The sequence below is a fragment of the Okeania sp. SIO2B3 genome, assembly GCF_010672525.1.
Lineage (GTDB): Bacteria > Cyanobacteriota > Cyanobacteriia > Cyanobacteriales > Microcoleaceae > Okeania.
Window position 1 is genome coordinate 1 of sequence record NZ_JAAHGH010000058.1, and the last position, 44,766, is coordinate 44,766.

Consider the following 44,766-nt stretch of genomic DNA (forward strand, 5'->3'; position numbering starts at 1 on the left):
AAGAATTACGGGCAGCAGAAGACCCAGAGTTTGAAACATTTTATACCAAAAACATTTTGTTGAACGAGGGTATCCGAGCATGGATGGCACCTCAAGATCAACCACATCAAAACTTTATATTCCCTGAAGAAGTATTACCTCGTGGTAACGCTCTGTAATTTTATGAAGGTATAGAACTTTCAATTCTTGAATGGCTCCTACAAATTAACAATGTAGGAGCCATTATTTTTGGAAGATTAGGCACTTTTTTCAATTCAGCCTATATATAGCACTTTTTAAGTAAGGGATTAACAGTGGCAGAATAATAATATTCACTCATTGACATACTCCCGACGTTGCGCTAACGCGACAACGCGGGATTCTTCTGTCAGAAAAAAAAGCTGACTGCTGTTTATACAGAGGTGATGTCCTCCCCCTGTGTTTAGAACAATTAAAATCTATTTATTTGTAATTGTCAATAGCTATCAAGGCATATACTACAATATAATCTGTATGCGACAAAGTGAAAATCCCCTCAGAACAACACAGATAACGCCCGGCTTTCCCATACGGCGCTCCCCTCCGGGAGAGCGCGGGACTTCCCGCCGGGGGAGTTAAAATCATGGTTCGATAGTCTATACCTGATAAACCTGCAATGTATTATCTATTTTTGTTTTGAAAAAACTAGCATATTTGGTATTTAAAGAGAGATAATCTCTCAAGCTTTTTTTTGTTATTATCTGTATCTAATACCAAATTCAAGAAAGATTGTTACAGTAAAATATAAATGCTTAACGGAATTGAAAAATCTTCACTTTTTATTTATTATACCTAACACCTTGAATAGCCAATGTAGCAATATTTTTTGAAAATGGTATAAAACTTTTAATTAACTCTTAATTTTTGGTTATTAAGTTATTTAAGTCCTTAACTAATACAAAAAAAATTAACAAGATAATTGCATTCTCAAATTTTTGTGCTACTATACTAATAGTAAAGATTATTGAAAACCGCTTAGGGATATAAGGAGGTGATGCCCATGCAAGATAGTAGTAAACGCTTGGGTCACCAGATTGGAAAATACCAGCTGTGTGCTGGGGCTGGACTTTAGTAGCTAGCTTGTTTCCCCCTCTGGGGAAGTTAAAATTTATTTTAACTAAGCTGTTCTGGGGTTTCTCCCAGCAGTTAGGTTCCAATCAAGGTGACCCGCTAGACCGCTCTTATTGTAAAGTAGTACTGTAGCAAATGCTAAAATACTACATTATGATAAGAGCGGATAGTTTTTGGAGAATTTTATGACTGAATTACTTAGTGCAGAAGAAATTAGTCAACGTAGCAATCAATTATCAGACTGGAAGATAGAAGGAAATAAACTTCAGTGTGTAAAAATATTTAAGAATTTTGTCGAGGCAGTTAGTTTTGTCAATCAATTAGTAAATCCAGCTGAGGCATCACAGCATCATCCTGATATAGAGATATCTTATAATAAAGTAATCATTAATTTAACAACCCATGATGCTGGCGGTTTAACAGAAAAAGACTTTAGCATGGCTAAAGAAATATCTGCTTTAGAATAAGCTAGTTTTCATAGTTTAATATAAATTTAAGATAACCCCTTCATAATCAGGGGGTAAATTGGAAAATAATAAGCTTCAAATAATGTAAAATCCTTGATAAAATGTTAGTTCGCCCCCATTGATTGAGGGGATGCATTGAAGTTAGTCTAGTATGGATTAGCTAACTGAGTACTCATAATAAATTCTCTAATTAAAACTGCAGTTAAATAAACAAAACCTAGAATTTTGATGCCTTTAAATTCAAAATAATTTTCTTTGATTGTTTTACTACCCGAAAGTTAACTATATTAATTTAATTAGTAATTAAGTTTGTTCAGGATAAAGGCTAGTTAATAGCCCGAAATTATGTTCCAACTAAATATTCTCAAGTGGATGCAAGAATCCGCTACCGAGAGCACAGAATTATTGATAGAGCAGCTACTAGATATTGGTGCTGCCCTTTCAGATACTTACGATTTGGGCGATCTTTTACATTTAATTTTATCCAAAAGTCGGGAGATAACTTGTAGTGATGCAGGCAGCGTCTATCTAGTAGAAAAAAAAGGAAATCAACCATCTAGGTTATTGTTCAAGGTAGCGCAAAACGATTCTTTGCCAGACTTTTCTTTCCACGAGCTGGCGATCAATATGACACCGAAAAGCTTGGCCGGATATGTTGCTCTTACAGGTGAAAGTTTAAACTTATCAGATGCCTATAATTTACCTTTAAGTGTACCTTATAAATTTGACAAAAGCTTCGACAAAAATACTGGTTATCGCACCTGTTCTGTGTTAGTTTTACCTATGCAAAATAGGTCTCAAGAAATAATTGGAGTCCTCCAATTAATTAATCGCAAGATTAACTCAAATGCAGTATTAACAGCAAATAATTTTCAAGAATTAATTCAGCCATACTCACAATGGGAAGAACGAATAGTAAGTTCCCTTGCCTCCCAAGCAGCTATATCAATAGAAAGAAATCATTTACAAGAAAATATTGAAAATCTATTTGAGGGTTTTGTCAAAGCATCAGTACAAGCAATAGAAGCTAGAGATCAATGTACTTCAGGTCATTCAGAGCGAGTAGCAAAATTAACAGTAAGCTTGTGTCAAGAAGTTAATACTATTACTAGCGGGCCTTTATGGGGCGTGTCCTTTAACGAGCAGCAAATTAAAGAAGTTCGGTATGCTGCTTTGCTGCATGATTTCGGTAAAATTGGAGTTCCAGAAGCAATATTAACAAAACGTAAAAAACTTTATGAAGAACAATTAGAGCTGATTGAGCAAAGGTTTTCTGTTGCTCGACGTACCTTGGAGATGGAGTATGCTCAAACCAAGTACAAACAGTTACTCGGACATTTATCTGACATATCTCAACAACATACTCAAGAAAATTGTCCTCTATGCCAAAAAATTGAAAATTTGGATTTAGAACTAGAAACAGCGATCGCCAAACTTCATAACTATTGGCAAATAGTATTAACCGCTAACGAGCCAACTATCACAACAGAAGAACCACTGAAACAACTGAAGCAAGTATTGCTTTACACTTACAAAGACATAGATGGTCAAATTAAGTCACTAATTACACCAGAGGAAATGGCTCAACTGGCAGTCCCTCGAGGTAACTTGACTTTTGAAGAAAGAAAAGCTATAGAATCTCATGTAACTCATTCTTACGAATTTCTGAAGAGAATTCCCTGGACAAATAACTTACAGCAAATTCCAGAAATTGCCTATGGACACCATGAAAAATTGGACGGTAGTGGTTATCCCAGGGGACTAAAGCAAAAAGATATTCCTATTCAAGCCCAGATTATGGTTATTGCAGATATATATGATGCTTTAACAGCAGGCGATCGCCCCTACAAAAAAGGTTTGCCTGTAGAAGCGGCTCTGAGAATTATGCGTCGTGAAGCAGACCAGAATAAAATTAATAGCAACTTCTTGGAACTATTTGAACAACGAGAAGTCTTCTCCATACTAGGGCACAGCCTTGATTATTAACGGCAGACCAGCCAAATCAATTAATCAATTTCTTAAATAAGAAAAAGGGTAAACTACAGTCAGAATTAAAGGAGACTAAAAGTAGTAATCGAATCAAAAGATTATCGACAAAAAGAAATTTAAAGATGGATGATTATCTGCAGGCATACTAGCAGGTATATTATTAATCATCTGATAGGGTGGGAGATAGGAATTTTAGCAATAGGAAATAATCCTAACTGGAAACAAGGCATAAATCTTGGCCAAAAAAACAATCAAAATTTTGTTCAAATTCCTTTTTTTAAGTTAATTTAAAAACTTTAATACAAAGCCAAATTAGTAGGAATCAAAGTAATAATTAATGAAGAGAGTTATACTTCAATTGCTAGTTTTTTAGACTGGGACGACTTACCAGTTGATCAAAAAGGTGTCAAACATAGATAAGCGTGGTAAACGAGTGAAAAGAGGACTTGATCAAGCTTCAAATGGTGTCAAATACAATGAAACGTGTCAATGGAAGTTTAAACACCGATACGAAAAGCAGTCCCAAACGCTTTTAGCAATGGGATAGAGGAGCCAGTGCGCCCTTGCGGGTCTCCCGACTTGAAGCAACTGGCGTGGTGTTGTAGTGCCTCCTCCGGAGGAGCTGCGCTAACACCCCGTTAAGGTAACACTTAATTAAAACACTTGTCTAGGAATATTTTTCTATAGATTTAGTAACTATTTAACGAAGTCAGAAGTCAGAAGTCAGAAGTTATAGTCATTCTGGTTTAGATTGAGACGAGTTGTTCTTGCTGTGAAAGGGTTTTATCTGAAAAAGTGCCCCATTCTTATTCAGAAGAACTATATTTTTGTAACAGGGATTTGAGCAAGGCTCCAAAAATATTTGGCCTTAAAAGCCGGAGTTTTAGACCCAATTATTTTGATAAAGTACACTCGAAAAAGCAAAAATTTATACTAGAGACGCAAATATCAAAAATTATTTAGGCCATGATTAACAGATTGACATCCTCCCGACGTTGCGCATGGCGCGACAACGCGGGATTCCTAAACCTCGCGACTCAGGACTTTCTGCTTCCTTTTGACAGAGGAGCTGCGCTAACGTAGCACCTGCCTCCGAGGCCAAACCTCTTTCTGGTCTAAAGGCGCGTTCCACAGACTGACATTGCTAGCCCAGCAGCAAAATTTTAATACTAACACACTATTGGCATGCGCCGCAAAATTGATTGGTTTTCCCATCCCTCCGCTCCCCTAATAGCTGTCGCACTTGCTCCGCCTTTCATGTCGGCGACAGCCGAAACGGGAGAGCGCGGGTCTTTAAGCAACGTTGAGATAAAAAAATTCTGTATAGAGGTTGTTGATAAAAAAAAATTGTGATAACCTTTCTCTCAACTACCTAATATATTTGTGTAGGTAAGCTGGTGGTTTGATAATCCTCAGCTTAAGTTATGTGTAAAAATCTTAGAGTTAAATTAAATTTTTAGTAAGAGTTCAAAGAAAGCTCTGTTTGTGCTATGAGTGAAGTCTAACAGACTTCAAAATTTGTTCATAAGGTTGGGAGTATTGATAAGATTGCCGATCTATCTAATTTTGTTAAGAGCTACCTAGACTCGAATCAAAAATTAGAAATAGGGCGGTAGGGCATTCCGTCCTTAAAGCACGCGCTTGTCCGACGGGGTACCGGGACTGCGAAACGAGAAGCCCACACTATACCGCAAGGTTAGTGTGGGAGTATGTCACACCAGATACAATGCAACTCCTTTTCAGTAATCAAGAAGTTGCAAAGTTCCAACTTTGATGTCGGCAAGGGGTCTCCCGTTAACTTATGTATAACGGGAGGGTAATTGCCGACCAACAAATAAACCGCGTAGCGTCCACTTAGTTTCTTGCATTGTGTGCTTTTTTGTGTTACTGGTGACTATACTCAGGAGTAGCGGTAATACGCACCTGATAACAGCACCCTCGAAAACGACATAGAGTATGGGGTTCAATTGGCGAAGTTAAGCGTCAACCCGTGAAAAGGTAAAACTCTTGAGGGAACTTTCTGCAGTAAAGAATTGTTTAGTACAAAAAGGCGGTGGGTCTCATCGTCTCTGTCTGTGGAGGGTTAAGTGGTTGCACTCCCTTTGAAACAGAAAGCCCGCGTCCGTGAGGTGGGGAAGCCTACATCATAATCGCGAGATTTGATGTAGGAGAACGTCACGGCAAAAGCTATGCTCGCCAATCAAACCTAACTAATAAATATAGTCAAACAGTCTTTCTTGAATCGGTGTGAGGATGAGAGGGAAAATGTCAAAAAAATTCTGGAATTGTTTACTATTTAGTCCAGCAGTCTTAGGAGCAACCCTTGTTGCATCCTCAGCCGCTGTAGCTACTGAAGGTCAATCAGCTAATCTGGTTGCTCAATCTCAAGATACAAGCATAGAAATACAGGGAACTGAACTATTAGCTCAAGTCCCTGGAACAAATTCAGCTAATTCTGTTGCTAATGCACCAGCAACGACTATACGACAAATAAACCGCTACGGAAGAGAAGGACGTAATCTTCGTCAACCAAGTCTTCGTAATCTTAATAGAGGAAGAAGAAAAACAAAGGGTCAAGTTACTTCTGTATCCCAACTTTCTGATGTTCAACCTACAGATTGGGCATTTCAAGCACTACAATCCTTAGTTGAGCGTTATGGATGTATAGTTGGATATCCGGATGGTACTTATAGGGGCAACCGTGCTTTGACCCGTTTTGAATTTGCGGCTGGTGTTAATGCTTGCTTAGATAGAATTACAGAACTATTACAAGCTGCTATAGCAGATACAGTAAGTAGAGAAGACCTGGCAATTTTACAAAGATTACAAGAGGAATTTTCTGCTGAATTAGCTATTTTGCGGGGTCGTGTTGATGCTCTAGAAGCTCGTGCTGCGGAATTAGAGGCCAATCAATTTTCGACAACTACCAAACTTAGAGGTGAGGTAATTTTTGCCTTTGTTGATAACTTTGAAGACCAAGGGCGATACGGAACCTTCAACGATAATACACAAGACGAAGACCAAACAGTATTTCAATACAGGGTACGTTTGGATTTCAACACTAGCTTTTCTGGTGAGGACTTATTATTTACAAGGTTACAAGCAGGTAATGCTCAAGCATTTAACCAGAAGATAGCTGAGGCTGAGGGACAGCAAACTTTTAATGTTCTTAACCTTACAGATGATACGGTTGAGCTAGATAAACTTTTCTATAAATTCCCTGTCAGGGATAACATTAGAGTAACAATAGCTGCTAATAAAGTAAGTTGGTACGATTTTGTTCCTACTCTCAACCCTTACATGGAAGATTATGATGGAGGAAGTGGTTCTTTAAGTGCTTTTGGTCAAAGGAGTCCGATCTATCGTTTAGGGGGAGGTAAAGGACTTGGCGTTGAGTATGATTTTGGTTGCAAAGACCAATATGCTTGTGTTTATAGTCCATTTTCTGTATCTTTTGGTTACTTAGCAGCGGAAGGTGAAGACCCTCGCGAAGGAAGAGGTCTGTTTAATGGAGATTATGCTGCACTGGCACAACTAACCTTTACTCCGATCAAAAATTTCCAAATTGGACTTACTTATAACAAAGGCTATTTTGGACCAGGAAATTTTGGATATGATGATGGTGCAGCTACAGGTCTAGGGGATAATGGCAGTTTAAACAGTGGTTTTGTAGGAACTGGTGTTGCTAATACTATCTTTGGTTTAAATGCTGAACTTAATGACCGCCGACCTGGTTCAGTTAATATTGCCCAGCCAGTTTCGACTAATGCTTATGGTGTACAAATGTCCTGGCGAGCAGCTGATTGGGTAACTATTAATGGCTTTGGTATGTATCTTGATGGGAAGCTGATTGGTTTAGGTGATTTTGAACAATGGAGTTATGGAGCAAATTTAGCTTTCCCCGATCTGTTTAAGGAAGGTAGTTTAGGTGGTATTGTTGTAGGCCGAGAACCTTATATGAATGAACTACAAGTTCCTGGCGGGTTGGCATCGGGATTACGACAAGATATGTCATGGCACATAGAAGCATTCTACAAATATCAAGTTACAGATAATATCTCGATTACTCCTGGTGTGACTGTAATTACAAATGCTAACCAAGATGATGATAATGATGAATTAATTATCGGTACTATCAGAACTACATTCCAGTTCTAGTGATTAGTTGAAGTTATTAGGGTGGGTATTCCACCCTACATATCTTAAAAATTTATTTATTGCAATTTATCTAGGATGATTGACTTCTCTCTCGGTTAAAACACGAGAGATTCTAAGCGGATGTTCCCAATCGGGTTAAAACCACTATTCGGAACCTTTAACGCTTAACTGTCACCGATAACTAGTCGGTGGTGGCAGTCAAAAACCACCTAGACGCTCTAACATACTGACAATTAATGCCATATGCTTTGCGCTTACTTTTCATTATTAACCCTTTCAGAGTGGTTTTACTCAAGTTTGAGCGATAAATCCCTATCTTTGCTGCCTGCTTGTCTGTTGCCTTGGTCTTGGTAGCTACATCGCGTCCTACTAGTTTCCTTCTGACAGGAATTTCACCCCTACTAGCAAAGGTTCATTGGGACAAACCTTGTTCTTACTCCCATGAATATATTATATCATATTTTTGGGATACAGGAGATTAAAATCTCCAGTTTGTTTTCATCCATCGGCTGAAGCCTGATGGCTTTCAACTGCCAAATTGAAGGTAAAGCTAGATAATAATTCTGAGAGTTAAAAATTCTATACTTGAATTATAAAATTATCCTGATAGATATAGCAGAAGAAAGAAGGAAGGATTGAAGTTCTAAGAAGGAAGAAGTTAGTTATATAACAGAGAAGGTGTTTAGTTATCTACAGAAAAAGGAAAAATCTAGCGTTATCTGAGTTTTAAGCTTTTGATATTTCCACACCCTTTGCTTGGACTGCTATAATAATTAATTACTTATTTGAGAACAGATTCCTCTACATTTCTGCTTTCTGTTTATTTTTTTGATAATTATTGCTCTGCTGATGAAATTTAAAAGCATTGACAGATAAAGGTTTTAGAATTTTTTTGTCTAAAAAAGTGCCAGCTTTTCAGCGGAAAGAGCTACATAAAGCTAGTATTTTGGGACGATTATGGCAGAACAATCTTGGGACAATTCTTACTCCTACCTCCTCGCTCTCGACCCTTTTCTCCTGTCTTCCCCTCCTGGGAGGGGCTAGGGGTGGGTTGTCTCCTGTCTCCTATCTCAGACCCCTACTAAAAGACTTTTGAGCGCAAACCCTAATTAACATCAGTGAACTAGATTTATTTTTCACTATTTTTATTGACAGATATTAAATTAGATTTGATGTTGGTTTGAATTCAAAATTTATAAATCTAAAGATTAGCACTACATACTATCCTCTTAAGCACTACTCAAAGAGGCTGTAGAATTACAACTTTTGTCTTGAAAAGCTAGCAAATTATTCAACTAAGTACATGTAATACCAATTTGAAAAAAAAATGTTACGAATAGTAAGAGGAATAAAAAGACAAATGCAGGATATGCTCTTTGACAAAAAGGATGATTTCCGACCTAAAAATGGTTTAAATACCATTCATTCTGACTCCTGACTCCTGACTCCTGACTCCTAAGAAACATCCTAGCTATTTGTAGCAAACATTTATAAATTTGGTATAAATGCTTTGCCAGAAACAGATTTTGCGATTAGTAGTAAGTATACAAATTTATAAATTATTTTAAGTTTTTTTAAGATAGAAGATTGACTCAATAATTAATAAAATAAACAATATACTCAGAAGAACATAAAGAAAAAGAAAAAATATATAAATCTGTAAGATTCAGTACATAAGATATGTAGAAACTCAAGCAATCATAGCTATTGTTGGGTATACTTATCAAAAAAATATAGAAAGTAAGTTAATATAGATTCGTTTTAGACTTTTGGTAATAATGTGAATTCCCGAAAAAGTAGAAAGTATTTTTACAAAAATCAACAATAATTTACTTTAGCTAAAAATAACTTTAAAGTCTAGCAGAAAAAAAATATTTTCTATCAAGTTATAAGTAGCCCCCAGCATACCATTTAAAGGATAAATATATCATGCATATTGCTCATAATATTACTGAATTAGTAGGTCGCACACCTCTAGTACAATTGAATCGTATTCCTCAAGCAGAAGGTTGTGTAGCCAGAATATTAGTAAAGCTAGAAGGAATGAACCCTGCCGCCTCTGTTAAAGACCGCATCGGTGTTAATATGGTTAATTCAGCAGAGCGTGAGGGATTAATTACACCGGGTCAAACAGTATTAGTTGAACCAACATCTGGAAATACAGGCATTGCTTTGGCAATGGTAGCTGCAGCTAGAGGTTACAAGTTAATTTTAACAATGCCAGAAACGATGAGTTTAGAGCGTCGCTCTATGTTACGGGCCTACGGAGCAGAACTGGTTTTGACCCCAGGTAGTGAAGGTATGAAGGGTTGTATTACAAAAGCCCAGGAGATAGTTGAGTCAACGCCTAACGCATATATGTTACAACAGTTCCAGAACCCAGCTAATCCACAAATTCATCGTCAGACTACAGCATTGGAAATATGGGAAGATACAGATGGCCAAGTAGATATTTTAGTGGCAGGTATTGGTACTGGTGGAACCATTACAGGTATTGCAGAGACTATTAAGCAACGAAAGTCTGATTTTCAAGCGATCGCTGTGGAGCCTTCAAATAGTCCAGTCTTATCTGGTGGACAACCTGGACCTCACAAAATTCAGGGAATAGGAGCAGGTTTTGTCCCATCTGTACTGAATCTCAATATCATAGATGAAGTTGTTCAGGTTCCTGATAGTGAAGCAATTACTTATGGTCGTCGTATAGCTAAAGAGGAAGGTATTTTGTCTGGTATTTCTACAGGAGCAGCTCTTTGTGCAGCAATAAAAGTAGGTCAGCGACCAGAAAATCAAGGTAAATTAATAGTAATGATTCAGCCTAGTTTTGGGGAACGTTATTTAAGTACGCCACTGTTTCAAGAGCCAGAACAAACTCTAGCTACAGCAGTTAGCTAGATATATTTAGTTAGCTAAATCTAAGAACCCATTCTTGTCCCCATTGTGGCATTGTAATAAATCGTGACTTCAATGCCGCAATAAATATAAAAAATAGGGCGGTGGGGTATCCCGTCCTTAAAGCTCGTGGAGTCCGACGCAATAGCGGGATCGTGAAACGAGAACCCCGCACTATACCGAATGGTTAGTGTGGGAGTATGTCACTGTGGGACTTACACATTCACGCAATACTAGATTTTTGGCAAATTTAAGTCATCAGGAAAAAGTAACAGGAATACTGAGTTTCTGAATATTAGTTGATTTGATTTTCAGTTTGACAAAATGCCTCAATATACGCGCTCAAAACTATAGTGCTATATATTTGTGTAGTAGTGTTTGATGAGAATAAATGTGTAAGTACCTGACTAATTTGAGATTATTTAAAGGTTTGCAAAGACTAAGTATTTTGATGAGAAAATATAATTAGTCTCCACCTTACGGAAAGTCAAATTTAATCCCAGTTCAAAATTTAGCAAAATTCATATTTATGGGAAGTTAAAGTAGCTGATATAATTTTCTACTCACTATTGCTATCTAGAATCTAAAATATTTATTCTACAATTATAAATTTACAAGGTTTGCTTATTTCATTGGCAAATTATTGGTAACAATGAATAGAATAAGTAATGGAAATGTCAAAATTTGGATTCCATTGTAAATATTGAGTAGAAATAGTTTTATGGTAACTGGTGACTATTACAAAACTTTGAATGTTAATCCTACAGCAACTCAGGGACAAATTAAACAAGCTTATCGTCGTTTAGTTAAGTTATTTCATCCAGATGCTAATACAGAAACAGGAGACCATGAACGTATTATTAGCATTAATCAAGCTTATGAAGTATTAGGCGATCCCCAACTTAGAAAATCTTACGATCAACAATTTAATCAACACGATTGGAAATATACGAATACTCAGCAAAATTACCAGAAGAAAAATCAAAGAGGTAATGATGCAGACGAACATCTACAAAAATGGTTAAATCAGGTTTACAAACCAGTTAACAAAATTCTGATTCAAATATTAAAACCTCTAAAAAAGGAAATTGATTATTTAGCAGCAGATCCATTTGACGACCAACTAATGGAATCTTTTCAAGATTATTTAGAGACTTGTCGGCGTTTGCTTAAAAAGGCTCATAATTTATTTATTTCTCAGCCAAATCCATCTAATTTTGCAGGAGTAGCAGCTCATTTATATTATTGTTTAAATCAAGTTAGTGATGGAATAGAAGATTTAGAATTATTTACTCTAAATTATGATGATTCTTATTTACATACAGGCCAGGAACTATTTAGAATTGCTTCTAGATTACGCCAGGAAGCACAAGCAGGAATAGATGGTATTTTATAACTTTATTTATTTTTGAGGATAGAGTGGAAAATTCATATCAATTTGATCAATATTGACTATACATAATAAAATATTGATTATAATTACTTTATCTTGATAGAAACTGCTATAAATCCTAGATTTCAATATTACTTTTCTTTAGTTAAACGTTCTCTAATTATTGCTCTGCTGATTAAATATAAAAGTCTTGACTGATATTGGTTTTAGGCTTTTTAGGTAGTGCTGAAATACCATATTTTCGCCTAAGAATGCTAAAAAATTGAGTATTTGGGTAAGAATTGGGTAGAGTTGGGCAAGGGATAATTTTTCCTTTGTATGTCTTCTAAAACTCCTGATTCCTCTTGACTCTTAACTACTCCCTACTCCCTACTCTCTACTCCCTGTCAAGCGCAAAAAGACTTTCCATAAGCAAACCCTAATTATCAGATATTTTTGACACAACTAAAGTTAATCATTAGATATTATAGTAAAGCATTACGAAAATTTATCTCTAATTTTAGCCATTTTATAGACTAAAAGTTAGTTTATGGAAATGTCTACTTTTTCCATTTAATATGAAATTCGGTTATACAGTTGTCGCATTCTGTAGTTCCATTCAATGTAGACATAAAATGCTGAAATTGCCCTAGATAATTCTCACTCTTATCCTTCCTTTTTCTTTTCTCCTTTCTCCTGACTACTAACTACTAACTACTGAATTATACCAATTTGAAAAAAGAATGTTACGAATAATAAGGGCAATTAAAATCCTTTACAGGAAATGTCTCTTGGACTAAAAAGATAAATTCCTAAGTTTTTGCCATTGATAGACTAAAAGTTAGTTCTTGGATATGTCTATTCTTTTCATATTTCAAGCCTCTGACTTAAGGTGTTGATAACTGATAACTGATAACTGATAACTGAAATGACTCCTCTTTATTTAAATCCCAAAAAGAGTTTGAATCTGATTTCTAATCCTGGTAAAGGGAGTATTTTCTGAAGAAATATGATCCAGTAATCCTAATTCTTGTAATGCCTGTTGGCGTTCAGAAAGCTTTCGAGAAATATCAGTAGCTAAACTAGGAGATTCTTCTAATAATCTTTGCAAATCATGTTGTTCTATTACAAATAAAATTGAATCTTCAAGAGTTTTTACTGTAGCTGTACGAGGAGAACCCAATAACAAAGACATTTCACCAAAAAATTCTCCTTCGTGAAGAGTCGCAATATATTTACCAGTTTTTTCAGAAATTACCTCAATAGCACCAGAAAGAATAATGTAAAAAGAATCTCCAACATCATTTTCTCTAAATATAATTTGCCCTTGAGGAAATAACTGTCTATAACCATATTCTATTAATTTTCTGAGTTTTAAATCAGTAAGACTTTCAAAATAAGTGACTCTTCTCAGGAGGTCTCGCAAAGTCCAATTATTTGGTGATTTTAATGCTGATTTTTTAGTTTTAGGTTGAATACTACTCTGTTTTTGCTCAGAAGAAACACCATTTTGGGAAAAAACTTTACTTTCGCTAGTATTTGTAACAATACTACTGTTAAATAAGGTACTTAAATCTTGTGGATTTTTTAACCATAAATCTCTCTGAGGAAAGGGAATAACTATATCCTGCTGAGTCAATTCATGCTCAATTAAAAAATTCAAAGAACTTTGAATTATATCGCTATCTTGAGGATGGTCAATCCAAACTAATAACTCAAAATCTAAAGAACTATCACCAAAACCTTTAAACCATACTTTAGGAGAAGGACGGTTTAATACACTTGTTTCTGCCCGAGCAGCAGCTAATAATGCTTCCGTTACTAACAGTGGATCACTACCATAAGCAACTCCAACTGGCATATGAAGACGACTTTTAGGATCTTTATAACTCCAGTTAATAATATTATTTTCTACAAATTTTATATTAGGTACAATTACAAATATTCCGTCAAGAGTACGTACAATTGTAGATCTAATAGAAATATTTTCTACTGTTCCTAATAAATTGTCTACTTCTATAAAATCTCCTACCTTAATAGGTTGTTCAAATAAAAGTGTTAAACCACTAATAAAGTTACTAGCAAGATTTTGTAATCCAAAGCCAATTCCAATACCTAAAACTCCTGCTAAAACTGTAATAGTTCTCAGATCTATACCAGCTCTTTGTAAAACAATTAAAATCCCTAAAGTGGCGAGTATATAGATAATAACTGAGGCGATCGCTTCTCGATTACCTCGGTCTAAACCCATACGAGTTAGTAGTAATCTCTTGATTCCTTCTCCAATAGTACGAGCAATAATTAAGACTGCTACAGCTAATAGAATTAGTCTGACAATAGCGCTTATAGAAAGATGATTATCTCCAATATAAAAAAGTGGAGTTGTTAATGCTCTAGATAAGTTTTGAAACCATTGTTTCCCTTGTAAAAAAAACCAATTCATACTTGTTGTAAAACGATTTTTACTTTTAGATTAAAATTTTATAGCAGTTGGCTGATTTATATAAGTATATATATCTCGGGTTTTGGAGAACGGGGACTAGAGTGGTTTTTAGTATTTCATCTATATAAATCAATTCTAGAAAATTAAGTGAATCAAAATTTTTAATTATTATTCCAATCAAACCATTGGAATTTAGTAAATAATAGTTATATAGGAGTTATATAGGAGTTATATAGGAGTAAATACAAGAATAGAGTATAGTATTTTTAGTTTGGATAAAGTAGAAAATTTGAGGTTGTATTGAACAGGAAATTTGGAAAAGTTGAATCCACTTCACACTTCTTGGAAAATCTTGTAGATTTTTTTTCTGTATGTATATTTTATACTATGAAAAATTCTCTATCAAATAAATTTGAAAATGCCAATCAACTACCTTATATTCGTGATATATACCAAGTAGTAATAATATGGTTTTAATGATGTTCTATCAATTAAGTTCATATTTCACTTATCTACCCTAGTTAAGTAAGCATTTCCTGCGGAATGCTGCACAAACAGTTATTAGCTATCAGCTCTCAGCAAAAGGAGAGGGTTCAAATAAATATAGACTTGAAAGCCAGTTTTTGTATAAGCGTTTCCTGCGGAATGCTGCGCAAACAGCTATTAGCTGTCAGCTAGCCTCCTGCGGAGGAACTGCGGACTTCAGCAACAAGACTCTCTCCTTGAGGAGAGTGTTTAAATTAATTAGGACTTACGCAGAGACTCTACTTATGGCGAGGGCGCAATTCGGAGCTTGGCGTTAGCCAATGCCATTCGCCCCCTACAGATGGTGGTTTAAAGGTCAATTTACGTAAGTCCTGTTAATATAGACTTTAAGGGTAAGGGAGCCAACTGTTGTAGTAAAACAATTAATAAAGTTTTTATCGTAATACCATTTCTCTGTAAAGATGCGCTTAATAATTATTGCTCAGACCTTATTAAACTGACTATTCTCATCTTGATATTAAGTGCAAATTCATGGAAAAATGGTATAAACTAAAAGCAATAGCTGATGGCTGATAGCTGACGGCTGTTTGCGCAGCATGACAAACGGAAATGCTTACGTTTTTGTAGTAAGATTTAATTCTGACTAAATCAGTAAAGCTTTTATCTAAAACTAAAATCAATAGCTGATGGCTGACGGCTGTTTGCGCAGCATGACAAACGGAAATACTTACCTCGTTAAGGTAGAGCTTCTATAATATAAAGGAAGAAAAAACAAAAACATTTTTTTTAATTCCCCACTTATATTAAACCATTGAAATAGCATCAATAAGTTATTAAACATTTAAGGCTTTTAAACTGAGCTTAAAATAGGAACGAGAGTTTTAAATATTGATTAATTTTTTCCTTTTTCCATCCAGATTTTTCTTTGTCTTTAGTTCTTTGACAATATATTATAGCAAATCCTGTTTTTAAAACCCTTTTTTAAATATTGACTAAATCTATATTATATCAAAGTTATATCAAGGAGTTAGGCTATAAAAATAAAAGACCTATGATAACCGGATTCGATATTATAGCAAAAAGTTTGCTACAAATTTCTAGGATAGCCATCGGATTGATGACATACATAAATAGGAATTTGGAATGTATGGCTTAACTATATTTTTTTTAATAGACCTCTGTGGAAAAGAGGGAGTAGGGAGTCGGGAGTAGGGGAAAAGAATTGATGATTTTTACGCGATAATTTATTTGATTTTTGATGATCGCCAGATGTCTAATATTTATTATCTGTTTTTTTCTATACCGTAGCTCTTTTAATTTCTTAGTAATAATAGGGAGGGTTGATTTTTAGTCTCATAAACATCTTTGAAAAGTACTTTGAGCGCTTCAGAGTATTTGTGGCATTATTTAAATTGATCTTAAGCTCTAGTTACCGAATAATTAATAATTAATAATTAATAATTAAATAATTCTGGTTTAAAGCCTCCTCTTTTAAAGGGAAAAAAGCGGTCGTTTGCTTTTGCTTCGCAAAACTGGCGTAACGCAACGCTGACGCGAAACGCGACAGCGGAACGGAGTTCTATCTTCGCAGCTTCCCGTAGGGTGGGATGGCTCCGAAACCTGCGCCATATCCATGAGACCAAGAGAAGAAATAATATTTTCTTATCTTCAATTCCGTAACGGTTTTAACCAGAGGTAATTATCAATTATCAATTATCCATTATCCATTATCCATTAATGAACTGTTCCCTCACAGGAGTGCTCTCCCAGATGCGTCTGTCGCCCCCCTTGGGGTCCCATCGGTCCCTGTTCCCTTACAACCCAAATTTACTGTCAAATACTAAAAGACCTGCTGCTATAGATAAAATTTAAGTATTAGCCAGGAAAAAATTACCTGGCTAAACTAATAAAAAAGTATCCTTTAATTTAAATTACTTTAAAATTGTTTTAGAAACAATTCTAGTTTTTTTCCTATCTGCTTCAGAAAGTTCTTCTCCATCTTGTAAACGAGTAGCACTGGTTTGTAAAACAGTTGCTGCCCCTGTATCTCCCATTTGTAATGCTGTTTTAGCAGCCGTTTGTAACATCGTAGCAGCACCCGAACGATCGCCTTGCTGCAATTTTGTTTCAGCTATTTGAGTTTGCCTATATTTTGCTAAAGCTAAAATATGATTTTGTACTTCAGAATTAATTTGAGGCTGATATTTTTGCATAACATTAGCTTCAACTAATATCGGTTCAGAAAGTAAATCTTCCTTACTTTGAGCAGGGTCATCATAACGAATTTGTAATTGAGCGATCGCTTGTTTTCCTTCAGGTAATTGCCCAATATAAAGATTAACTAGAACTACTCTTTCTACATCTTTCATTAAATCTCCCAGTCTGACCATAAAGCGGTCGTTCTCTTTTTGTACAGGCAATTCAATAGTATCTGGTGCTACTTGTGCAATAGGTTTAAGTTCTGCTAATCTAACTCTAGGCATCAAAGATAATCGCAAATAAGAATTAGTAAGTCCCACAGATTGAATTCGATTAAATAGTCTACCAAATTCCTCTATTGCCTGTTCTGGACGTTGAATATAAGCAAGAGTCCCCCCACCCGCATCAGCTATTTTTTCCAGAACATCTTGATTCCAATCATCACCAAACCCCAGGGAATTTAGAGTCATACTATAATCAGTAGCCAACTTTGCTAATTTGAGACAACGGTCATTATCCCCATGTTCATTTTCCCCATCAGTTAATATAAAAGCCTGGGAAATAGAATCTTTTTGGCCTTTATCTAACTCTTCTATTCCTAACTTCAAACCCTCATCAATAGCTGTACCACCAGAGGATCTTAATTTGTTAATCTCACGCTTAATATTAGCAGGGTCATTAATAATTTGATTAGAAACAATCACTTTAGCTCTATGGTCAAAAGCCACAACTGAAAGGCGATCGCCCTCCTTCAATTTATCTACAAGTTGTCCTGCTGCTTGTTTGACAGTTTCCAGCGGTCTTCCTTCCATAGAACCACTATGGTCTAAAATCAAACATAGGTTTAGTGGTACAGTTCTTTCTAGCTCATCAGCTAGAGCCGAAATAGATATGGCCAGTTGACGTTGAGATGAAGATTGAGTGGCATCAATATTGGTATCGTTAAGAACCGAATGTAGATTAACTTTCATAAATATACTAGAAATTTTACTACTACTTATTTAAGAGTATCTCCACAAATATAGGGAAAAATTTCGATATGAATACATAAAAATTAGGTTTCTTAATAAAGTTAATGATGAGGGAATTTATATCTAGACAAAAACCCCAATTTCTGCTAACTATATTACTAAACTAATATAATTAATGGTAAATACGCCATTTTTGCCAAATAATTATAGTAAGATCCACACCTAGACAAAAAAACTTATTTTTGGTACTAATATTTCAGAATATTATAACTGAATTATAAGACCATGACTAATATCAATTATACCCGCTACAATAACTCTACAACACGCTAACATAATTTAAAGATAGTACAATCATTGTTAGGAATTATCTAATGAACTCACAAATAAAAGCAGTTCAAGCAGGGAGTTACTACGGAGACACCTCTTTTCGGACACCACCCCCTGATTTAGAATCTTTAATGTTAAAAGAACGAATCGTTTATTTAGGGTTACCACTATTTTCATCAGATGAAGTAAAAAGAAATGTAGGTATTGATGTTACCCAGTTAATTATTGCTCAACTACTTTATCTACAATTTGATAATCCAGAAAAACCAATTTATTTTTATATCAATTCTACTGGTACTTCTTGGTATACAGGAGACGCAATTGGTTTTGAAACAGAAGCATTTGCTATTTGTGACACCATGAGTTACGTTAAACCACCAATTCATACAATATGTATTGGTCAAGCTATGGGTACAGCAGCAATGATTTTGTCGGCAGGAACAAAAGGATATAGGGCAAGTTTACCTCATGCTACCATAGTTCTTAATCAAGCTAAAACAGGAGCTAGAGGTCAAGCAACAGATATTTCAATTAGAGCAAAAGAAGTTTTAGCTAATAAGACAACTTTTTTAAATATTCTTTCTAAAAATACGGGTCAATCAATAGAAAAGATTGCTAAAGATACAGATAGAATGCTCTATATGACACCCGAAATAGCTAAAGAATATGGTCTAATAGACCAAGTTTTAGCAAGTAGAAAAGAACTACCAAAACCACTACCTGCTGCTGTTTAAATTCTCAATAAAATCAAAAAATCAAAGGTCAAAATATTATGCCTATAGGTGTTCCTAGTGTTCCTTATCGTCTTCCTGGCAGTCAGTATGAGAGATGGATAGATATCTACACCCGTCTCGGTCAGGAAAGAATTATTTTTCTCGGTCAAGAAGTTACAGATGGGCTAGCTAATAGAATTGTAGCCTATATGTTGTATCTAGATTCTGATGACCCAAATAAGCCCATTTATCTTTATATCAACTCTCCTGGTGGTTCTGTAACTGCAGGTTTGGCCATATACGATACAATGAAGTACATCAAATCAGATGTAATTACTATCTGCTTAGGTTTAGCTGCTTCTATGGGTTCTTTTCTATTAGCTGCTGGTACGAAAGGTAAAAGATTAGCTTTGCCTAATTCTAGAATTATGATTCACCAACCAATGGGCGGTACTCGTGGCCAAGCAACAGATATTGAAATAGAAGCTAAGGAAATTTTGCGTGTTAGATCGCAGTTAAATAATATGCTCGTAGAATGCACGGGTCAATCTTTAGAAAAGATAGAAAAAGATACCGATAGAGACTATTTTATGTCTGCTGAAGAAGCAAAAGAATATGGTCTAATTGACCAAGTAATTGATGAACGTCAAAACTAAAAACTATAGCTAAAAGTTAGTAGTTAGTAGTGGCGTGACATACCTAAAATGTTGGAATAGTAGGGGCGAGTTCCACGTTAAATTAATGAACCTTAACAAATAAGATTAACCCGCCCCCACCACAATAATCTAAAGCACAAAATTAGGTATGTCATTCCAGTAGGGTGAATTAAGTAGGTAGGCAAAATAAATTGAACAAAGATTTGTCTAAATTCTTGAGAATTCCCAAAATTAATGTGTAATTGATTTGACGCAACTACTTAATATTCACCCTACTTTAATTATCTGTAAATAAAGATATGGATATAGCAGATTATTATCGACAATTAGAGTTAAATATAGGAGCTAGTTTAGGAGAAGTTAAGGCCTCTTATCGACGACTAGCACGGCTATATCATCCAGATGTTAACCCCGACCGCCAGGCTAAAGATAAATTTATTGCAGTTACAGAAGCTTACAAAATTTTGCTGAAAATTGCTCCTTCTCAAACAGAATTACCATACAATTCTACTGTCAAACCAACAAAAAATAATTCAAAACCAGAAACTAAATCTCCACAAACTTCACCCTCAAAGTCAACAAAAGTTAAAGTAACTCGTAAACAGAATCAATATAAAAGTCAATCCCACTTATCAGAAGCAGAAAAACAACTTAAGCAAAATTATTATTTACATTTACAGCAATTATTAAAATATAAAAGATATCCTCGAGCGATCGCTCTAGTAGAAGGTTTGGCTCAAAGAATGCCTCAAGATTGGGAAGTACGACAATGGCAAGCGATCGCCTATCAACGTTGGGCACGTCACCTCATTGGAGAAGGACAACTGGATAAAGCTAGAAACTATTTAAAGAAAGCACTCAAAACAGATCCCCACAACCGTGCCCTCTGGTCTGAGGTAGAACGTGATTTTCGTCAATTAGAAAAAATTTATTAATTATTTGTATATTCGACCAATCGTTGTATAATATACCAAGTTTTTGGGCTAGAAATATAAGCACACATTACAGTAATGTTAAAGAATTACCATATAATGGAATTTTAGTCAAAAACATTTGAAAAATATATTCAAAAGTTTATATAGCAAAAGTTTAAGGTCTAATTAGCTTATTTCTTGATATATCTAGGTTTTACTGAGTCATGTTACGCCAAGATACATTTTTAGCCTTTTGATGTATTTCTCTTGCCCTGTCTGGTTTTCAGTAATTTTCGCCCTCAAAAATATCAAAGTCCCGATTAAGAATACTCATCGTATTTATAATGCTGATAATCCAACTGAACATAGCTTTAGAGGTAAAAGAATCAAACATGGTTTGTACAAAATTAAGCCAGATAAATTGATTAATGCTGACTGCAATGTGCAGCAAATATTGGATTAAAAAGTAAGCTGAATGAGTTGACTCTTGACAAAGGCTTAGGCATCTTTGGCTCTGCTATTAATGGTTAAATTTGATGTGGGTTTTCCTGACAAATTTATCTAATGTTGGCATTTATACCCGCGCTCTCCTGCAAGGGAGCGTCGTATGGGAATGCCAACCCATGCTATAATAAAACTACTAAAGTGTTAGTAATAGATAGAAAACATTGAAATCTAGATACAAATATCGCATCTATCCTAATCATATTCAAATAACCAAATTAAATCAACTTTTTGGTTGTTGTCGATATGTTTGGAATCAAAGTTTAGTATATTGTAATCAACTATATGCTGGTGGTCAAAAGAAACCTAGCTATGTAGATTTAACTAAACAATTCATAACTCAAGCCAAGAAAGAATTGCTGTGGCTGAAAGAAGTAGCTTCTACGCCACTACAACAATCTTTGAAAGACTTAGACCAGGCATATAAAAACTTTTTTGATAGTTGTACTGAAAAACGTAAAGGAATTCAAGTCAAACCTCCTCAATTTAAGTCAAGAAAGTCTAGACAAGCTGCTAGATTTGTAGGAGTTAATTACAAGATTGGTCAAGACAAAATCTATCTGCCAAAAGTAGGTAAGATTAAAATATTTTGGTCAAGAAAACTACCATCACAGCCTAGTTCTGTAACCATAATTAAAGATTCATCTAATCGTTATTTTGCTAGTTTTGTTGTAGAAACTGGTGCAGAAAATTTGCCAAAGTCTGGTCATTCTATTGGGATTGATTTGGGTATTAGCACATTTGCCACATTGAGTAATAGCGAGAAGTTTAAGCTATCATTACCACTCAAGAAAAATCTTAAAAAACTAGCAAAATTCCAACGGAAATTAGCCAAAAAAACTCCTGGTACAAACCGCCGTGAAAAGGCACGGCTTAGAGTAGCCAAACTCCACAGAAAAATTCAAGATATTAGAACAGATTTCCTACACAAATTATCAACTGATTTAGTCCGTAAATACGATGTAATTGTACTAGAAGATTTGAATGTTTCTGGCATGGTTTCCTACGGAATGCTGCGCAAACGTAACCGCAAATTAGCTAAAGCAATTAGTGACTTAGGATGGAGACAATTTAGAACTTTAACTGAGGCTAAATGTGAAAAATATGGTTGTAAATTTAGAGTCATTGATAGATGGGAACCTACTTCTCAAAAATGTTCTCATTGTGGTTTTAAAGGTGGCAAGAAAGAACTAAATGTTAGGGAATGGACTTGTTTAAATTGTGGGACTTTCCATGATAGAGATATAAATGCTGCAGTCAATATTCTTAATACTCAATCTGTTTTAGAAACAGTTAATCAACCGATAACCAAGGTTGAAACAGTTAAAGAAACAGTAGCAAAAAATCCGATTCAACTATCACTTTTTGAAGAAGTCGCCGAGGGTCAACGGTCGATTATTTATCGGACACGGAGGAAACGTCAGACCGGCTTGCCAGCAGATTCCAATGATGTGTCAACCCGCCCTGAGTCATTCGTTCAGCTTAGTCTGTTTGATTGATGGATGGGAATCCCGCGTTGTCTCGTAGAGCAACGTCGGGAGGATGTCAAATATTAAGTTATAAATTATTATAAAAACTAACAATGACAGACATAAATCAAGATTTCCAAAAAGCTATAAATCTGCAAAAAGAAGGAAAGTTAAAAGAAGCAGAGTCAATATATATTGACATACTCAAGTCTGATAGTAATCATGTACCCACCCTAATCAACTTAGGTTTAATAGAGCAAAACCAGGGCAAACTAGATGAGGCAAGTCAATTTTATAAATATGCATTTTCCATAGATCCAAACAATATATCTCTACTTTATCTCTTAGCAAAAATTACACAAGAATTAAACCAATTAGATGAAGCTATTATATACTGGCAAAAATTAGCAGAAATCAAACCAAATTCTGCCCTAGAATGTTATGGAAATATTGGTAATAGTCTAGTTCAACAAGGCAAATTTGATGAAGCACGAAATTACTTTCATCGTGCCTTAGAAATATCACCCAAAAGTTTTCAAGCTCATCAAGCGATCGGTAATTTACTAATTAGACAAGATAAACTTTTGGAAGCTAAATCAGAATTCAGCCAAGCATTAGAAATTAATCCTAATTATCAAGTAGCTAAAGTTTGGTTGACTTTAGTTGATAAGTTACTCAAAGGAGACAATCTAGTTTCATTCAATTATCAAAACACCCCCATAAAATTTGAAATAACAGGAAAAAATCTAGCCGTAGAAATTGCTAATATAGGTGGAAGTTTTTATGAATTAGCCGAGCTAGAATTTATTAGACAAAACCTCAAATCATCAAATCCAGTTATAGTTGATATTGGAGCAAATACAGGGAATCATTTAGTCTACTTTGCCAAATTTATCCAGGCAGCAAAAGTTATTCCCATAGAGTTTCATCCAGAAATTATTGCAGCTTTAAAAAGACATATTTCAATTAATCAAGTCAGCAATATTGACTTGTCTAAATTAGGCTATGCTCTTGGTAAAAATAGTGGTAAATCTTTCATAAAAGAACATCCAGCTAAAGATTTATGTTTGACAGAAATTGACGATAACATTATCAATGGTCAAGAATTAGTAGTTGTTCCTTTAGATGAAATAATTACTGAAAAAGTAGACTTCATTAAAATGGATGTACAGGGGAAAGAAATAGATGTCTTGGAAGGAGCAAAAAATTTGATATCTAGCTATCGACCTGATATGTTAGTTGAAATTGCCAAAAATCATATCAAGGATTTTAGGAAATTTTTAGCAGCGGTCAACTATCAAACTGTTAAAGCCTTCGACCATGGAAGATATGTCAACTTCTATATTAAATATATATAAGCATTTCCTGCGGAATGCTTCCCTACGGGATGCTACGCAAACGCAAACAGCTATTAGCGGTCAGCTATTCCTACGGAATGCTACGCAAACAGCTTTTTAATGAATAAAATAAAAATTAGTTTAACTTGTACTACCTTTTTACCTATAAATTTAAGCACAAGAAAGACTTGTTTTGAATTTTTAACTCATACAATTCAAGGGAATGAAACTGATAGCTAAATGCTTACGGAAGTGTTTAAATGAATATAGACTTTAAGGTCAAAGTAACCTGCTTTTGTAAGATTTAATTATGACTGGATTCTGGTTTAATAATATCCCTTAATATAGGGTTTAAATCAAGCTCAAAAACAATAGCTGAATGCTGAATGCTGAATGCTGAATGCTGTTTGCGCAGCATTCCGTAGGAAATGCTTACAAATATACTCACTAAAACTTCAATTTGGATTAGCGACAAATATATATAAATGGAAAGAATAAACTAATGCAAGACTTAATTTTCTGGAGCGTAATATTTATAGTCAGCTTATTCACTCTAATTAAAGCTTCTGACTTCTTTACAGATGCAGCAGAAAAAATAGGTATATCTTTAGGAATTTCTCCTTTTTTAGTTGGGGTAACTATAGTATCAGTAGGAACTTCTCTGCCAGAGTTAGTATCATCTATTATCGCTGTATACCAAAACTCCTCTGAAATTGTTTTTGGTAATGTAGTTGGTTCCAATATTGCTAATATTTTCTTGATTATTGGTACTGCATCATTGATCAGCAGTCCTTTAAGGATACAATATGAGCTAATTAATGTAGATTTACCACTATTTGTTGGTTCAGCTTTTTTATTAAGTTTAACAGTTTTAGATAATAATTTTTCTACAAATGAAGCTATTATTTGTATTTTGGGATATGTTATCTATGTTTTGTACACTATTAGTAGTGGTAAGGAAGAACAAGGTTCAGAAAGAAATGGAGATAGAAACTCAAAGAAAACTTTACCTCTCAAACAAATAGTCATTGTGATTGCTAGTTCATTATTTGTCTTTTTGGGGGCAACCTATACAATTGAATCAGTTACTAAAATTTCTGAGATACTCAATATTGCTAAAGAATTAATTGCTTTAAGTGCAGTTGCCCTTGGTACCTCATTGCCAGAGTTAATAGTTACCATTTCTGCTGCTAAAAAAGGTAACCCAGAAATTGCCGTAGGAAATGTCTTAGGTTCTAATATTTTTAACTCATTAGTAGTAATGGGAATACCAAGATTAACAGGCAATTTAGTAATTCCTGAAGATGTTATTGGTGGCGGGTTATTGGTTTTATTAGCAGGAACAATTATGTTCTTTTTTGTCACTCAAGATAAACAGGTTACTCGTTGGGAAGGATTAATATTTTTCCTATTCTATGGATGGTTTATTGGCGATATATTTGGGTTAGTTTGAAAAAATTAGTCCTATTTTAAGTTGTGAATTTTTGGTGTGTCGGTATTGATGTTATACAATTTTGAAAAAAGAATGTTACGAATAATAAGCATGAAAAAAATATTTTACAGGAGGTCTCCCTTTGACAAAAAATAGAATTTATTAGCTCAAAACTGGTATTGAAGCTATTTCCATACGACTCCTGACTCCTGAGGACTGACTCCTAAGAAATAGCCTAACTATTTGTAGCAAACATTCATAAAATTCGTATTAGATGGCAGATATAATCCACAAATAAATACACTCAAATTTTTCACAACTGCTGCATTGGGAGGTCTGTAAACAAAGCTATAGTTCAATAATGAATAATGAATAATGAATAATGAATAATGAATAATTACCTCTCCTTGAAAAGAAGAGGATTGACTCAAAAGAAAATTTTTATTTATTATCCCCTTAAAAGGGGAGGCTTTAAACCACAATTTTTCGGTAAAGTAGTTTTAGCTAGATTATACCAAGCCAGAAAAAAGAATGTTACAAATAATAATAGTTATTGAAAAACTTTACCCATCACATCTCTTTGACTAAAAATTAAGCCTTGCCTGAAGAAAAAGTTAGATACTATTACTCCTGACTTGTAACTCCTAGTTATTCGTAGCAAATATTTATAACGCCTAGTATTACATATGGCTTGCTGATTAGATCTAAAAGTATTTGCAGATAAAGGTAAGTGCCTGGTTTTGAGCATCAATACGCTCAAAAAGTTAATATTTTAGGCGCATAGTTGGGCAGAAAAATCATTCTTACAATTGTTCTCCTACCTCCTCGCTAAGTACCCATTTCTCCTGTCTCCTGTCTCCTACCCTCACCCATAAGACTAGTGAAGCGCAAACCCTACATAGTAATTGGGGAATCTACATAAATATTTGGTTCTTGTAGATAAAATTCAATGCCAAACTTTTTTAGTTCCTTAGAAATAGTTTGATTAGCAACTTCCAAAAGTCGCTTTCTTAATTGGATAGAATTTTCACTAGAACCGAGAATAAAAAAAGTTATTCTAGCCCGACATTTATCTGTATGTTCATGGTCAAATACTGCTATTTTTGTACTTCCTGGGTCAATGCCAAATACTGAATCTGTACTATTTTTAACTACTTGCTGAACTAGAGCTTTTTCTCGTTCTATCAGTTTTTTAGTAAAGTCTAAATAAGATCACTTTTTTACCACGGGTAATATTCTCAATTCCTGCATTGGCTAATTGGTTATTAGGAACAATATATAGTGTACCCGTGGCGGCTTTCCTGATTTTTGTAGAGCGCAAACCAATAGATTCTACTCTGCCATACATCTCACCTTCTCCTAATGAGCAACGAATATAATCTCCAGGAATAAAAGGACGGTCTAAATACAATACAATAGTACCAAATAATTGCTCCAAAGTTTTGGAAGCAGCAAAACTAATAGCAACACCACCAATAGATACTCCAGCTAACAAACCTGTCAATGGAAATTTTTGACTTTGAGCATAACCTATTGCAGCAATAAATCCGATTGCTACATTTACTATTGTCTCAAATACTAACAACAATTCATCAGCTTCTAAGCCAGATTTACGAATAATTTTAATGCCATATATCCTGAGTAACTGCTGAAATAAACGGGAAGCTAACCAAGCAATGCCAATAACTACAGCAAGAACGATTAAAGGATTAAAGAAACTGTATAATGTTTGATACTCTTTCAACCAAACTGAGGATAGAGAAATTAATATAAATGTTCCTGCAACTTGGAAAGGTTTTGTAAGTGGAGTAATAGAGTTATTAGTAATTTATTTGCCTAAATTCGGCATAAATCAATTAATCGTTAGTTGTACTATCCCTGGGGTATATTTTCCTATCAATAACCCTCCCAAGGCAAATATAAAAAAAATTAGATAGTGAGGAATGTTAGAACCTTCCAAAAAAATATATAGCTGATTTACCTTGTCAATTATATTTGAGAAAAACATAGAAAATTAAACTGTAATTGGTGAATCAACATAGATACTGGGTTGCTCAATAGCAAGAACTATTAAAGGATTAAAGAAATTGTATAATGTTTGATACTCTTTCAACCAAACCACCGAGTAATTGACTTAAAGTATTTTGGGCAGCAAAAGCAACTGCTATACCCCCTACTCCAAGACTTGCAATAATACCAAATACATTAACTTGATGAGTTTGAGCAAAAATGATAATCGCTAATACAATAATTATAAAATTAGTAATAAATTTACCTACTATAAATAAGTCGCTATTAGCTTTCTGAGCAGTTCTAAATGCTGCTTCTATTAGATAAACATCAAAAAATTGTTTAGCAAATTGAAAACCTAACCAAGTAGTAGTAATAGTTAAGATTAAACTGAGAGTAATTTCTATAATAGATATCTGGGAATATGGTGTAACAACCAGAAGAGTTATCTCAGATATGGCTATGGCAATTACTACTCCAATGAGTGACTTATTTGGAGATATGATAATTTTATATGCTTCCGAAATTTCTGTAGATATAATCCTCTCCATTAATTCAGGCAGTTTGCGAATTCCTATAATTGTTACTATTCCTATGACTACGATGGCAAGTATTTGCAGGATTGTACTAATATCTATTACTATTTGTTCAGGAATTTGAATAGTTTCGATCATAAACAATCTTTCTTTAAAAATTATTTTCTGAATTTGATTGAATTTTTATCTCTTAGTTAGATTTTCATTATATTCTAAAAATTTAAAAATGTTGATTGATACTAAATTCCTTGATTATAAGCTACTTGTATAAATAATCACTAAATCCTCTTTAATCCTAAGCATTTCCTACGGAATGCTGCGCAAATAGCTATTAGCTTTCAGCTAGCCTCCTAGGTCGGAACTGCGGACTTCAGCAACAAGACTCTATCTTTAAGGACAGTGTTTAAATTAACAACTTATTTTAAGAGTAAGAGAGGCAATTTTTGCAGTAAGACAGTTAAATATTGCTTTGACCCTAAACTAAAAGCAATAGCTGTTAACGTAGTTCCTCCGGAGGAGGCTAGCTGATGGCTGACGGCTGTTAGCTCCGCATTCCACAGGAAATGCTTACCTTTAATCAAAGAATTGAATTTCTTTAAATATGATATTAGTAAACTCGAATGTATCACCCATATTACTTGAATATCTACATCCCTTGTCTGTTTAAAATTAAGTTTGATCGATGTTAAAAAAATGTATCATTCACTGATTTTAACTCTTTTATAACTTGTTCATATCTAGCTTGAAAAAACTTGATTCAAGTGATTTACCAAGAAATAAGATTTAGTCTGAAAAGATGTAATCATTCCGCAGGAAATGCTTACGAAAAGATAGCGATCGCCTAAATTATATTATTGATTAATTAAATTAATTAAAAAGTTAGCGATAGTGCCGGAAGTGCTGAACACTAACGCTTTTAATTTCATATTATTTTTACTCAGGAAACTCAGGAATTACCCATTTAGGAGGAGCCATTCTTTTCTTCATCACTGCTTCTTCAGCTATTTCCAACATTTTATCTAAGGGAGTATCATCAATAAACTTTGATGTTTCTTTGACATATTCCTTATTCGGGCATTTATCACCCAAAACACATCCATTAACACAATCTTCTGCACAATTTACAGTATTTTCCATCCTAATTTTCCTCTGGTAGTCTAGTAATTTTATAGCAGATAACTTTTTCTAGTTAGCCACTTCAGCAGTCATCATTTGAATTTCAATATTATCATAAGCTCTGGGTGCATCTCAATGCGTGAATGAAACCAAAAAATTATTGCTTTTAGGCAACAGCTCATCTGGCAACGGGCAACAGGGAATATATAGGAAGAAAGTATTTTCGCAAATATGAGATACACCCTAAGCTCTATTCTATTTCAATAGCTTTTTGCAGTCTGCTCTGATAGTTTAATTCATATTAACAAAAACTACTTTTTTGCATCTCCCTTCCAACCCTTCAACTCCCACTACCTTATCGAAAAATCATGGTCTAAAGCCTCTGCTTTTAGTTGATGATAAAAGCTTTATTAATTCTCTGACTAAAAAAGTTGGCTCCCTTGTCTTTAAAGACTATATTAATTTAAACACTTTCCTTCAGAAGAGAGTCTTGTTGCTGACAGCTGACAGCTAACAGCTAATAGCTGAATGCTTACGATACGGTTGACACCACGCTCCGCGAATGCCGGATGTAGTGTTAAATTGAGCGACGATTATTTCTATCAATTAAAAAATATGTATTCATCCTTCCTTTACCCTTAATCATAATAGTACCCCTAGGATTTAATATATATTTTTCTTTTAAATAATTAGAAGTTTTTTCTGTTACTTGAATAGCATTAGGTACACCATGAGATTCCATTCGACTTGCAGTATTAACAGCATCACCCCAAAGGTCATAAATAAATTTTTTTCTACCAATAACACCTGCAACAACAGGACCAGTATTAATGCCAATTCTAATACTAAGCTGCATATTATTTTTTTGATTAAAATCAGCAATTGCCTGTTGCATATCCAGAGCCATTTCAGCAATTGCCTCAGCATGATCTTGTCTTGGATTTGGTAAACCTCCAACTACCATATAAGCATCACCAATAGTTTTAATTTTTTCCAAACAATATCGATCGGTTAACTCATCAAAACAAGAAAATATTTCATTAAGTAAATTAACTAACTGTGTAGGAGGAATATTTTCTGATAACTGAGTAAAACCTACTAAATCAGCAAACAAAATAGTTACTTCTGCAAAACTTTCAGCAATATTTTCCTGTTCTTCCTTTAATTTTTCTGCAATAGGTTTAGGCAAAATATTTAACAACAATCGTTCCGATTTTTTTTGTTCAGCAGACAATACTTTTTCTGTTTGCTTACGTTTCTCAATTTCTCTAGAAACTCGATTAAACATTTCATTAAAAGCCACCATTACCTCTCCTAATTCATCTTGTCGTTGAACAGAAAGAGAATAAAATTTAACCCCATTACCATTTTTACTCAAAGCTTCTCCAGCAGCAATTAAATCATCTCTTAATCTCAAAACTGGAGAAATTAAACACACTCCTAAAACTAGCATAGTCACCAAAGTAACGAAAAGAGATATGACAATTACAAGCACAGCAATTCTACCAATAAAAGCATATAACTTTGGCTGAATATTAGAAGTATCATGGCGGGCAATTAATGTATAATTGATTCCTAAATAATCTGCTGACAATGCCACATCATATCGTTTACCATCTCGACTTCTAACACGTAAAATATCTTTGTTTTTGAGGTCATCAAAGTCTATCTCGGGAGCTTCACCAATGGTTTCTATTAACTTTCCCTGATAATCATAAATTGTGACTCCCAAAACCACAGAGTCTTGCGTTTGCGTTAATGTTTTTACTTTTTCCTGAAACATACCATCAGACTTCATAGTCGTTTGAGTCAAGCGCACAATAGAATTAAAAATCGCTCCAGAAACATCTTCTAGTTGGTGAAGAAGTTCATCTTCCCGACGCTTATAAGATGGAATTAAAATTACAGCCTCAATTACTAAAATACTGGCAAATATCCACAATACTATTTTTCTAGATAAACGCGCTCTATAAAAACAAAATAGTCCGGAAATTTTAATAAACATATACAATTTATTTTTTGAGAAATTTACTAATAGCTTGTACGACTAACCCTCAAATGAAAAATTAAAATATAATCCATATATCTGTTATAGCACTACAGAAAAAATTCCGAATATTGTAGAAATTACCTTTTTCATTAACTATAGCAATCCCAAATAATTTGTAAAAAATCTAAGGATGTATAAAAACTCTGAAACTTTTACCTCTATTCCATGTTAAGATCTCCCTGTTTCCTAAATTCAAAGATATTTTTAGCCGCAACTGAAATAGGATTGCTATATAGAATTTCAAGCACTTTTTAAGGTGATTAAGTACAGCTTAATCTTATAGGAATTTTAATTTAGGTAGAGTATACAAACTCTAATACTATTTCTCCATTAAGCTGCCCTGAATAAAAGATGATAATTATCAGGGTAATAATAAGTACCTGTGCAAAATTAATTTGACATTTGTAAGTAGGGAATAGAGATTAAATTAGGTAACAATTAACAGTTAGCCTCCTGGGTCGTAACTGCGTTAAGTAGAACATGGTAAATTTTGGGCACTATGTATCAAATTGTAAATTAACTCAAAAGTTTATATTCATTGCCTTTAGGGTTTTTTTTGATTAAAAATGCAGCGTCTTTTTTTTTACTTGCTCTACTTAGCAGCTATATGATGGGAGATAATGAAGGGAAGTAGCTACGCGTTCTACAGACCTGCCAAAAAGGTATAAAATTAAAAAGATTAACTTTTAACTGATTACTGATACAAAATCTATTTGTGTTCTGGGGTAGTGGTTTAAAAAATTATTTTTCCTGTCTATTTAACTCGGTAATCAAATATATAATTAATTTTTTTTGAAGTAGGTGAGTATCAATAAACATTAAAATTAATGAGCTTAAAATGAATTCAGAAGGCAGTTTTTAACCTGATTTTCAACCTTTTGAATTCCCATCACTGTTTTACGGATAATTAAACCCACCTACTTATATCATGTCCGGTTAAATATTTATAAATAAATGAGTAGGAAGTGTGGAGCAGGGAGGGGGGAGAATAGGGAAATTTGCTCTGTGTAAAAGGATAGGTTTTTTGATCACTAATTAACTGGATTTGATATTACTATTTAGGGTTTGCTGAAAAAGTCTTTTAGTAGGAGACAACCCACCCCTCGCCCCTCCCCCTCCCAGGAGGGGAACAGGAGACAGTAGAAATGGGAATTAGCGAGGAGGTAGGAGTAAGAATTGTCCCAAGATTGTTCTGCCTAACTATGCACCTAAAATACTAACTTTTTGAGCCTTTTAGACTGAAACAGGCGCACTTTTTTTGACCCAAAAAAGGCTAAAATCTTTATATGTCAACGCTTTTATATTTAATCAGCAAGCCCTATTTAATCTGAGGCAAAATTATTAACCGCATTGTTGAATTAGAAATATTATCAATGAAAAGTAAACTATACTTAAGTTTTCTACTCTATACCAAGTTAAAAAACATGATAATATCTGTTCCTTTCCTTATTCCTTAAAACCCAATCATTTTGTACTTTATCTACTTTGAAAATGTTGTAAATTTAGGGGTTTTGTCATACTAAATCTGCCTTGTATAGATTATTGTTATTGATGAAGTTAAGAAATAGAGAACAGAGAAAAATTATAACTCTACTTTGAGAAGCTGGGCTTAATATAATTAGGTTTTTAATATAAAATCAAACTCGTTCAAACCGTCAGAAATAAAACTAATACTCAGAATAATGGAATTAATAATCGTGGTATGGGAATTCAAACTCTGTCTAATTAATGCACCACAGGTAACGCCTATATCTGAAACTAATGGTAGAGAAGGTAGACATAATTAGTAGTTACCTACTCCCTACTTCTCTACAACCAAAAGTGGATAATTTACTAGATATCAATTTTAAATAAATCTCAAATTACCCACAAATATTGATAATTTAACTAATGCCTAACTTACTATTGCTTTGCTCAGTAACTCATAAAGAAAAGAGTTAATAAAGGTTAGTCCTAAAGAACCAATTAATGCACTCCAAAATCCCCAACGTAGTCGAAATCCACTTACTAACCAAGCTGCTAAACCAAAGATAATCAGATTAACAATTAGGGTAACTAAACCAGGAAGAAGTATATTAACTGGCAAAGCTAAAGTTGCTAATACAGGACGTACAAATACATTCAAAAGCCCAAATATTGCTGAAGAAATTAACGCAATATTAAAATCATCAATTTCTACTCCAGTAGGCAGCTTAGAAATAATAAACAAACTAACAGCAGTAACAAACCAAAGAACTAAAAGTTGCAAAATACTCATTTTTTTCTCCTTAATTAACAAAAATCTAAACATTAAATCGGAATAGCAAAACATCTCCTTCCTTCACCACATAATCTTTACCTTCACTCCTCATCAGACCCTTTTCTTTCGCAGCAGTCATTGAACCAGTAGCTACTAAATCATTATAGGCAATTGTTTCTGCTCGAATAAAACCTCTTTCAAAATCAGTATGAATTACACCAGCAGCTTGAGGAGCTAACATTCCAGCCTTAATCGTCCAAGCCTTAGTTTCTTTCTCTCCAGTAGTAAAATAAGTACGCAATCCCAATAATTCATAAGTTGCCTTAATTAGAGATTTCAACCCACCTTCTTCTACTCCTAAAGATTCCAAATAATCAGCTCTTTCTTCCTCTGGTAACTCAATTAATTCTGATTCTACCTGAGCTGAAATTATCACAACTTGAGCATTTTCCACAGCAGCAATATTGCGGACTTTTTCAACCCAATCATTTCCACTAGCTAAATCATCCTCATACACATTAGCGGCATAAATTATGGGCTTAGAAGTTAACAGATTTAAAGGTTTAATCAACAGAAATTCTTCTTCATTTAAGTCAGCCATTCTCACCGATTTACCTTCATTTAAAATCCCCTCTAATTTTGTCAAAACTTCCAACTCTGCCTGAGCATCTTTACTGGTACGAGCTTGTTTTTTAGTCCGTTCAATTCGGCGTTCAACTTGAGCTAAATCGGACAAAGCCAACTCTAAATTAATTACCTCAATATCTCGCACTGGATCGACAGAACCAGAAACATGAATAATATCCTCACTATCAAAACAACGGACTACCTGAACAATGGCATCAACCTCTCGAATGTTAGACAAAAATTGATTCCCTAATCCCTCTCCTTTACTAGCACCTTTAACCAAACCAGCAATATCAACAAACTCTATTCTAGTAGGAACAGTTTGAGCAGAATTAGAAATTTTAGTCAGCACATTTAACCGCTCATCTGGCACCGACACCACTCCAACGTTGGGTTCAATTGTGCAAAATGGAAAGTTAGCAGCTTCCGCTTTAGCATTAGCAACTAAAGCATTAAATAAAGTAGATTTTCCGACGTTGGGTAGTCCGACAATTCCAGCTCTGAGCATAAATTTAAGTCAAAAGTAAAAAATCAAAAGTAAAAAGTTCAAGAAATTACAGTTTGTATTTAGATCCGAATTACCATACAACTGCCTTATCTAGTTAGGATAGCAGAACGAAAGAAGAATCTTGATTTCTTAGCTAAGTCCTAATCAAAATCAAAAATCAAAAAATAGACTTTCCTTTTCAGGTAATTCCACAAATAACTAGGGTCTGCTGAAAAAGTCTTTTTTCTAAAGGAGGAGTCAGAATCCAGAATTCAGGAGTTAGGGGAATTATAGAGGAGATAGTCGGAAAAATTGTCAGAGTAACTTTTCTACCATAATCGTCTGAAAATACTAGCTTTATGCAGCTCTTGCCACCAAAAAGCTGATACTTTTTGAGACCAAAAAATGCTACAACCAATATCAATCAATGCGCGCGATATTTAATCAGCAAGCCCTAACTATAGTGCTAGACAAGAAAATCAATACATTTTGCTTGTTTTTGAAAAAATTGGCTCAAAACTTTATTTGAAGAAATGTGAAGAATAGTTCATAAGAGTCTTTGAATATGATTTAGTTCTAGAACTATATAAATCAAAATTTTATTGCTCTACTGGCCTAATGTTTATTTAGCTGATATTTTATTGCTAAGTACTGCTTAAAATATTGATAATTAAAATTCATCACCTTATTAGATAAAAACTATTGTGCAATGGTTAAAGAAAAAATTATTGGAACTAGAGAAGCAGCATATTTACTAGGTATTTCCTGTCAGCGTTTGCGGATATTATTGGCTCAAGGTAGGGTGAAAGGTGCTTATAAAGAAAAAGGCTTCTGGAAAATTCCCATTTCTGGGCCAGAAGATCATGAAATGCCAGTAATTGTTCCTGGTACCAGAGGACCGAAAGGTGTTTGGTGTAAGCGGAGGCGTACTAAACCGACTATGATTCATGTTAATCAGCACATAATTCAGCGCAATGCAAATAACCCACTAAAAGATATAAAGCCAGTAGTTTCTGTGAAGCAGACTAATCACAATAACTATGGTTATCAACTAGAAATCAAAGGTCCTTGTCGAATTGTTTATCGACCTCACAACCCGGCTGGATGTGGCGCTCATTTGTGGATAGATACTTATAGTAGAGTGCAATTTGTAGATACGAATTTTAATCCGGTTACTGCTAATCGAGCATATAAATATATATAGATGTAAGTAAGTAGATACAATTTAGATTTTTTACCATATTGGTCGTGATAAGCTGATAGTTACAGTCAAAAAAATTAACGACAGATTGATAGTGCTGTGAAAAATCAAGCTCTTGTAGATGCTTTGGCAAAAAATCTGCCCGAGGATGCATCTGAAGCTCAAGTTAATCAGATTTTTGCTTCTGAATTATTCAAGTTTTTAGGTTTTGAACTAAATGAGCAGGTACCTTCTTTTCCGACAGGAAGTGGTACTGATGCTGTTGATTATGCTATCCGTCATAGTACGGAAAATAATATATTTTCCCAAACAAAGACTAATCCAGATATTCTCGTAGAATTGAAAGCTAGGAATGTTAATTTAGCTCCAGATTCGACACAATATAAAAAGACAGTTGTACAAATTAAGCGGTATTTATTAGCAGAAAAATGTAAAACGGTGAAGTGGGGAATAATTACCAATGCTAATCACATCCAATTATTTAGAAAGCATGGAAAAGTTATTCATCCGGCGACAGTTTGTCTGGAAATTAATCCAGAAAATATAATAAAAATCGCTAAATCAATTAAAGAAAAAATTGATAAACCACAAAAAGCTTTAACCGTAGCTGTTTATAACATGAAAGGTGGCGTAGGTAAAACAACAACCACAGTCAATACCGCAGCAACTCTATCTCTGCTGAATAAAAAAGTTTTGATTGTAGATTTTGACCCTGACCAACGAGACCTAACAAATTCTCTAGCAATTAAACCTAGTCAACCTTCTTTTAATCAGTGCTTAGTAAATGAAAGTATTAATGTTAGAGATGTAATTTATCCTTACAAAATCAAGTCTAAGGGTCTGCGAAAAGAATTTGGCTTTGATGTGATTCCTATTGCTTTGAATGAACCTTTGGAGTTTTGGGTTGAACATAAATTACGTCAAGAAATAGATGTTACGAAATTAAGTGAAATATTAGAGCCGTTAAAAAATAACTACGATTATATCTTGATTGATTCTTCTCCCAACTGGCGAATTTTTAGTCAGAGTGCAATTTATGCTGCGGATGTAGTTTTAATGCCCGCAAAACATAACAATTTATTTTCTCTAGAAAATGCAGCCGTAGCTATCAAAAAATATATACCTGAAGTTCAAAGAGAAAGAGAAGATAGGGGACCTTTGATTTTACCTATTTTTTTCAATGGAGAGAAAGCGACTGAAGCTCAAATGAAAGTTGCTAAATCTTATATCAATCAACTAATAAAAGAAGCAAAAAAAGATCCAAATAATAAATTTGACCTGCTACCCTATTTTTATCCCCGCTATACAGCAGCAAATAAAAATATAAAAATATTTGAATTACCTTATTATGCTGCCATTGCCAATTCTGCTTTTTCTAACATACCTGCTGTTTATAAAGATAAGATAGTTCGTGAATATTATAAGAATTTGGTGAAGGAGTATTTTTTATTATGAGTAGCTTGAGTAATATTGGCAATTTAATGCACCTATATATGTACAAAATTGAACCAGGAAATGGCACAGATGCTCCAGAATTTATCATTTCAGCAACAGCAAAAGCTCTCAATGAAAGTGGTGGCAGAAACTGGGTACCTGTAATTGTCAAAGAATTGGAACAGAATAAATATAAAGTAATTGGTAACTCTTTTATTTTTGCCGTAGCTGAAGCTGCTGGTTTAGAAAAAGTTTGGTGTGTTATTGCTGATGAAAGTGAAGAAACTGAAAAAATTAGCAAAATTTTGTCTGGGGAAAAAATACCACAAATAAATCTTTCAACCGCCACGAGAGACGAAATTAAAATAGCACTTCAATACTTAATTGAAAAACCAGACAGTCAACTTAAAGGAGTCAAACTAGCAGTAGCCACAAATCGTATTGATGAAGCACCACGTCAATATTGGAAAGATTTTAAACCCATCACAAAATTAGGATGTGGAATTACAACAGCTAAAGTTAATGCTTTAAAAGAAGTATTTTATCTGACTCCCCAACCAATACCCGAACCTGAAAAAGTAAATCTTTCCACTGCTACAAAAGACGAAATTCAAGCAGCACTTCAATATTTAATCGAAAAGCCAAATAGTCAACTTAAACAAGTTGAATTAGTAAAAGCGACAGAACGTATTGCTGAAGCTCCACGTCAGAATTGGAAAAGTTTAGAACCAATTACAAAATTGAAGTGTGGAATTGGGAAAGCTAAGATTAATGTTTTAAAAGAAATATTTTATCTATAGGATAATGATGAAGCGAATCAGGGGAAATGTTTTTCCCACTGCTCCCTATTCCCTGATATAGAATTTGAGTAATTAATTATCGTATGATTTGAGAAGTTAGGAATCATCATAAATTAGCTAAATATCATTTATCTGCATTTTTATAAAACCTTGTCCTTAAGGATAGGGTTTAAGCAAATATACATCTGAACTAAAATTATTTAATTTCCCTGATTATTCATAACATTATTTTTTTATCCTTGGTACTAGAGGTCATTTCAGTTATCAGTTATCAGTACCTCTGCAATAAGGAGGCTTGACATAAGGAATATTCTATTTTTTTTATCCCTTTAAAAGGGGAGACTTTAGACCATAATTTTTCGGTAAAAATGTCAAGACTAGAACTACTGAAAAATTAATTCATAAGAGGGGAAATTGACTTAAGACAATTTGATGAAAGTAGGTTTTATTTCCCAGCAAATATTTTATACAGATAGTAGGAATAATCAGAAAGAATAGGTGCATATAAATTTTGAATAAAGCAAAAAAATATCGCTTTTAGGCAACAGGCAACAGGGAATAAAGAATAGGGAATATATAGTAAAAAAGTATTTTTTCAAATATGAGATTCACCCGAAAGAATAACCATAAAAAGTTACTACAGCAAGAATTAAAGCCTTCAGAATGATGAATTTTAAAACTTAATTAGAGGATTGGATATATACAGGATTAATTGATAGTAAAATTTTTATTCAGTTATTAGATAAATTCAATCTAGATTTATCTATATCTACGGTAATGATTATAGATATATTTCCAATTAATCTCGCCGATCAAATGAATGAAAAATGGTAGTGGTGCGTTAGTCTTGCATAGTAATGGTAGATGGGAATGAACAACGGCACTTCATGGGAGCAAGATACTAACAAGGGAGCAAGATGTTCCCACTGTTTTTGTACTTGACCAAAATAATTACAATAAACCACCATTGAAAATGCACCACCACCACATTTTCTACCTAATCAATATCAACTAGAAATTTGCTATAAATGCTCGACCAAAACAAAGCACCAATAATTCAAACTCTCAAAAATCTTACCCAAAAATTTCATGCTCCTTTCTACGCACCAGGACATAAACAAGGAAAAGGCATTCCACAAGCACTTAATGACTTATTAGGTAAAAAAGTATTTCTAGCAGACTTACCAGAATTACCAGAATTGGATAACTTGTTTGCCCCAGAAGGTGTAATTCAAGAAGCTCAAGAATTAGCAGCAGAAACTTTTGGAGCATTACAAACCAAATTTCTAGTCAACGGTTCAACTACAGGAATTATCGCTGGAATACTAGCTACTTGTGGTAATGGAGACAAAATTATTTTGCCTCGGAATATTCATCAGTCAGTAATTTCTGGGCTAATTATATCCGGAGCAATTCCGATTTTTATCCATCCTGAATATGACTCAGATTGGGATATTGCTCTGAGTTTCACCCCTGAATCTATTGCCCAAACCTTAGCAAAACATCCAGATGCCAAAGCAGTGATGGTAATTTATCCTACCTATCATGGTGTCTGTGGAGATATTGCAGCGATCGCCCAAGAAGTCCACAAATATAATATTCCCTTATTAGTAGATGAAGCTCACGGTCCACATTTTGCTTTTCATCCAGAATTACCAACTCCAGCATTAGTTGGTGGAGCAGATTTAACAGTACAATCTATTCATAAAGTATTGGGGGCAATGACTCAAGCCTCTATGTTGCACCTTGGCAGTCAGCGCATAGACTCCTACCGACTCAGCCAAGCCCTACAAATGCTACAGTCTAGTAGTCCAAATTATTTACTTTTGGCATCTCTAGATGCTGCCCGCCAACAAATGGCTTTGTTTGGTCAAGAACTAATGAGTCAGACTTTAGAATTAGCTAGGGATGCTAGAAATAGAATTAGTCAACTGCCAAATTTTTCAGTATTTGACAAAGAAAGAAGAAGCTTGACTAGCTCACCAGGAAATTCAGACTTATCAACTAGTGAGGGGAAAAGATTACCTTTCTTGATAAAAGGCAGAAAAGTTGATGAAAGTTATATCAATTCTGGGTTTTTTGCTCTTGACCAAACCAGATTAACAATAAAAGTCTCTGATATTGGTTTGAGCGGGTATGAAACTGATGAAATTTTACATCAGAAATTAGGTGTTACCTGTGAGTTACCAAGTTTCAAAAGTCTGACATTCATTATTTCTCTGGGAAATACAAAAGCAGATATCGACCAGTTAATAGATGCTCTAGTAAATTTAGCAGAGCAAAATTGTAGAAATAAATTTAACCAGCTCACTGACTTTAAGACAGAAATTGACGATTATCTAATTAATTCCTCAATTCCTTTATCTCCCAGAGATGCCTTCTTTGCCCAGAAAGATTATTTGCCCATAGAAAAATCTTTAGGTTGTATCAGTGCTGAACTTATTTGTCCCTATCCACCAGGTATTCCAGTGTTAATGCCTGGTGAAATTATTGCGCAACAGCATTTGAAAATACTTGAACAAGTCCGAGCATTGGGTGGGATAATAACTGGATTTAGTGACCCAACTTTCAAAACTATTAAAGTGTGTAGATATTAGGAGAATTGTCAAAATGACTAATTACCGTCGCATCGTGGTTTGGGTAATGTCAGTGCTAGTAGCATTGACCTGCTTGAACATAAGTCCATCAAAGGCGATCGCCGCCGAGACCAACTTAGTAGTTAATGGCAGCTTTGAAGAACCAGTTGTCGAATATGTATCCTTTGAAAACCCAATTCCAGGTTGGGATATATCCGAAAGTGTCGCAGTTGAAATGCGTCGTCCATTTACCGAAAAATTGGGTTTAAAGCCTCGCCCTTGTAGGGCGACTTTTTATTTTTATGTTAAGTCAATTGAATATATGCTATAGTGTTATTAGTTGCCGGGGGGCACGCCTCCTCCGGAGGAGCTACGAATTGCGGAAACTCGTGCGCGGACGTGGAGGGAAGCGTTAGGCTACCGCCAAGGAAGCAGCACCCTGTGTTAGCGACAGCTATGCGAAGCAAAACGTCAACCCGCCGAGGAGCTACGGCTTAGTAGGAATCCCCGCGCCTTTAGGCCGGGGAGGATGTCAAAGCAGATGCCTATGATGGGGAACAATTTATAGAACTTGATGGCACAACATTTTTTTTGAATGGACTAACTAGAATTTCTCAGGATATTCCTACTCAAGAAGGTCAGACCTATAAACTCAGTTTTGCATTCTCCCCCGTCCCTGGTGTTTTAGATAACAAACTAAATGTGTATTGGCAAAATGAATTGGTCGTTGCTCTAGATGAAAGTGGTGAAGGTCTATCTAAGAATGACTGGCAGGTTCATGACTATTGCCTTGAAGCCAATAGCACTAATACTATCCTGAGCTTTGATAATCTCAATGAAACACCTGACGATCAGGGTAGTTACCTTGATGCAGTTAGTGTAGTGGCAAATTCCCCTGAATGTTCCCCCGAGAAAGGAAATATTATAGTTTCTGGCGATTCAAACGTCATTAATTATGCTTTAGGGACTTCTAACTATACTATTGTTCCAGGTAACAAACAGTTCTTCACTAACATTTTAGGGAGTGGAGATAGTGTTGTGATCGAACAAGGATATAATGCTGGAGCGGCCTCTCATGCGAACCAAGGTATTGCCCTTAGCAATTTCTACAAGAATTTGGGAGCAAGCTCTGAATTCATAACTACTCCTCTAAATACTGGTGCGTTGACTGGAGTTGACTTATTTATTAGCATCCTTCCTAATAACAGTTTCCAATCTGGTGAATTGTCAGAAATTGGTGGCTTACTAAATCATGGAGGTACAGTTCTGTTTGTGGGAGAGCACTCAGGCTTTAAATCTTATAACGAAAACATCAACTCTGCACTAGAAGAGATGGGAAGTACAATGAGGATAATTGGAGCTAATCTCAGAGGTACAGCTAGAGGTTCGCAAATTGCTAATCACCCCTTCACAGCAGATGTTTCATCTTTTCAATATGCAGCAGGATCTAAGGTAGAGAATGGAACAGCTTTAATTTATCACACTGATAATACATCACCAATTGTTGCTGTAGAGGAGATATCAGCAGAATAAGGTTGATTAACAGTATCAGATTGATTGAACATACTCTGACCTATCTACCTTAGCTAGTTGGAGTTTTGGCATGGTTATAACTGGCTCAAGTAGTCTAACTAGAGTTTCTGAATTGATTGCTAAAGTGAATGGAGAAAAAACTAATACAGTCTTGAGTAAAACCACTCTGAAAGTAAGCTCACAGCTAGATTTCGGTCTATGCCGAGTAGTATAGAAGTCTGCCCTTCAGGCTTTAAGCAAATGTGGATTTATCCCAAATGGGGGTGGACTAACCACAGAATCCAGGGTGTTTCAACCCCTGGAGATGTCAATCCTGTCCTTTCCTTGAGCAGGAATCAAATCCTCAGTTAAATATTAAGCATAAATATTAGACTTGTCGCTTTATAACTTAAAAAATCCTCAAAACCCTTGATATGTAAGGATTATAGCTATCAAAAATATAAAACAGCTAGAATTATTACTCTGCCTGAGTTTGAGCGATTTTTTCCCTCTATTTAGCGACAAGTCTATTGACTCTCACCAGACACTGACCATCTGCTACTGGGGTCAAGTTTAACTGTAATTGTAGTTGGTACACAACCAAGTGGTAGTTGCCTGCTCCATCTAATTGATAATGGTTCAAGAAATTTTGCTAGATAGACTTGACCATCTTTCCACTTACAGCGCTTTTCAGATGGATGAACCACATCGTCATAACCAAAACCTTGTAGGGGCGAACGGCCGTTCGCCCCTACTGTGGTCTATCGAAATGAAAACCGCTGTAAATGCGGACGAGCGTAAATTCAGCACTACCACCCGGCGCGCTTTTTCTTAAAGTTGGGATATTTTGCACGTCCACTAAAAAAGTTAGTGTTTGCGCAGCATTCCGCAGGAAAAGCAGTTTGTAGATGTCTCAAGCCTTGCTTTCATTAATGGATAATGGATAATTGATAATTACCTCGGGTTTTAACCGCTACGGAATTGAATATAAGGAATATTTTCTTTTCTTGGTCGATTGGATATGGCGCAGGTTTCGGAGCCATCCCACCCTACGGGAAGCTCCGCTACGACCGCTTTTTTTCCCCTTAAAAGGGGAGGCTCCAAAGTGCGAATTATTTAATTATTAATTATTAATTATTCGGTAATGGGACGCTACTGACTTCTGTGAGGAAATCTAAATCTTCCTGCTTTTTCCAGTGAGTCAGCATAGCAGAAGTTTGCTTATACCCTACTCGCTCTTTATTTTCATACCAAGCTTGAGTTCTAGCAGCTAAAGCTTTGTTGTAGATCAGTCGAACACAGCCTAAAGTCCTCCTCAACAGGTTTTCCTGCTCTGGAGTAGGATAGAACCTAAACTTGTAAGCTTTTTCAACCATTTACTGCTTGCTAATTCTAGATTGAAATTTTAACATATTCTGTGTAAAACCACAACATTGATTGGCATTCCCATCCCTCCGCTCCCGATCTGCGGAGAGCGCGGGTATAAATGCCAACATTTAGATAAACTAATATATGTCCTCTCCACTTTGGCCTTATGTTACTCCAGGTATCTCCGATGACCTATTTGAACGTTTGCCTGGCATTCCCATGAGTAAGCGAGAAGTCCGCTTACTGTTAATATCTTATTTACGATTACAATCAGACTCTATTGTTTGGGATATTGGGGCAGGAACAGGAACTATTCCCGTCGAAACAGGTCTAATATGTCCTCAAGGCCGAATTATTGCCGTAGAAAGGGATGAAGAAGTAGCAAATTTAATTCGGAGAAATTGCGATCGCTTCGGAGTAGAGAATGTCACAGTAGTCGAGGGTAGTGCTCCTGAATGTCTAGATAGTTTAACCGAAGCGCCCAGTCGTGTCTGTATAGAGGGAGGTCGTCACATCAAGGCCATACTCCAAGAAGTTTGGAAAAGATTGTTACCCCAAGGTCGAGTCATCGCCACTGCTGCTAATCTAGAAAGTCTTTATGCTATTTCTGAAAGTTTTGCTGATTTACAGGTTCGCAATGTAGAAGTAGTTCAACCTGCACTTAATCGTTTAGAGACCAGAGGTATACATCAAACCTTTGCAGCAATTAATCCCATATTTATCCTTAGTGGTGAGAAAATAGACTGAATTTTACCTAAATAACACGGGAGCATGAAAGCCATCGTCTTTTAAGCGATGGATGAAAGGCGAGGAGTCGGATTTTAATCCGATGTATTTTATTTGACCGAAAAGCAAGGTTAAAGGCCCCCATGTTTTAACCGGGGGATGAAAACAACCGAGTCGTTTAGACTAGACAACTAAAGTAGTCCTGTGCTATTATTGCTCAGGGGTAAGCCGTCCAGCCCTCCTTTCAAATGTACTCTTGTCAGCAAGTTTTAGTAGGTAAAAATCCCGAATTAATTGCTATCTTAACATTCTTGTGTGAACAGTCTCACAAGCTCACTAACATGGGAATATATTATGGTCGGCAATTATTTTTTAAGTCTCACAAAACTCTGGGTAAGTATGACTTGGAAAAGGTCTACAAAAAGAACAATCACTATAAAGTTTTATATTCTCAAGCAGCACAACAAATATTGAGAACTGTAGCTGAATCATTTCGCTCTTATTATGGTCTTATTATTGCCTATCGTGAAGGAAAAATATCAGACAGACCAAGGATTCCTAACTACAGAAAAAAAGGGGGAATGGCTACAGTAAGTTACCCCAAGCAAGCATTAAAGCTTAAAGATAATCAAATTAGAATACCACTAGGAAATACCTGTAAACGCT

At 34.9% G+C, this 44,766-nt stretch carries 28 protein-coding genes and 3 pseudogenes; 21 read left to right on the plus strand and 10 right to left on the minus strand.

Annotation, left to right across the window (positions count from 1 at the left end):
* The 7 genes and pseudogenes from F6K15_RS25885 to F6K15_RS25915 form a co-directional block, all read left to right on the plus strand.
* Nucleotides 1-158: pseudogene (locus F6K15_RS25885) on the plus strand (photosystem II protein D2); the annotation flags it as partial.
* A 1,116-nt stretch (nt 159-1,274) separates the two neighbouring features.
* Entirely contained in the window at nt 1,275-1,556 is a 282-nt protein-coding gene (locus F6K15_RS25890) for a 4a-hydroxytetrahydrobiopterin dehydratase (RefSeq protein WP_293066270.1), read from the plus strand.
* A gap of 345 nt (nt 1,557-1,901) precedes the next feature.
* Nucleotides 1,902-3,542 carry an HD domain-containing phosphohydrolase gene (locus F6K15_RS25895; RefSeq protein WP_293066272.1) on the plus strand — a complete coding sequence of 547 codons (1,641 nt, stop codon included), beginning with the start codon at nt 1,902-1,904 and terminating at the stop codon, nt 3,540-3,542.
* Nucleotides 3,543-5,810: 2,268 nt separating this feature from the next.
* Nucleotides 5,811-7,703 (plus strand): iron uptake porin, encoded by a 1,893-nt coding sequence (locus F6K15_RS25900; protein ID WP_293066274.1) that lies wholly within the window; start codon nt 5,811-5,813, stop codon nt 7,701-7,703.
* A gap of 1,929 nt (nt 7,704-9,632) precedes the next feature.
* The gene (gene cysK, locus F6K15_RS25905; protein WP_293066277.1) at nt 9,633-10,595 is read left to right on the plus strand and encodes a cysteine synthase A; all 963 of its coding nucleotides are present in this window, start codon (nt 9,633-9,635) and stop codon (nt 10,593-10,595) included.
* 56 nt (nt 10,596-10,651) lie between these two features.
* The gene (locus F6K15_RS25910) at nt 10,652-10,783 is read left to right on the plus strand and encodes a hypothetical protein (protein WP_363268735.1); all 132 of its coding nucleotides are present in this window, start codon (nt 10,652-10,654) and stop codon (nt 10,781-10,783) included.
* Between the two features lie 530 nt (nt 10,784-11,313).
* Nucleotides 11,314-11,988 (plus strand): J domain-containing protein, encoded by a 675-nt coding sequence (locus tag F6K15_RS25915; protein WP_293066280.1) that lies wholly within the window; start codon nt 11,314-11,316, stop codon nt 11,986-11,988.
* A gap of 919 nt (nt 11,989-12,907) precedes the next feature.
* On the opposite strand, the gene F6K15_RS25920 is transcribed toward F6K15_RS25915, so the two are convergent.
* Nucleotides 12,908-14,407: a cyclic nucleotide-binding domain-containing protein gene (locus tag F6K15_RS25920; protein ID WP_293066282.1), complete on the minus strand. Its 1,500-nt coding sequence runs from the start codon at nt 14,405-14,407 to the stop codon at nt 12,908-12,910.
* A gap of 2,417 nt (nt 14,408-16,824) precedes the next feature.
* A complete protein-coding gene (locus F6K15_RS25925; protein WP_293066285.1) occupies nt 16,825-18,063 on the minus strand; it encodes a VWA domain-containing protein in 1,239 nt (412 codons plus the stop codon).
* Nucleotides 18,064-18,437: 374 nt separating this feature from the next.
* On the opposite strand from F6K15_RS25925, the gene F6K15_RS25930 reads away from it, so the two are divergent.
* The 6 genes from F6K15_RS25930 (at nt 18,438) to F6K15_RS25955 (ending at nt 25,439) form a co-directional block, all read left to right on the plus strand.
* Nucleotides 18,438-19,127, plus strand: a complete 690-nt coding sequence (locus F6K15_RS25930) for an ATP-dependent Clp protease proteolytic subunit (protein WP_202218960.1) — start codon at nt 18,438-18,440, stop codon at nt 19,125-19,127.
* A 38-nt stretch (nt 19,128-19,165) separates the two neighbouring features.
* Nucleotides 19,166-19,762: an ATP-dependent Clp protease proteolytic subunit gene (locus F6K15_RS25935; RefSeq protein WP_124144675.1), complete on the plus strand. Its 597-nt coding sequence runs from the start codon at nt 19,166-19,168 to the stop codon at nt 19,760-19,762.
* A gap of 299 nt (nt 19,763-20,061) precedes the next feature.
* Nucleotides 20,062-20,697 carry a DnaJ domain-containing protein gene (locus F6K15_RS25940; RefSeq protein ID WP_293066297.1) on the plus strand — a complete coding sequence of 212 codons (636 nt, stop codon included), beginning with the start codon at nt 20,062-20,064 and terminating at the stop codon, nt 20,695-20,697.
* A 647-nt stretch (nt 20,698-21,344) separates the two neighbouring features.
* Nucleotides 21,345-22,679, plus strand: a complete 1,335-nt coding sequence (locus tag F6K15_RS25945) for an RNA-guided endonuclease TnpB family protein (RefSeq protein ID WP_293066299.1) — start codon at nt 21,345-21,347, stop codon at nt 22,677-22,679.
* An 83-nt stretch (nt 22,680-22,762) separates the two neighbouring features.
* Nucleotides 22,763-24,007, plus strand: coding sequence for an FkbM family methyltransferase (locus F6K15_RS25950; RefSeq protein WP_293066301.1), 1,245 nt, complete (start codon nt 22,763-22,765; stop codon nt 24,005-24,007).
* Between the two features lie 481 nt (nt 24,008-24,488).
* Nucleotides 24,489-25,439 (plus strand): calcium/sodium antiporter, encoded by a 951-nt coding sequence (locus F6K15_RS25955; RefSeq protein WP_293066304.1) that lies wholly within the window; start codon nt 24,489-24,491, stop codon nt 25,437-25,439.
* 1,171 nt (nt 25,440-26,610) lie between these two features.
* Here F6K15_RS25955 and F6K15_RS25960 read toward each other — a convergent pair.
* From F6K15_RS25960 to ychF, 6 genes are all read right to left on the minus strand, one after another.
* Entirely contained in the window at nt 26,611-27,162 is a 552-nt protein-coding gene (locus F6K15_RS25960) for a mechanosensitive ion channel family protein (protein ID WP_293066306.1), read from the minus strand.
* A 334-nt stretch (nt 27,163-27,496) separates the two neighbouring features.
* On the minus strand, nt 27,497-28,102 hold the full coding sequence (locus tag F6K15_RS25965) for a mechanosensitive ion channel domain-containing protein (RefSeq protein ID WP_293066309.1): 606 nt from the start codon (nt 28,100-28,102) through the stop codon (nt 27,497-27,499).
* A 795-nt stretch (nt 28,103-28,897) separates the two neighbouring features.
* Entirely contained in the window at nt 28,898-29,101 is a 204-nt protein-coding gene (locus F6K15_RS25970; protein ID WP_293066311.1) for a hypothetical protein, read from the minus strand.
* 556 nt (nt 29,102-29,657) lie between these two features.
* Nucleotides 29,658-31,085 carry an adenylate/guanylate cyclase domain-containing protein gene (locus F6K15_RS25975; RefSeq protein ID WP_293066314.1) on the minus strand — a complete coding sequence of 476 codons (1,428 nt, stop codon included), beginning with the start codon at nt 31,083-31,085 and terminating at the stop codon, nt 29,658-29,660.
* Between the two features lie 1,939 nt (nt 31,086-33,024).
* Nucleotides 33,025-33,387 carry a phage holin family protein gene (locus F6K15_RS25980; RefSeq protein WP_293066315.1) on the minus strand — a complete coding sequence of 121 codons (363 nt, stop codon included), beginning with the start codon at nt 33,385-33,387 and terminating at the stop codon, nt 33,025-33,027.
* A 25-nt stretch (nt 33,388-33,412) separates the two neighbouring features.
* Nucleotides 33,413-34,504, minus strand: a complete 1,092-nt coding sequence (gene ychF, locus F6K15_RS25985) for a redox-regulated ATPase YchF (protein WP_293066317.1) — start codon at nt 34,502-34,504, stop codon at nt 33,413-33,415.
* 688 nt (nt 34,505-35,192) lie between these two features.
* Between ychF and F6K15_RS25990 the strand changes: the two genes are divergently transcribed.
* The 6 genes from F6K15_RS25990 to F6K15_RS26015 all read left to right on the plus strand — a co-directional run bounded on the left by F6K15_RS25990 (nt 35,193) and on the right by F6K15_RS26015 (nt 42,027).
* Nucleotides 35,193-35,687 carry a hypothetical protein gene (locus tag F6K15_RS25990; RefSeq protein ID WP_293066320.1) on the plus strand — a complete coding sequence of 165 codons (495 nt, stop codon included), beginning with the start codon at nt 35,193-35,195 and terminating at the stop codon, nt 35,685-35,687.
* A gap of 96 nt (nt 35,688-35,783) precedes the next feature.
* Nucleotides 35,784-37,139 (plus strand): AAA family ATPase, encoded by a 1,356-nt coding sequence (locus F6K15_RS25995; protein WP_293066323.1) that lies wholly within the window; start codon nt 35,784-35,786, stop codon nt 37,137-37,139.
* Nucleotides 37,136-37,918 (plus strand): Rho termination factor, encoded by a 783-nt coding sequence (locus tag F6K15_RS26000; RefSeq protein WP_293066326.1) that lies wholly within the window; start codon nt 37,136-37,138, stop codon nt 37,916-37,918. Before F6K15_RS25995 ends, F6K15_RS26000 begins: the two co-directional genes overlap by 4 nt.
* Nucleotides 37,919-38,946: 1,028 nt before the next feature.
* Nucleotides 38,947-40,515: an aminotransferase class I/II-fold pyridoxal phosphate-dependent enzyme gene (locus F6K15_RS26005; RefSeq protein WP_293066329.1), complete on the plus strand. Its 1,569-nt coding sequence runs from the start codon at nt 38,947-38,949 to the stop codon at nt 40,513-40,515.
* 13 nt (nt 40,516-40,528) lie between these two features.
* Nucleotides 40,529-40,825, plus strand: a complete 297-nt coding sequence (locus tag F6K15_RS26010; protein ID WP_293066332.1) for a hypothetical protein — start codon at nt 40,529-40,531, stop codon at nt 40,823-40,825.
* A 260-nt stretch (nt 40,826-41,085) separates the two neighbouring features.
* A complete protein-coding gene (locus F6K15_RS26015; RefSeq protein WP_293066335.1) occupies nt 41,086-42,027 on the plus strand; it encodes a hypothetical protein in 942 nt (313 codons plus the stop codon).
* Between the two features lie 506 nt (nt 42,028-42,533).
* Here the strand turns inward: F6K15_RS26015 and F6K15_RS26020 are convergent.
* Nucleotides 42,534-42,713 (minus strand): hypothetical protein, encoded by a 180-nt coding sequence (locus tag F6K15_RS26020; protein ID WP_363268733.1) that lies wholly within the window; start codon nt 42,711-42,713, stop codon nt 42,534-42,536.
* A gap of 435 nt (nt 42,714-43,148) precedes the next feature.
* Nucleotides 43,149-43,382 (minus strand): annotated as a pseudogene (locus F6K15_RS26025) (helix-turn-helix domain-containing protein); the annotation flags it as partial.
* A gap of 136 nt (nt 43,383-43,518) precedes the next feature.
* On the opposite strand from F6K15_RS26025, the gene cbiT reads away from it, so the two are divergent.
* Together cbiT and F6K15_RS26035 are read left to right on the plus strand one after the other, a co-directional pair.
* Nucleotides 43,519-44,121: a precorrin-6Y C5,15-methyltransferase subunit CbiT gene (cbiT, locus tag F6K15_RS26030; protein WP_124146261.1), complete on the plus strand. Its 603-nt coding sequence runs from the start codon at nt 43,519-43,521 to the stop codon at nt 44,119-44,121.
* A gap of 227 nt (nt 44,122-44,348) precedes the next feature.
* Nucleotides 44,349-44,766: pseudogene (locus tag F6K15_RS26035) on the plus strand (RNA-guided endonuclease TnpB family protein); the annotation flags it as partial.

Coding starts and splice junctions, on each gene's coding strand:
- F6K15_RS25890 (WP_293066270.1), top strand. CDS start 1,275: ATGACTGAATTACTTAGTGCAGAAGAAATTAGTCAACGTAGCAATCAA.
- F6K15_RS25895 (WP_293066272.1), top strand. CDS start 1,902: ATGTTCCAACTAAATATTCTCAAGTGGATGCAAGAATCCGCTACCGAG.
- F6K15_RS25900 (WP_293066274.1), top strand. CDS start 5,811: ATGTCAAAAAAATTCTGGAATTGTTTACTATTTAGTCCAGCAGTCTTA.
- cysK (WP_293066277.1), top strand. CDS start 9,633: ATGCATATTGCTCATAATATTACTGAATTAGTAGGTCGCACACCTCTA.
- F6K15_RS25915 (WP_293066280.1), top strand. CDS start 11,314: ATGGTAACTGGTGACTATTACAAAACTTTGAATGTTAATCCTACAGCA.
- F6K15_RS25920 (WP_293066282.1), bottom strand. CDS start 14,407: ATGAATTGGTTTTTTTTACAAGGGAAACAATGGTTTCAAAACTTATCT.
- F6K15_RS25925 (WP_293066285.1), bottom strand. CDS start 18,063: ATGAAAGTTAATCTACATTCGGTTCTTAACGATACCAATATTGATGCC.
- F6K15_RS25930 (WP_202218960.1), top strand. CDS start 18,438: ATGAACTCACAAATAAAAGCAGTTCAAGCAGGGAGTTACTACGGAGAC.
- F6K15_RS25935 (WP_124144675.1), top strand. CDS start 19,166: ATGCCTATAGGTGTTCCTAGTGTTCCTTATCGTCTTCCTGGCAGTCAG.
- F6K15_RS25940 (WP_293066297.1), top strand. CDS start 20,062: ATGGATATAGCAGATTATTATCGACAATTAGAGTTAAATATAGGAGCT.
- F6K15_RS25950 (WP_293066301.1), top strand. CDS start 22,763: ATGACAGACATAAATCAAGATTTCCAAAAAGCTATAAATCTGCAAAAA.
- F6K15_RS25955 (WP_293066304.1), top strand. CDS start 24,489: ATGCAAGACTTAATTTTCTGGAGCGTAATATTTATAGTCAGCTTATTC.
- F6K15_RS25965 (WP_293066309.1), bottom strand. CDS start 28,102: ATGATCGAAACTATTCAAATTCCTGAACAAATAGTAATAGATATTAGT.
- F6K15_RS25970 (WP_293066311.1), bottom strand. CDS start 29,101: ATGGAAAATACTGTAAATTGTGCAGAAGATTGTGTTAATGGATGTGTT.
- F6K15_RS25975 (WP_293066314.1), bottom strand. CDS start 31,085: ATGTTTATTAAAATTTCCGGACTATTTTGTTTTTATAGAGCGCGTTTA.
- F6K15_RS25980 (WP_293066315.1), bottom strand. CDS start 33,387: ATGAGTATTTTGCAACTTTTAGTTCTTTGGTTTGTTACTGCTGTTAGT.
- ychF (WP_293066317.1), bottom strand. CDS start 34,504: ATGCTCAGAGCTGGAATTGTCGGACTACCCAACGTCGGAAAATCTACT.
- F6K15_RS25990 (WP_293066320.1), top strand. CDS start 35,193: ATGGTTAAAGAAAAAATTATTGGAACTAGAGAAGCAGCATATTTACTA.
- F6K15_RS26000 (WP_293066326.1), top strand. CDS start 37,136: ATGAGTAGCTTGAGTAATATTGGCAATTTAATGCACCTATATATGTAC.
- F6K15_RS26005 (WP_293066329.1), top strand. CDS start 38,947: ATGCTCGACCAAAACAAAGCACCAATAATTCAAACTCTCAAAAATCTT.
- F6K15_RS26010 (WP_293066332.1), top strand. CDS start 40,529: ATGACTAATTACCGTCGCATCGTGGTTTGGGTAATGTCAGTGCTAGTA.
- cbiT (WP_124146261.1), top strand. CDS start 43,519: ATGTCCTCTCCACTTTGGCCTTATGTTACTCCAGGTATCTCCGATGAC.